The 57,671-nt window shown below is 61.1% G+C and carries 52 protein-coding genes (2 of these 52 only partly in view); 46 read left to right on the forward strand and 6 right to left on the reverse strand.

All coding sequences use genetic code 11. From position 1 onward, the window contains the following. From C1717_RS04435 to ftsY, 12 genes are all read left to right on the forward strand, one after another. Window positions 1–609 carry the end of a DAK2 domain-containing protein gene (locus C1717_RS04435; RefSeq protein ID WP_102372018.1) on the forward strand. Its footprint begins 1,056 nt before the window's first position, so only the last 609 of its 1,665 coding nucleotides appear in the window; its start codon lies beyond the left edge, outside the window; the stop codon is at window positions 607–609. An 11-nt stretch (window positions 610–620) separates the two neighbouring features. Further along, complete coding sequence (locus C1717_RS04440) at window positions 621–2,804, forward strand: ATP-dependent DNA helicase RecG (protein ID WP_102372019.1); 2,184 nt, start codon at window positions 621–623, stop codon at window positions 2,802–2,804. Continuing rightward, window positions 2,801–3,400, forward strand: coding sequence for a 16S rRNA (guanine(966)-N(2))-methyltransferase RsmD (gene rsmD, locus C1717_RS04445; RefSeq protein ID WP_102372020.1), 600 nt, complete (start codon window positions 2,801–2,803; stop codon window positions 3,398–3,400). Before C1717_RS04440 ends, rsmD begins: the two co-directional genes overlap by 4 nt. Then, window positions 3,400–3,912 (forward strand): pantetheine-phosphate adenylyltransferase, encoded by a 513-nt coding sequence (gene coaD, locus C1717_RS04450; protein WP_102372021.1) that lies wholly within the window; start codon window positions 3,400–3,402, stop codon window positions 3,910–3,912. The genes rsmD and coaD overlap by 1 nt, the downstream gene beginning before the upstream one ends. Before the next feature lie 60 nt (window positions 3,913–3,972). Then, window positions 3,973–4,473 carry an ATP synthase subunit B family protein gene (locus C1717_RS04455; RefSeq protein ID WP_102372022.1) on the forward strand — a complete coding sequence of 167 codons (501 nt, stop codon included), beginning with the start codon at window positions 3,973–3,975 and terminating at the stop codon, window positions 4,471–4,473. A gap of 1 nt (window position 4,474) precedes the next feature. Beyond that, window positions 4,475–5,029 carry a YceD family protein gene (locus tag C1717_RS04460; protein ID WP_102372023.1) on the forward strand — a complete coding sequence of 185 codons (555 nt, stop codon included), beginning with the start codon at window positions 4,475–4,477 and terminating at the stop codon, window positions 5,027–5,029. Window positions 5,030–5,179: 150 nt separating this feature from the next. After that, the gene (gene rpmF / locus C1717_RS04465; protein WP_019128440.1) at window positions 5,180–5,359 is read left to right on the forward strand and encodes a 50S ribosomal protein L32; all 180 of its coding nucleotides are present in this window, start codon (window positions 5,180–5,182) and stop codon (window positions 5,357–5,359) included. A gap of 118 nt (window positions 5,360–5,477) precedes the next feature. Continuing rightward, window positions 5,478–6,500, forward strand: a complete 1,023-nt coding sequence (gene plsX / locus C1717_RS04470; protein WP_102372024.1) for a phosphate acyltransferase PlsX — start codon at window positions 5,478–5,480, stop codon at window positions 6,498–6,500. A 129-nt stretch (window positions 6,501–6,629) separates the two neighbouring features. Beyond that, window positions 6,630–6,872, forward strand: a complete 243-nt coding sequence (locus tag C1717_RS04475) for an acyl carrier protein (RefSeq protein WP_102372025.1) — start codon at window positions 6,630–6,632, stop codon at window positions 6,870–6,872. Between the two features lie 5 nt (window positions 6,873–6,877). After that, window positions 6,878–7,597, forward strand: a complete 720-nt coding sequence (rnc, locus tag C1717_RS04480) for a ribonuclease III (protein WP_102372026.1) — start codon at window positions 6,878–6,880, stop codon at window positions 7,595–7,597. Between the two features lie 6 nt (window positions 7,598–7,603). Then, complete coding sequence (gene smc / locus C1717_RS04485; RefSeq protein ID WP_102372027.1) at window positions 7,604–11,137, forward strand: chromosome segregation protein SMC; 3,534 nt, start codon at window positions 7,604–7,606, stop codon at window positions 11,135–11,137. 1 nt (window position 11,138) lies between these two features. After that, window positions 11,139–12,053, forward strand: coding sequence for a signal recognition particle-docking protein FtsY (gene ftsY / locus C1717_RS04490; protein ID WP_102372028.1), 915 nt, complete (start codon window positions 11,139–11,141; stop codon window positions 12,051–12,053). Here the strand turns inward: ftsY and C1717_RS04495 are convergent, their stop codons facing one another. Continuing rightward, window positions 12,054–13,319: a hypothetical protein gene (locus tag C1717_RS04495; RefSeq protein WP_180965858.1), complete on the reverse strand. Its 1,266-nt coding sequence runs from the start codon at window positions 13,317–13,319 to the stop codon at window positions 12,054–12,056. A gap of 216 nt (window positions 13,320–13,535) precedes the next feature. Here C1717_RS04495 and C1717_RS04500 point away from each other — a divergent pair, with 216 nt between their 5' ends. Beyond that, entirely contained in the window at window positions 13,536–14,528 is a 993-nt protein-coding gene (locus C1717_RS04500) for an IS30 family transposase (RefSeq protein WP_102372029.1), read from the forward strand. A gap of 952 nt (window positions 14,529–15,480) precedes the next feature. Next, on the forward strand, window positions 15,481–16,503 hold the full coding sequence (locus tag C1717_RS04510; protein ID WP_219722246.1) for an IS1595 family transposase: 1,023 nt from the start codon (window positions 15,481–15,483) through the stop codon (window positions 16,501–16,503). Between the two features lie 19 nt (window positions 16,504–16,522). On the opposite strand, the gene C1717_RS10975 is transcribed toward C1717_RS04510, so the two are convergent. Then, window positions 16,523–16,681 carry a zinc-ribbon domain-containing protein gene (locus tag C1717_RS10975; protein ID WP_144277185.1) on the reverse strand — a complete coding sequence of 53 codons (159 nt, stop codon included), beginning with the start codon at window positions 16,679–16,681 and terminating at the stop codon, window positions 16,523–16,525. A gap of 32 nt (window positions 16,682–16,713) precedes the next feature. Beyond that, window positions 16,714–17,637, reverse strand: coding sequence for a zinc-ribbon domain-containing protein (locus C1717_RS10475; RefSeq protein WP_077071243.1), 924 nt, complete (start codon window positions 17,635–17,637; stop codon window positions 16,714–16,716). 747 nt (window positions 17,638–18,384) lie between these two features. Between C1717_RS10475 and C1717_RS04520 the strand changes: the two genes are divergently transcribed. The 4 genes from C1717_RS04520 (at window position 18,385) to C1717_RS04535 (ending at window position 22,654) form a co-directional block, all read left to right on the forward strand. Continuing rightward, entirely contained in the window at window positions 18,385–19,605 is a 1,221-nt protein-coding gene (locus tag C1717_RS04520; RefSeq protein ID WP_245859445.1) for an IS110 family RNA-guided transposase, read from the forward strand. Window positions 19,606–19,823: 218 nt separating this feature from the next. Beyond that, on the forward strand, window positions 19,824–20,051 hold the full coding sequence (locus C1717_RS04525) for a helix-turn-helix transcriptional regulator (RefSeq protein WP_102372031.1): 228 nt from the start codon (window positions 19,824–19,826) through the stop codon (window positions 20,049–20,051). 179 nt (window positions 20,052–20,230) lie between these two features. After that, window positions 20,231–21,709, forward strand: a complete 1,479-nt coding sequence (gene ffh / locus C1717_RS04530; RefSeq protein ID WP_102372032.1) for a signal recognition particle protein — start codon at window positions 20,231–20,233, stop codon at window positions 21,707–21,709. A 21-nt stretch (window positions 21,710–21,730) separates the two neighbouring features. After that, a complete protein-coding gene (locus C1717_RS04535) occupies window positions 21,731–22,654 on the forward strand; it encodes an AEC family transporter (protein ID WP_102372033.1) in 924 nt (307 codons plus the stop codon). Between the two features lie 42 nt (window positions 22,655–22,696). Here the strand turns inward: C1717_RS04535 and C1717_RS04540 are convergent, their stop codons facing one another. Further along, complete coding sequence (locus C1717_RS04540; RefSeq protein WP_102372034.1) at window positions 22,697–23,536, reverse strand: MerR family transcriptional regulator; 840 nt, start codon at window positions 23,534–23,536, stop codon at window positions 22,697–22,699. A gap of 102 nt (window positions 23,537–23,638) precedes the next feature. Here C1717_RS04540 and C1717_RS04545 point away from each other — a divergent pair, with 102 nt between their 5' ends. From C1717_RS04545 to C1717_RS04560, 4 genes are all read left to right on the forward strand, one after another. Next, entirely contained in the window at window positions 23,639–24,346 is a 708-nt protein-coding gene (locus C1717_RS04545; protein WP_245859459.1) for a YitT family protein, read from the forward strand. Window positions 24,347–24,509: 163 nt separating this feature from the next. Next, on the forward strand, window positions 24,510–25,358 hold the full coding sequence (thyA, locus tag C1717_RS04550) for a thymidylate synthase (RefSeq protein WP_102372035.1): 849 nt from the start codon (window positions 24,510–24,512) through the stop codon (window positions 25,356–25,358). A gap of 20 nt (window positions 25,359–25,378) precedes the next feature. Continuing rightward, a complete protein-coding gene (locus C1717_RS04555) occupies window positions 25,379–25,987 on the forward strand; it encodes a dihydrofolate reductase (protein ID WP_102372036.1) in 609 nt (202 codons plus the stop codon). Between the two features lies 1 nt (window position 25,988). Beyond that, entirely contained in the window at window positions 25,989–26,885 is an 897-nt protein-coding gene (locus tag C1717_RS04560) for a TrmH family RNA methyltransferase (RefSeq protein WP_245859460.1), read from the forward strand. Window positions 26,886–26,946: 61 nt separating this feature from the next. Here C1717_RS04560 and C1717_RS04565 read toward each other — a convergent pair whose 3' ends face one another. Continuing rightward, the gene (locus C1717_RS04565) at window positions 26,947–28,380 is read right to left on the reverse strand and encodes an MATE family efflux transporter (protein WP_102372038.1); all 1,434 of its coding nucleotides are present in this window, start codon (window positions 28,378–28,380) and stop codon (window positions 26,947–26,949) included. A 99-nt stretch (window positions 28,381–28,479) separates the two neighbouring features. Here C1717_RS04565 and ftsH point away from each other — a divergent pair, with 99 nt between their 5' ends. From ftsH to C1717_RS04585, 4 genes are all read left to right on the forward strand, one after another. Beyond that, window positions 28,480–30,384 (forward strand): ATP-dependent zinc metalloprotease FtsH, encoded by a 1,905-nt coding sequence (gene ftsH / locus C1717_RS04570; RefSeq protein ID WP_180965859.1) that lies wholly within the window; start codon window positions 28,480–28,482, stop codon window positions 30,382–30,384. Between the two features lie 274 nt (window positions 30,385–30,658). Next, window positions 30,659–31,777, forward strand: coding sequence for an IS1249 family transposase (locus tag C1717_RS04575; RefSeq protein ID WP_102372040.1), 1,119 nt, complete (start codon window positions 30,659–30,661; stop codon window positions 31,775–31,777). Between the two features lie 792 nt (window positions 31,778–32,569). Continuing rightward, window positions 32,570–33,571, forward strand: coding sequence for an NYN domain-containing protein (locus tag C1717_RS04580; protein ID WP_102372041.1), 1,002 nt, complete (start codon window positions 32,570–32,572; stop codon window positions 33,569–33,571). A 167-nt stretch (window positions 33,572–33,738) separates the two neighbouring features. Then, complete coding sequence (locus C1717_RS04585; protein WP_102372042.1) at window positions 33,739–34,263, forward strand: zinc ribbon domain-containing protein; 525 nt, start codon at window positions 33,739–33,741, stop codon at window positions 34,261–34,263. Window positions 34,264–34,401: 138 nt separating this feature from the next. Here the strand turns inward: C1717_RS04585 and C1717_RS04590 are convergent, their stop codons facing one another. After that, entirely contained in the window at window positions 34,402–35,484 is a 1,083-nt protein-coding gene (locus C1717_RS04590) for an iron-containing alcohol dehydrogenase family protein (protein ID WP_102372043.1), read from the reverse strand. 90 nt (window positions 35,485–35,574) lie between these two features. On the opposite strand from C1717_RS04590, the gene C1717_RS04595 reads away from it, so the two are divergent. The 20 genes from C1717_RS04595 to C1717_RS04690 form a co-directional block, all read left to right on the forward strand. Continuing rightward, window positions 35,575–36,048, forward strand: coding sequence for a 2-thiouracil desulfurase family protein (locus tag C1717_RS04595; protein WP_102372044.1), 474 nt, complete (start codon window positions 35,575–35,577; stop codon window positions 36,046–36,048). A 31-nt stretch (window positions 36,049–36,079) separates the two neighbouring features. Further along, a complete protein-coding gene (locus C1717_RS04600; protein ID WP_102372045.1) occupies window positions 36,080–36,451 on the forward strand; it encodes a VOC family protein in 372 nt (123 codons plus the stop codon). Between the two features lie 635 nt (window positions 36,452–37,086). After that, on the forward strand, window positions 37,087–39,879 hold the full coding sequence (ileS, locus tag C1717_RS04605; RefSeq protein WP_219722279.1) for an isoleucine--tRNA ligase: 2,793 nt from the start codon (window positions 37,087–37,089) through the stop codon (window positions 39,877–39,879). Between the two features lie 71 nt (window positions 39,880–39,950). Next, window positions 39,951–40,496, forward strand: a complete 546-nt coding sequence (gene lspA, locus C1717_RS04610) for a signal peptidase II (protein ID WP_245859468.1) — start codon at window positions 39,951–39,953, stop codon at window positions 40,494–40,496. Continuing rightward, window positions 40,486–41,496, forward strand: coding sequence for an RluA family pseudouridine synthase (locus C1717_RS04615; RefSeq protein WP_102372313.1), 1,011 nt, complete (start codon window positions 40,486–40,488; stop codon window positions 41,494–41,496). The genes lspA and C1717_RS04615 overlap by 11 nt, the downstream gene beginning before the upstream one ends. 186 nt (window positions 41,497–41,682) lie before the next feature. Continuing rightward, window positions 41,683–42,936 carry a glycosyltransferase family 2 protein gene (locus C1717_RS04620; protein ID WP_102372314.1) on the forward strand — a complete coding sequence of 418 codons (1,254 nt, stop codon included), beginning with the start codon at window positions 41,683–41,685 and terminating at the stop codon, window positions 42,934–42,936. 89 nt (window positions 42,937–43,025) lie between these two features. Next, window positions 43,026–44,420, forward strand: coding sequence for a hypothetical protein (locus C1717_RS04625; protein ID WP_102372047.1), 1,395 nt, complete (start codon window positions 43,026–43,028; stop codon window positions 44,418–44,420). Window positions 44,421–44,426: 6 nt separating this feature from the next. After that, window positions 44,427–44,888, forward strand: a complete 462-nt coding sequence (locus C1717_RS04630) for a prepilin peptidase (RefSeq protein ID WP_102372048.1) — start codon at window positions 44,427–44,429, stop codon at window positions 44,886–44,888. A gap of 431 nt (window positions 44,889–45,319) precedes the next feature. Further along, window positions 45,320–46,585, forward strand: a complete 1,266-nt coding sequence (locus C1717_RS04635) for a deoxyguanosinetriphosphate triphosphohydrolase family protein (RefSeq protein ID WP_102372049.1) — start codon at window positions 45,320–45,322, stop codon at window positions 46,583–46,585. A gap of 10 nt (window positions 46,586–46,595) precedes the next feature. Next, window positions 46,596–47,933, forward strand: a complete 1,338-nt coding sequence (locus C1717_RS04640) for a replication-associated recombination protein A (RefSeq protein ID WP_102372050.1) — start codon at window positions 46,596–46,598, stop codon at window positions 47,931–47,933. Between the two features lie 74 nt (window positions 47,934–48,007). Further along, window positions 48,008–48,589 (forward strand): hypothetical protein, encoded by a 582-nt coding sequence (locus C1717_RS04645; RefSeq protein WP_102372051.1) that lies wholly within the window; start codon window positions 48,008–48,010, stop codon window positions 48,587–48,589. Continuing rightward, window positions 48,582–48,965, forward strand: a complete 384-nt coding sequence (locus C1717_RS04650; RefSeq protein WP_102372052.1) for an ATP-binding protein — start codon at window positions 48,582–48,584, stop codon at window positions 48,963–48,965. Before C1717_RS04645 ends, C1717_RS04650 begins: the two co-directional genes overlap by 8 nt. Before the next feature lies 1 nt (window position 48,966). Continuing rightward, window positions 48,967–49,758 (forward strand): SigB/SigF/SigG family RNA polymerase sigma factor, encoded by a 792-nt coding sequence (locus C1717_RS04655; protein WP_102372053.1) that lies wholly within the window; start codon window positions 48,967–48,969, stop codon window positions 49,756–49,758. Beyond that, on the forward strand, window positions 49,755–51,125 hold the full coding sequence (locus tag C1717_RS04660) for an AI-2E family transporter (protein ID WP_245859470.1): 1,371 nt from the start codon (window positions 49,755–49,757) through the stop codon (window positions 51,123–51,125). The genes C1717_RS04655 and C1717_RS04660 overlap by 4 nt, the downstream gene beginning before the upstream one ends. Window positions 51,126–51,307: 182 nt before the next feature. Beyond that, window positions 51,308–53,956 carry an alanine--tRNA ligase gene (gene alaS / locus C1717_RS04665; protein ID WP_102372054.1) on the forward strand — a complete coding sequence of 883 codons (2,649 nt, stop codon included), beginning with the start codon at window positions 51,308–51,310 and terminating at the stop codon, window positions 53,954–53,956. Window positions 53,957–53,966: 10 nt separating this feature from the next. Next, window positions 53,967–54,392: a Holliday junction resolvase RuvX gene (ruvX, locus tag C1717_RS04670; protein WP_102372055.1), complete on the forward strand. Its 426-nt coding sequence runs from the start codon at window positions 53,967–53,969 to the stop codon at window positions 54,390–54,392. A 336-nt stretch (window positions 54,393–54,728) separates the two neighbouring features. After that, window positions 54,729–55,829, forward strand: a complete 1,101-nt coding sequence (gene mltG / locus C1717_RS04675) for an endolytic transglycosylase MltG (protein ID WP_245859471.1) — start codon at window positions 54,729–54,731, stop codon at window positions 55,827–55,829. After that, window positions 55,826–56,323, forward strand: a complete 498-nt coding sequence (locus C1717_RS04680; protein WP_102372056.1) for a YqeG family HAD IIIA-type phosphatase — start codon at window positions 55,826–55,828, stop codon at window positions 56,321–56,323. Before mltG ends, C1717_RS04680 begins: the two co-directional genes overlap by 4 nt. Window positions 56,324–56,326: 3 nt before the next feature. Then, window positions 56,327–56,872 (forward strand): shikimate kinase, encoded by a 546-nt coding sequence (locus C1717_RS04685; protein WP_102372057.1) that lies wholly within the window; start codon window positions 56,327–56,329, stop codon window positions 56,870–56,872. Continuing rightward, window positions 56,869–57,671, forward strand: partial view of a dehydroquinate synthase/iron-containing alcohol dehydrogenase family protein gene (locus tag C1717_RS04690; protein WP_102372058.1) — the 5' portion only. Its footprint extends 301 nt past the window's final position; the window shows 803 of its 1,104 coding nt (coding positions 1–803); it begins with the start codon at window positions 56,869–56,871; its stop codon lies beyond the right edge, outside the window. The genes C1717_RS04685 and C1717_RS04690 overlap by 4 nt, the downstream gene beginning before the upstream one ends.

Here is a 57,671-nt window from a genome sequence, read left to right on the forward strand (position 1 = left end):
TCGCTCGGCGTCGATGTGGTCGTGTCGGGCGGTCAGACCATGAACCCGTCCACGGCGGATCTCCTCGATGCTGTGAACCAGGTCAATGCCGAGGCGGTCATCATCCTGCCCGACAATGGCAACATTCGTATGGCCGCCGAGGCCGCTGCGAGCGCATGCGAGGACAAGCGGGTTGCCGTGGTGCCCACGAAGACCGTGCCGCAGGCGTTTAGCGCGCTGTTCGCCGTCCTGCCCGACTCTTCGCTCGAGGATGCTGTCGCCGCGATGACCGAGGCGATCGACGAGGTGCGTGACGGCGAGGTCACCACCGCGGTCCGCGATTCCTCGGCCGCTGATGGCTCACCCATTCATGCGGGCGACGTCATGGGAATCGTCTCCGGGTCCATCGAGGTCGTTGGCTCCGATGTGAAGCAGGTCACGCTTGAGTGCATCGATCGCATGCAGCAGGAAGAGGAAGGCGATTCGCTCACCATTCTCGCCGGCGCCGACCTTTCTGACGAGGACTTCGAGGACCTCATCGCTGCCATCGAGGATGCCCAGCCTGACCTGGAGATCGATTCGCACCGCGGCGAGCAGCCGCTCTATCCCGTCATCTTCTCGATCGAGTAGGCTCGCTGTCCATGGGAATCGAGACCGCCCGCTACGCGGTGCCCCGCGTTGCGGGCAGTCTTTTGCACGCTTCGCGCCTTAACGATGATGTGGCACGGCTCAAGTACGTGTCCGGTGCGCGCGAGGAGGCTTTGCGCCGGCTGGGGATAAACACCGTCGCCGATCTGCTCACGCACATTCCTCGTCGCTACCTTGACTTCAGCCATGCCTGCACCATCGAGGAGGCGCCGTTGGGCGAGGTGTGCACTATTGTGGCGACGGTCGATCGCGTGCGGGAGAAGCACCCGCGTCCGCGGCTCTCGGTCGTGGAGGTATTCCTCGTCGATGAAACCGGTGCGTTGCAGCTTGCCTTCTTCAAGCAGCCTTGGATCGCCCGCGAGCTTGCTCCAGGCGACCGGCTCGCCGTGATCGGTAAGGTCGAGTTCGCGTACGGATTCAAGCAGATGTCCTCGCCCCACTACGAAAAGCTCGACGAGCGCGCGCAAGCGGGGACGATCGTGCCGGTACATCCGGTGGGCGAAGGCGTTACAGTCGCCTGGATGAGGCGCATCGTCTCGGTTGCTCTTCACAATATCGCAGGGCTCGTCGATGCATTGCCGGCACGGCTGCGTGCCCGCCGTGGGCTCATGAGCGCCCAGGCCGCGCTGCGTTCCATCCATTTTCCGTTCGACTTCGTGGAGCGCGATCGCGCGCGCGAACGCCTCGCCTATGACGAGCTGCTTTACCTTCAGCTCGCCCTGCGTCTTCGCAACGACGCCAATCTGCTTGGCATCACGGGCTATGCGCATGAATCAGGAAAGCGCGTCGAGCTCCTGCGTTCAGCGCTGCCCTTCACCTTGACCGATGAGCAGGAAGCGGCCGTATCCGAGATCCTCTCAGATATGGCCGACGGGAGCCTCATCATGAATCGCCTGCTCCTGGGTGATGTTGGTACGGGCAAGACCGCGGTTGCATGCGTGGCGCTTGCATCGGTTGCCGACACGGGGACCCAGGCTTGCGTGATGGCGCCCACGGGCGTGCTCGCCGGTCAATATGCGGTGAAGTGCGGACCCTTTCTCGACGCAGCCGGTATCAGCTGGGCGCTCCTTACGGGGGCGACGCCCGCAGCCGAGCGGTCGCGCATCGTAGAGGCTGCGGGTACGGGCGGTCTCACGGTGCTCTTCGGCACGCATGCGGTGCTCTCGGAGGACGTCATCTTCGAGCGCCTCTCGCTTGTGGTGATCGACGAGCAGCATCGTTTCGGCGTCGGCCAGCGCAATACCCTGCGCTCCAAGGGGCCCGGGGCGGACTTGCTCGTCATGACGGCAACTCCCATTCCACGTACGCTTGCGCTCTCCGTTTACGGCGACCTCGAGACGAGCATCATCCGGACCCGTCCAAGTGCCGGCGCGGGCGTGACCACACACGTGCTCACGGAGGCCAACAGGGATATCGCCTACGGGTCGATACGTGAGGCTCTTGCGGCAGGCATGCGCGCCTACGTCATATGCCCGCTTGTAGAGGACTCCGACGACGGCGAAGAGCTCGATGACATCTTTGACCAAGCCGATGATGGGGCGCAGGGGCAATCCCATGGGCGCTTGCACAGCGTCGCTTCCGAGCTCCCCAAGCTCAAGCGCGCGTTTCCCGATGCGAGCGTGGCAGCGTTGCACGGTAGGATGTCCAACGCGGATAAGGACCGTGTGATCGAGGGCTTTAGGAGCGGCGAGATCCAGATCCTGGTATCGACAACCGTCGTGGAGGTGGGCGTGGACGTGCCGGAGGCCACGGTCATGGTCATCGAGAACGGGGAACGGTTCGGGTTGGCGACGCTGCACCAGCTGCGCGGCCGCGTGGGCCGCGGACGCTGGGCGGGAACGTGCTATATCATGACTCATGCGAAGGCGAGCGGTAAGCGATCGACTGCTCAGGAGCGTTTGGAGGCGCTTGAGCAGACCGGTGATGGCTTCGCGCTGGCGGAGCTCGATCTGCGTCTCAGGCATGAAGGCGAGATCCTGGGTCTCAGGCAGCATGGCGGGGTCGCGCTGCGCTTCGTCGACCTTGATGCGGATGGCGACCTCATCGAGGCGGCGCACGATGATGCCGTGGAGCTCTTGCGCTATGCGCCCTCCTTACAGTCGGTCGCGACCATGCCTGTTCGCTACGAGGTGATACGGCGCTATGGCGATGTGTTCAGAGAGGTGAGCGGAGGATGAGGATCGTTGGCGGTGTTTGGCGCGGTAGGAAAATCGCGGAGCCGTCTGGCCGCGATGTGACCCGCCCTACGACCGATCGCGTGCGGGAGGCCTGTGCCTCGATCGTGAACTCAGCGCTCGAGGAGGGCATCGAAGGCGCTCTCGTCCTCGATGCATTCGGTGGATCGGGCGCTCTTGGTATCGAGATGCTCTCGCGCGGGGCCGCCCATGCAACGTTGTTCGACCTCGATCGGCGTGCTGCGACGCTCATCAGGCGAAATCTTGAGAGTCTTGATGCCGATCGGGGGAGTTGGACCGTGGTGTGCGGGGACGTGCTTGCCGCAGCGGCGCGCGGCAAGGTCCCGGGCGGCCCCTTCGACGTCGTGCTCATCGATCCGCCTTATGCGCTTGGCCCAGGTCCCGCCGAGCAGCTCCTCGAGGCGCTTGCCGCCCATGGTCTTATCGCTCCGGGAGCCGTCGTTCTGAGCGAGCGATCTTCCGAGCTTCCGGCTCCTGTCCCCGCTGGCTTTACATGTGCTAAATCGAAGCGCTACGGCGGTACCACCGTCGATGTGCTTTTGCCTCAACCATCACCTGACCAGGAAGGAACCGCCTGATGGCAAAGACATCTAGGATCGATCATGTGCTCGTTCCCGGAACCTTCGATCCAATCACCTTTGGCCACGTCGACGTCGTGCGCCGTGCAAGCCGCATCTGCCCGCGGGTGACGGTCGCAGTCGCTGAGTCCCTCGGAAAGAACGGGGTCGGCACGACCTTTTCCCTTGAGGAGCGCGTCGAGCTCGCCCGCGAGGCGCTTGGCGCCTATGAGGACCTCGCGCAGGTCGAGGTGCTCCCGTTCACGGGGCTGCTCGTCGATTTCGCCCGAGAGGTGGGCGCTGGAGCGGTGGTCAAGGGACTCAGGGCGATGACCGACTTCGAGTACGAGCTCCAGCAAGCCGACCTAAACTATCGGTTGGATGCCGAGCTCGAGTCGATTTTCGTCATGAGCTCGCCGCAGTACGGCTATCTCTCGTCTTCGGTGGTACGGCAGATAGCATCGTTTGGTGGAGATGTTTCGGAATTCGTGCCGCAAAACGTCGCGCGCGCCCTCAAGGTTCGATTCGCCTAGTTGCGCGGGTACCATGTGGTACCATGACAGATTGATATGTACCCGACGAGAGGAGAACGGATGCCGGGCGAGAACTATCCGGGCGATCGCATCGTGAGCCTGGTCGAGGAGCTCGAAGCCCTCATCGAGGAGGCTAAGCCGCCGTTCGGCAAGAACGCGCAGTTCAAAGTCATCGAGGCTGACGTGTTCTACAACATCCTCGACGAGATTCGCATGAGCTATCCCGATGAGTGGCAGAAGTCCCGTCGCATCTTGAAGGAGCGCGACGAGCTGCTCGCCTCGGCAAACGCTCAGGCCGACTCCATCATCGCCGATGCCCAGCAGCAGGCTCTCACCATCGCTGGCGAGCAGGAGATCGTGCGCCTCGCGCAGCAGCAGGCAGACGATATCCGCGATCGCGCCCAGCAGTATGAGCGCGAGACCCGATACGCGGCAGAGGACTATGCAGAGCAGGTGTTCTCGCATCTTGAGGAGAACCTGAAGAGCCTCACCAATACCGTTGCCCGCTGCCGCCAGCAGCTCAACGAGGGCGCTAACAACACGCAGAACGGTGCTTGGTAAGATGGCGATCTTCGACCCGGTGCTCATCCCGCTCGCCGACCACCTCGAGAATCCCGGCGATAGCTATCCGCTTGCGGGCACCGTCGATGCTGCGTCATATACGGTCGGCGACAAGGAATTCGCGCTGCCCCATGGCGTCTCCTACGACGTCGTGCTCACCAATACCGGCGATGGCGTGCTCGTAACGGGGATCGTCCGCGCAGAGGCGCTAGGAGTTTGCGATCTGTGCCTGGATCCGGCTCATCTCGATATCGCGAGCGAGATCGAGGAGTACTACCTCTTCGATGAGCCGGAGGATCCCGAGGCGTTCGAAGATGGATTCGAGGTCATCGGTCCCGAGCGGACCCTCGACCTTGCCGAGGCCATCTCGGACGCCGTCGTGCTCGATACGCCCTTCGTGGTGCTCTGCAAGCCTGACTGCGCCGGTCTCTGCCCGGTTTGCGGTTGCAACCTCAACCGCGAGAGCTGCGATTGCGCAGACCGTGCAGCGGAGGAGCGTGCGAAGTCAGATGCCAACCCCTTCGCGGCGCTCAAGGACTTGAAGTTCGACGAGTAGGGATCGCGCTGGCCAGATATGTGCACAAAACCTGCACGTTCTATGGTCGAACGCATTCCTGCAAATAACTGCTGTACATACGAGCCGGCGGTATGCTAACATCACTGCTTGCGCGTAATCACGCTGTATGCAGATATAAGGAAGGTCATCATGCCAGTACCCAAGCAAAAGCAGGGCCGCATCCGCACGCATAACCGTCGCTCGGCCAATATGAAGATCGATGCCCCCTCTCGTTCCACCTGCCCGCGTTGCGGCGCTGTGAAGCTTCCGCATCACGTGTGCCCCAATTGCGGCTACTACAAGGATCGTGAGGTCATCGTCACCGAGTAGCCCAGTGTGTGCACCTGTTCAGCAGGTTGCGCAGGAGCCCGGGAGCGGCATGGCCGTTTCAAGGATCGATGAGGCCGGCTTCCAAGTCGGCCTTTTCTCTATCGCAAGGAGTTGCACGATGAGTGAGGTCCGAGTAGCTGTAGACGTAATGGGCGGCGATGAAGAGCCGCAGGTGGTGCTCGATGGAATCGCGGCGGCTCTGGCGGCCGATCCCGAGTTGATCGTGCTCGCCGTTGGTCCCGAGGGGCTGGTCGTCCCGTTCGCTGAGAAGCACGAGCGCGTGGAGCCGCTTGCTGCTCCCGATGTGATCGAGATGGGAGACGATCCCATCAAGGCCGTCATGAGCAAGCGGAAGTCATCGATCGTCGTGGCGTGCCGCGCCATCAAGAAGGGTACGGCTGAGGGGTTCTTCTCCGCGGGTGCTACCGGTGCCGTTACGGCTGCCGCCACCGCCTATGTGACGCCATTCAAATATGAGGAGGATGGCGAGCAGCATCCCATCAGGCCGTGTATCACCACCGCGCTGCCCAACCGCAAGGGCGCGCTCACGGTGTTCTGCGACATGGGGGCCAATCCCGATGTCGAGCCTGGCGATATGCTGCGTTTCGCCCAGATGGGCGCTGCCTACGCGCGGGTGGTCTGCGGTATCGCGTCCCCGCGCATCGGCCTGCTTTCCAACGGCACCGAGGATTCCAAGGGGTCTCATTTCACCAAGGAGTGCTTCCAGCTCATGAAGGGGCGCCTCGATGGCTTCGCGGGCAACTGCGAGGGAAGCGACCTCGTTTCCGGCGATTACGATGTCGTTGTTTCCGATGGTTTCGCGGGCAACGTTGCGCTCAAGGCCACCGAAGGTTGCGCCAAGTTCATCCTCTCTGAGCTCAAAGGCGCGTTCTTGGGTTCGCTCAAAGGCAAGATCGCCGCGTTGCTCATCAAGGATAGCCTAGCCGAGATCAAAGCGAAGCTCTCGGGTGATGCCAAGGGAGGCGCGATTCTTCTGGGCCTCAAGGGCGTCGTGCTGATCGGCCATGGGGCGACTTCGGTCGAGGCGGTGAAGAACGGCACCCTTGCGACTGCCGAAGCGATCCGCGCCGGCCTGGTGGAGAGCGTGACCTCTGCCGTCGACTCCATCGTCATCAAGTAGGGTGGCAGCACGGCCATAGCTCGTGCCGGCAATTCATCGCGCTTATCGCGCCGAGCGCGCGCACGCGCCATGTTGCGGGTACAATCGAAATCGTCTTTGGAATACTGTACGCACCAGAAGGGAGCCACCATGGACCGCAGCGAGATCTTCGAGAAGGTTGCAGACATTGCGAGCGACGTGCTCGGCATCAACGCGGACGAGATCACCGAGGAGACGACCTTTGATGACCTCGATGCCGATTCGCTTGACCGTCTTCAGCTCGTGACCGCCTTCGAGGATGAGTTCGACATCGAGATGGACGAGGAGCGCTTGCTCTCAATCAACTCCGTTGCCGATGCGATCGATGCCATCGAGGCAACTCAGGAGGCATAGGCAGCGTGCCGGTATCAGATAGGCTCGCCCGTGCAGAGGCGATCTGCGGGCACGAGTTCAACGACAAGAAGCTGCTGCGTGCAGCCCTCACGCATCCTTCGGCCGTCGAGGGCGAGCCGGTCGGCTCATCATATGAGCGCCTCGAGTTCCTCGGTGACTCGATTCTCGGGTCCATCGTGGCGCTCGCGCTCTTTACCAGCTATCCCGATATGGATGAGGGAAAGCTCACGCGTCTCAAGGTGTCGCTTGTGGCGGGTGCCACGCTCTCCGAGGTCGCGTCCGAGCTCGGTATCGAGGAATGCATCATATTCGGTGCTTCCGAGACCGGCACCGGTGCACGAGGCCTGCACTCGGCGCTTGAGAACGTCTACGAGTCTCTGGTGGGCGCCCTGTTCCTCGATGGCGGGCGCGATGCCGCCGAGCGCTTCATCATGAGCACGCTCAAACCGCACCTTGCTACCGAGCGAGCGGAGCGGCCCTCGAACCCCAAGTCCTATCTCCAAGAATGCGTTCAGGGGGATCACATGGAACCCCCCGCGTACAAGCTCGTGGACACGAGCGGGCCCGCTCATGCCCCCACCTTCACGGCGGTCGTGATGGTCGATGGCGTACGGCAGGGTAGAGGTAGCGGTCCCTCAAAGAAGGAGGCCGAGGCCGCTGCGGCGCAGGATGCGCTCGTGCGCTTGGGCTATATCGACGGCGACCGCACGGGAAGGCTCGGGTAAGGGCGCATGTACCTCAAATCACTCACGCTCAAGGGCTTCAAATCGTTTGCCGACCGCGCGCACATGACCTTCGAGCCCGGTCTCACGGTCATCGTGGGTCCTAACGGTTCGGGCAAGTCCAACATCTCCGATGCCATCCTGTGGGTTCTCGGCGAGCAAAGCGCCAAGCAGCTGCGCGGGCAGGCAATGGAAGACGTCATCTTCTCGGGCTCGTCGGCGCGGCAGCCTGTGGGCGTGGCAGAGGTTACGCTTGTGCTCGACAACGCCGACCACGTGCTTCCCGTCGACTTCGACGAGGTTGCCATCACGCGCCGCATGTACCGCTCGGGTGAGAGCGAGTACCTCATCAACCAAAGCCCGTGCCGGCTCATGGACATCCAGGACATCCTGCATGATTCCGGCCTTGGCAAGGACACCCATTCGATCATCAGCCAGGGAAAGCTCGATTCCATCCTGCAGAGCCGTCCCGAGGAGCGCCGCGTCCTCATCGAGGAAGCCGCCGGCATTTCCAAGCACAAGCGGCGCAAGGAGCGGGCGGTTCGCAAGATTCGCTCGATGGACGAGCACCTCACCCGAGCACGCGACATCAGCCGCGAGATTACGCGGCAGCTGCGTCCGCTTGAGCGACAAGTCAACCGCGCCCGTAAGCACCGCGACCTTACCGAGCGCGCTAACGAGCTCACGCGCATCCTCGCGGTCGACGAGCTTAGGAGGCTCCAACGCGAATGGAACGCGCTCGAGCATGAGTCCAAGGAACGCGACGCTGCGCTCGAGCTTGCCCGCTACCGTTTGGGCGAGAAGGAGCGCGAGCTCGAGAAGCTGCAGGTGATGCTCGAGGAGAAGGGTCTGTTCGTAGGGGACCTTGGCGAGCAGCGTCGCCGCATGCAGGACATCATGGGACGTTTGGGCTCTGACATGCGCTTGCTCGAGGAAAAGGGCCATAACATGGTGACCCGCCTCTCGGAGATGCGCGGCACGCTCTCCTCTTCCGAGCATCAACGACGTCGCGTCGCCGAGGAGCTGGAGGATGCCCGCCGTCAGCTCGACGAGGTGAAAGCGGCTCTTGAGGTCGCTGAAGGCGATGTGGCGCGCTTGGAGCCCGCAGCAGACGAGCTGCATGCCCGTCGCGTCGAGCTCGATGAGGCCATCGGCAGGCTCACGCGCGAGCAGCGCGACGCTCAGCGACGCGCAGACGATGCGACGCTCGAGCTCGCACGGGTGCGCGAGGCGCTCTCCAATGCAGAGGTCGAGGATTCCATGTACGCCTCGCGCTTGGAGCAGATCGATGACGCGTTGGAGAACGTCCAGGCATCGCTTGAGCAGCGTCGGTTGCGTGCAGAGGAGCTCGACGTTTTTATCGAGCAGGCGACCGCTGAGCGCTCGGAAGCCGCTGAGGCCATCGAGGTCGCGGAACGCGCACTCGATGATGCGAGGAAGCGTGAAGCCGAAGCGCGCGAGCGTCTGGGAGAGGTTCGCTCTGAGCTGGGAAGCTTGCGCAAGCTTGACGAGCGTCTGGCCGATGCCTCGCCTATGGCGGCGCGGATAGCCCACGACCATGCCGGTACGGTGGATGCGCGGCTCGGCGATCTCATCGAGGCGCCGAAGGATCTCGAGGGCCTTGTTGAGCAGCTGCTCGGCGGCGATATCGACGCCCTTGTGATGGGATCTGCCGCCGCGACGCTCGAAGCAGGGTCTTCGGCTCTCGCTGCTGATGGCGTGGCGGGCGAGGCGACGCTGATCTCCCGCGACGCGCGTGCTGCGACGGTGACGGGGGCGGCTGGCAAGCGCTTGATCGAACTGTTCCAGGTGCGCGATGGGTACTCCGATGTGGTGGCGAGCATGCTCGGCCATGTTCACCTCGTGGATTCACTCGAAGAGGCGTTGTCGGCGCCCGCGGTTCCCGGTGTGCTCTACGTTGCGCGTGACGGCGCGCGCGTGCGTGACGGAGGCGTTGTCAGGATCGGTCGTGCGCAGGACGAGCAGGCAGGTGCTCTTGAGCGCAAGCGCCGCATCCGCGAGCTCGAGGGCATGGAGCCTGATCTCTCATCGCTGTTCGACCGCTTGGTCGCCCAGGTGGCAGAGGCCCAGCGGGCGGTCGAGGTTGCGCGGGCTCAGGAGCGCGACATCGCTGGCGACCTCGCTCGCCTTGAAGGCGAGCGTGCCTCCGCGCGCGAGGAGATCGGCCGCCTTGAGCAGTCGATCGCAACGTCCCAGGCAGAGCGCTCGCGCATCGCGAAGCGCCGTGAGATGGCCGCTGAGAACGCCCGTTCCGCTGCGCCGCGTGCTGAGGAGCTCGAGCGCGCACGCGATGAGGCTCGCGCTCAGGCGGGCGAGAGGGCTCAAGAGGTCGCTGATGCATCCGACGAGCTCGATCGCTTGCGGCGAGAGGATGCCGAGGCGGCCTCGGAGCTCGGTGACGCTCGCGTGAAACGCGCCCAGGCTGCCGAGCGGCTTAAGTCGCTTCAGGCACGAGCTCCCGAGCTTGAGCGCCGGCTCGAGGGCATCGACCGGCGAATCCGCGCAACAACTCAGGCATCGCGCTCCCTTGAGGTGCTGAGACTCCGCGTCGATCCGCTTCATGACCGCTATACCGCCCTTTCCGAGTGCGCTGCGGCCTGGGCCGCTCGCCTGCGTGACCAGGCATCGATAGAGGAGGCGGATTCCGCTTCGCTCAAGAAGACCATCGAGGATGCCAAGGCCCAGGTCGCGCGTGCGAAGGAGGAGGTCGACCTCTCCGTGGCGGCGGGCAACGAGCTCAAGGTCGCACGCGGCAAGCTCGAGGTTCAGGTCGAGAGCGCGGTGTCTGCGATCACGGCCGATGGCACCACGGTCCTCGAGGAAGCGCTCGCGCTGCCGGCACCCGATGATCGCGAGGCCGCTGAGCGCGAGCTGGCAGACCTCGTCCGCCAGATCAACAACCTCGGCCCGGTAAACCAGGTTGCCATGGAGGAGTACGACCGTCTACGCGAGCGCGCCGACTATATCGAGGAGCAGCTCGCGGATCTCGAGCGCGCCCGCAAGGCGCTCACGAAGATCATCTCGGCAATCGACCGTAAGATGCGCACGGCGTTCCTCATGACGTTCGAGAAAGTCGACGAGAACTTCCGAGAGATCTTCGGCATGCTCTTCCCGGGCGGCCAGGCTCATCTCGAGATGACCGACCCCGAGCACCCTGCCGAGACCGGCATAGAGGTCGTTGCGCAGCCGCGCGGCAAGCGCATCACCAAGATGATGCTCATGAGCGGCGGCGAGAAGAGCCTAACGGCCCTCGCGTTGCTCTTTGCCGTCTACCGTACCCGCACGGTGCCCTTCTACGTGCTCGACGAGGTCGAAGCGGCCCTCGATGACTCCAACCTCTCAAAACTCCTCGACGCTATCGACGTGCTGCGCCACCATACGCAGCTGCTCGTGGTGTCGCACCAGCGCCGAACCATGGAGGACGCCGATGTCCTCTACGGCGTATCCATGCAGGCCGACGGCGTGAGCCGGGTGGTCAGCCAGAAACTCGATCGTGCAACCGGAAAGGTCGTGAACGCATAAGATGGGACTCTTCGATGCGCTTTCCCACGGGCTCGAGCGGAGCCGCGAGGCCCTGAACGAGATCTTCTACTTCGGTGGTGAGGTGGACGAGGACTTCTGGGAGGATCTTGAGGATACCCTCGTCATGGGCGATATGGGCGCCGAGATCTCCATGCAGGTTACCGATGACTTGCGCGATCTTGCAGCGCGCAAGAACCTTAGGACCGCCAACCAGCTTCGTCGCGCCTTGGCGGAGCGGCTCGAGGAGTACTTCGTTCATCCTGAAACCGACTTCTTCTCCGATACCCCCTCCTGCGTCCTGTTCGTGGGCATCAACGGCGCAGGAAAGACCACGACGGTGGGCAAGATAGCAAGCGCTGCCCACGAGGGCGGTAAGCGCGTGGTGATTGGGTCCGCCGATACCTTCCGCGCTGCCGCCATCGAGCAGCTTGACGTATGGGGCGAGCGCGCCGGGGTACCCGTTGTCAAGCGCGATCGCGGGTCCGATCCGGCAAGCGTCTGCTATGACGTTCTCGACGAGGCGGACGCGCAGGGCGCGGACCTGGTGCTCATCGACACGGCAGGACGCCTCCATACCTCGGCGGACCTTATGCGCGAGCTCGCCAAGGTCGTGAACGTGACCCGCAGGCGCGCCGAGAAGTGCGAGGCGGGCCCCATGCCCGTGCACGTGGTTCTCGTCATCGATGCGGGGACGGGCCAAAACGGCCTTGCGCAAGCCGAGGAATTCAACAATTCGCTCGGTCTCGACGGCATTATCATGACTAAGCTCGATGGCACCGCGAAGGGCGGCATCGCGCTTGCGGTAGCCGCCAAGCTCAAGCTGCCCATCCTGCGCATCGGGGTGGGCGAGCGCATTGAGGACCTTCAGGCGTTCGACGCGCATGATTTCTGCCGCGCGCTCGTGGGCGCCGCGTAGCTAGCGGCGCCGCGCCTGGGCGAGCCAGTCCCACATCCTGGTGCCGTGCGCGTCGGCGCACTGGTCGTTGAAGAAGTAGACCCATGCCTCGTGGCCGTCGGGGAACACGTGGCCGGCTGAGGGCCCGTGGACGATCCGCGCGTCGTCGAAGATCGAGGCGTGGAGGTCTGTCGCCCCCGCCTTCTCGAGGCGGTGGAGCGTCGGGTCCTCGTTCAGGCGCGGGTCGACCACGACGTCCGCGCGCGTGTAGACGAACCAGAGCGGCAGCTCGCGTATCGAGGCGAGCATCCCGTCCGTGATGTCGGCGTCACGGTACGCCTCGCAGATGGGGAAGGCGGCGGCGAAGAAGCCGGACCGCTCGAATGCGAGGTCCAAGGTGAGGAAGCCGCCGTTCGAGCAGCCGCCCACAAGGACGCGGTCCGGGTCGATGTCGGCGTGCGCGGCGATATGGGCGTCGATGAGCTCGAGCACCGCGCGCTTCCAGACGGAGGGCAGGCCGGGGTTGCCGAGCGGGTCGTCCGCGCCCATGCCCTCGTACTCGAGCCAGAAGCCGTCGCACTGGGGGATGAGCACATGGGCGCCGCCGAGCGCCGTCTGGAAGGGCTCCTCGACAAGCGCGGTGCACTTCGTGTCGAAGACGGCCATGGACACGTCGGTCCCGCCGCCGCCCGCCCCATGGAGCCAGACGACGAGCGGGTGGCGCGCCCCGTCGGCAGCGGGGGAGTGGGCGGCGAAAGCGAGCGCGCGGCCGTCCGATGCCGTGAACGTCCCGGTCGCGAAGGCGTCCATCACGGGGGCGTATCGTTTGGCGATGAGGTCGTCGGTCGCGACCTCGAGCACGTCGATGGGGGAGCCGTCCGCGAAGGCGAGCCGCGCCTCGGCGCCGAGCTCGACCTCGAGCTCGTAGGGCTCGCTCCAGAAGTTCATGCTCGCGGAGTCGCGCCAGACCTTGCAGCCGCCGTCGTCCACGCCGACGAACAGCGCGAGCGTGACGTAGCGCGAGTCGCCGGCGAGGCGCCTGCCGTGCGCGTCGCTCGGGAAGGCGTCAACGACGGTGCGCTCGTGCTCCACGATGCCGATGCCGTCCGCGGCGGCAGGGTCGTCGACGCAATTCTGGCGGCGGTCGCGCACGCGAAACGCACGCGCGTCGAGCGTGCGGGCCTCAACCGCCGCCCCGAAGTCGATGACGGTCGCGGTGACGGCCGGCCCCCAGTCGAAGCCCTCGACGACGATGGTTTGGGTCGCGTTGACGGCGTGCGCTGCTATGTTTTGCCTCCATGTGTCTGGACGTACGTGGGGCGCCTTTGGGCATCTTCAAGAATTATTGCATCAATTGTTATATTGAGCGCAAAGGTATTATGAGAGCAATTCAATAATTTGGTTCTTAGTTTTTCATTCCAAGTGCAACAACGCCCGATGAGGACGGCCCATGGCGCCCTGATACGATGGTGCTTGCGACGACAACATCATCAGGAGGCAGCCATGGGCCGGTACAGCCATCTTACCATCGAGGAGCGCGAGGACGTCATGTGCCTGCGCAGGCAGGGGAAGGGCGTCTCCGAGATCGCCCGCGAGATCCACAGGGACAAGTCCACCGTGTCCAGGGAGCTCGCGCGCAACTCCTGCGCCGCGTCGACCGCGCACCCCTGGTACCGGGCCTCGACCGCCCAGCGGCGCTACGAGGCGCGCAGGGAGGCGTGCCGCAGGCCGCGGCTGCTCGACGACCCCGAGAGGCTCGAGCTCGTCAGGGAGCACGTGCTCGAGGGGCGCTGGTCGCCCGAGCAGCTGGAGGGGCGCATCCGCCTCGAGCGCCCCGACCTCGCCGTCAGCGACACGACGATCTACCGCGCGATCGGCTCCGGCGCGCTCGACCGCTGCGTGGGCGGCCGAAGGGCGTCGGCGAGGCTGAGGCGCGGCGGCAGGCGGCGGAAGCGCCGGGACGGCTCCGAGCTGCGCGGGAAGATCAAGGTGTCGCACGAGCTCTCCGAGCGGCCCGCCGAGGCGGGCGCCCGCTCGCGGGTCGGCGACTGGGAGGGCGACACGGTCGCCGGGCGCGCCGGCGGCGCGTGCCTCGTCACCATGGTCGACCGCATGAGCGGCTACCTGGCCGGCCGCAAGTCGCCCTCGAAGAGGAAGGGCGACGTGAGGGGGGCGATGGTCGAGTCGATGCGCGGCCACGCCGTGGAGACCGTCACCCTGGACCGGGGCAAGGAGTTCGCCGAGCACGCCCTGTTCACCGAGGCCGTCGGGGCCGAGTGCTACTTCTGCCCGCCGCACCACCCGTGGGACCGCGGGACCAACGAGAACACCAACGGGCTGCTGAGGCAGTACTTCCCAAAGGGCTGCGACCTGGACGCCGTGAGCGACGAGGAGGTCGAGAGGGTGTACGATGAGCTGAACCGCAGGCCTCGCAAGCGCCTGGGGTATCTGACGCCGTACGAGGTCTACCGATCGGCCTCGTTGCACTTGCTGTGAAAAACTAAGGTTCATTATTTTTGTTCCCATCTCTGGATCTGCTGCCCATGTTCCTGATAGGTCATAAACGCTTGGCGCAGATCCCCTTGTAACAAGAGAGAATCTCGGGTCAATGCATTCATTATTTAGACTTTCATGTGAAGCGTAGGCTTTCAGGTGTTGTACCTGTGCTCTTAGCCCCATTCTGACTGAATCGCTGCCGTAATTATTGAAGGTTGCTCCTGAAGAGCCGTCGAACGCGCCAAGTCCTGCAAAGTTGCATTGTTCAGGATAAACGCTTCCCCCAAATTGAAGCCACCCAGTTTCAATCATAGTTTGCGCAAAAACAACCTCTGCACGAACGTTTTCGGAGTTCGCCTCTTCGTACAAGATGGTGCATAATACTTCAATTGTAGGAGCGCCATATTGATCATAAATTGCAGTTGGATAGGAATGGCCGGTAGAGTTGAATCTCTGCACCATCTGATCAATGGTTGTTCGACTTGGACCCATTATGGAGTCATCCGAAAGATGATCGTCCCTATTATTATCTGCTAAAATTGTAGAAGCAGACGAGTGCAACAAGCTCGTTTGATCGGCTGCCTCTTCGCTTGCATATTCTATTGCTTCAACAGCGGAATCTATTGCTTCAACAGCGGAAGCGTTATTCTCGTTCTGTTCGGAATCTGTTGCAGGGACCTCGAGAGCTGTTGAACTGTGGCTAGTGACAGCATTATGCGACTCTTCTGCTTTATTCAGAATAAAAGTTCCTATACCAAGCATGGCTATGATGGCTATAGCAATTCCAGCGAACGTAAACTTAGAATGATTCGTTTTTCCTGATGCACCTCGCGATTTATTGTTTTTCTAACAGTCTAGAACTTAGGTGATAGGCGATCCGGCTCTCGGCGGCCGGGCTATACTCTTCCCAGCCAAACAGAGAGTCAGCCCGAGCGCCCACCCGGATCTTTGTTTGGCGACAATCCCTCCGGGTGGGCGTTCGGGCGGATGGGAAGACCCCGCCATGAAGCGCACGAACCCCTACTCGGGGCTCGTCGACGGCCTCGCCGCCGGCGAGCTCGACCTGCTGTCCGCCGCCGTCGCCGAGAGGAGGCTGCGCGAGGAGGCCGGCTTCGGGACCCTCGCCGAGGCCGCCGAGGCGTACCGTCCCGAACCGGCCTGCCCGTCGTGCGGCGGGACCGCCCCCTGGAGGGACGGGTTCGAGCCCTCGGGCGTGCGCAGGTGGCGCTGCCCGCGATGCGGCGCGAGGTTCACCTCGCTCACCGGCACCGTCCTGGAGGGCTGCAAGAAGCCCCTCGCCACCTGGGTCGACTTCATCAGGCTGGCGCTCTTCGCGGTGCCGCTCGACGCCTGCGCGGCGGCCTGCCGCATAAGCCACCAGACCGCCTGGGAGTGGCGCCACCGCCTGTTCGCGGCCGTGGACGGCTACCAGGACCGCGTCGTGCTCCGGGGACGCGTCTGGATCGACGAGACCTACGTCAACGACACGGACCTCTCGAGGGGCTACGGGCAGGCCCGCAAGCGGGGGCTCTCAAGGCAGCAGATCTGCATCGCGGTGGGCATCGACTCCCGAAAGGAGCCCGTCGCCGTGGTCTGCGGGCACGGCAAGCCGTCGTCCGCCCGGATCAGGGGGGCGCTGAAGGCGCACATCGCCGAGGGCTCCGTCCTAGTGCACGACCGCGAGCGGGCGCACGGCGCGCTGGTGCGGGAGAACGGGCTCGTCGACGAGAGCTACAAGGCCGACGTGCGGGACCCGGTCTACCTCGAGGCGATGGCCCTCGTGAACAACCTGTGCTCCTGGATCAAGCGCTACCTGTGGAGGTTCACCGGCATGGATCCGAAGAACCTGCAGTCCTACCTCAACCTCTACGTCTACCTGTTCAGGGTGAAGCGCGACGGCGAGAGATGGCCCGAGATCGCGAGGGTGGTCCGCCATCTTCTCATGACCGACGCGCGCTTCCGCAGCTCAACGTAGGCTCCCTATCACCTAAGTTCTAGACTGTTAGATTGTTTTTAATTCTATTGTGGTTGATACATTTCGATTTCCTTTTTTCCACGCGTTCAGACGAACCTTTTACGTCCAACTTCTTTCCGCAGTTATTGCAATATCTCTTACCATCAGGTACTTCTACACCGCAGTTATTGCAAAACATCAAAAGAGTCCCTTGATAGACATACCGATAATCTATGCAAAGTGATGACCGCAGGCACCACAGAATTTTGCATCAGGATCTTCGAGATAGCCGCATTTCGGGCATACTTTTCCAACACCCTCGACTGTCTTATCAAGTTGATCGATATCCCTAGTCGAGAAGCTCTTACCATCTCGATGATTGGAAAGATTGGCAATTTTGCTAAGGGCGCTCTGAATGTCTGCTGTGTCATTACCAGAAAGCATAGGTAATGGAGTAGGTCCTTTAAACAGGAGATAAATGCTGCTTAGGAACATTATTAATCCGCTGGCAGTAAGGAGTATGCAGCCGGCGCCAATAGATGTGCCATTAGAAATATATCCGATGAGGTAATAGCCTGAGAAGACTAGGGTTATTCCGCTAGTTATGATAGAGACGATTGTAAAGCGTTTCGCTGCTAAGGCGCCGATTGCCCAGAGGGGAATGAACCACCAAAAGCCACGCGATATCAAATTAACGGATGCTGATCCCGAGGCTTCGGTCGTTCCGAGCTGGAAGGAGAAGAAGGGAAGTATCAATGCAATTATGGCAAGAATTGACGCTGAACAAATCAGTAGTTCTTCTACGCTGAGGTTGATTTCATTAAGGTTGATTTTATGGTCAGTTGATAGTCCCAATTGACTAACGAGCTGATCTACAGTTGCATAACTCGCTTCTGTTGATTTGCTAAAAGTCTGTTCTCGCGCTTCTTGTTTGTGCTCATTAGTCAAGGTCTCAGGGCTTCTCATTATTGATTCGATACTATGAGCAACGTCATGCGGTTCACTTGAAGTCTGAGTATCTACATCCTTGGCGGTTTCGTTATATCTATCGATCGCGGCTTTCCCATCCTTTGAAGGAATAAGTATTCTAGAACCGCAAGCAACGCAATAGTTGGCCGAGTCAACATTTTCCTGACCACAGTTTTGGCAAAACATTGCTTCTCCTACTTCAGAGAATTATTAGTACGAGCAAAGGAAGTGAGATGAATGCAGTTCATTACTATTTCAAGATGTCGGAACTTAAACTAACAATCTGTGAAGTCTTCGTTGTGGATCAGTTCGTTCCAGTCTGATCTCGATTGAACACGCGCTTGCTCATACTTAATGACCAGATCTTCAAATGTGATCTCAGGACTAATCTGATTGCTTTCCATTAGCTGTCTCGGAGTCATGTCTCTCAAATAATGATTTGCATATGAGACAAAAAATGTTGTCCCGGGCTTATGCAGGTTCGAGTTAATTACCATTGCGGGAAGACTCGGAAAATCTCTGCTTCTGCAGTATGCCTGTATCTTATCGAGACGCTCATATAGCATGTGGTCGCGGTAATGAGTATTTGTCAGCTTCGCGATCTCCGAATATGTTGTCGTGGTTCTCCCTTGAGAAGTGGCAGATAGAATTGCTTCAATCAATAATTTGACGGGCAAATCGTATTTGGTGTTCCGCATCACATGCCCATTACAGTTTGAGAAGTAGTTAGCCCAATCGCTTAAGCCATCCGCTTAGACGGTCGGACTACGATTGACATATGTCCCGAGGGACTGCCGATCGGGCGCCCGCGGACGGCCTTATGCCCCTGCCCCTTGAGGGCCCGGGGGGTGTTGCCGACGCGGGCGCCGCTGCTTCTGACGACTAATAGGAAACTGCCGGGCTCCTCCGACCAAAGAGCGCCACGGCCAGGTAATGTGGGTGTCGCGCGAGGCAGCATTCCGATCGACCGACGATTGGAAGGATACCATCATGCTGACCGAAGCCACCGCCTGCCCTGCCGTAATAGGCCTCGACGTCGGGAAGTTCTCCCATTGGGCGTGCCACGTGACCAGGCAGGGCGAGATCCTCGCCAGCGGCCCCGTGGCCAACACCGAGCATGACCTGGACAGCCTGTTCGCCCGAGTGGATGCAGGGACGCTGGTCGTCGTCGACCAAGTGCGCAACATCGGGTCGCTGGCGATATCGAGGGCAAGGCTGGCCGGGCTGCCCGTCGCCTACCTGCCGGGAATCGCCGCCCACGGAGCTGCCAAGCTGTTCGCGGGCGACGCCAAGACCGACGAGCGCGACGCCGCGGTCATAGCCAAGACGGCGCTCGGCATCCCGGATTCGCTGCTGCCCGTGCCAAGGCGCGACGAGAGGCTCGAGGCCGCAAGGTCGATGGCGGCGCAGAGGAACCACATGGTCACCTGCTCCACCCGTGACAAGAACAGGCTCAGGAGCATACTCCTGGAAAGCTGCCCCGCGTTCGAGGCGCTGGCCGACCTGGCCGATCCCCATTGGCTGAAGATGATGGAGTCCCTGGGCGGCCCCTGGGGCCTCCTGGATGCCGGCAAGCATGCCGTCGGCGCCGTGACCCGCGGCGCGAACAGGGCGCGCATCGACGCCGCGCTGGCGGCGATATCGTCGTCGACGCGCCCGTCCGAATACCAGGTCATGGCAGAGAACCCGCAGGTCAGGATGCTTGCCAGGCGTATCAGGGAGTCCGCCGAGGAAGCCGCAAGGCTCGACACGGAGATAACGGCGCTGCTCGTCGAGGACGGCACTTACGAATGCCTGCTGACCATCCCAGGAATCGGCCCAAGGACCGCATCGGAGCTGGTGATAAGCATCGACATCGACGACTTCCCCGACCACGACCACCTCGCATCGTATTGCGGAATCGCTCCCAGGAACCGCCAGTCAGGCAAGTCGATATCGTCGGTGAGCGCCTCGCGCCAGGGAAACAAGAGGCTGAAAAACCTGCTCATCTTCTCCTGCAACTCGCTTAGCAGGAGCAGGGGCCGGTTCGGCGACTACTACCGCAAATGCAGGGATCGCGGCATGTGCCACGGAGAGGCATTGAAGGCGGTCGCCAGGAAGAGGATGAAGGTGATCTACGCGATCATGAGGGACAAGGTCCCGTACTCGGCCTAGCTAGCCAGAGCCATAGAAAAACGCCAGCCCGACAAGGGCTGGCGTCAGCATGCTCGAAAGCAGTGATCTTTGCCAACAAAATCAGTTGACAAAACTATAGGAACACCCCCACTTTCAGACTCAGTGCAAACAGAATGTCTACATTCTAGAGCGCCGGTTTGCCGTATGCAAACTCTCTGTTTGTTGTTTGAAAAGATGTGCTGCCATACCTTCAGGACATGCAAACTGAGGGTTTTCAAGAATTCAATCGAAAACTTGGGAAGCGATTGCAGCTTCTCAGAAAATCGCTGGGCTTTTCTCAAGAAGAAGTGGCAGAGGCGCTCAATATGGATCGCGTTTCTATTGGTTATATTGAGCAAGGTAAGAGAGCTCCACGGTTGCAGACTCTTTTTGCACTTGCTAGCTTCTACAGAATTCCAGTAAAGAGAATATTTGATTTCGAATAATCGGTAATTAACTATGCAAAGAAGTAAACTTGATTGGTGTGAATCAAGTGACGTTTGCTTCGCCTATCTCTGTAGAACCTTCATAATGGATTCTCAGAGACTTAACGGTAATATTTGAAGGTCAAGTTTCCTGTTCTTTGCCGATTTTTAGAATTGTATGTAGCTCGATAGGAGCCCCCATGTTCAACAACCTCTCCGACCGCCTGAACGACACCTTCGACCGCCTTCGTGGCAAGGGCAAGCTCACCGAGGCGGATATCACCAGCGCCATGCGTGATATCCGCATGGCGCTGCTCGAGGCAGACGTCAACTTCAAGGTCGTTAAGGACTTCGTCGCCAAGACGCGCGAGCGCTGCCTTACCGCTGAGGTCATGGACTCGCTCACGCCGGCGCAGAACGTCGTCAAGATCGTCCTCGACGAGCTGGTCGAGCTCCTCGGTTCCACCGAAAGCAAGCTCGTTCTCTCTAGCCGCATCCCCAACGTCATCATGCTCGTTGGTTTGCAGGGCTCAGGTAAGACGACCGCCGCAGTGAAGCTCGCCTACCTGCTGAAGAAGCAGGGCAAGAGCCCCTTGCTCGCCGCCTGCGACGTCTACCGTCCGGCTGCTGCGGACCAGCTCGCTACCCTTGGTGGCGAGATCGGTGTGCCGGTCTTCCGCGGCGATGGGGCTCATCCCATCGAGATCGCCCAGGGCGCCGTTCGCGAGGCAGTCGACAAGATGCGCGATGTGGTCATCGTCGACACCGCTGGCCGCTTGCAGATCGATGAGCAGATGATGCAGGAGGCTGTCGACATCAAGAAGGCTGTGAAGCCCGACCAGGTGCTCATGGTCGTCGATGCCATGACCGGCCAGGACATCGTCAACGTCGTCTCGACGTTTGCCGAGCGCACCGACTTCGACGGCGTGATCATCTCCAAGCTCGATGGCGATGCCCGCGGCGGCGGCGCGCTCTCGGTTCGCGCTGTGACGGGCAAGCCCATCAAGTTCGTATCCATGGGCGAGAAGCCCGATTCGCTCGAGGTGTTCAGCCCCGATCGCATGGCCAAGCGCATCCTCGGGATGGGCGATGTGGTGGGCATCATCGAGAAAGCCCAGGAGGCTGCAAACGCCGAGCAACTCGAGGCAGCCGAGCGGATGCTTCGCGACGGCCTAACCATGAACGACCTGCTCGAGCAGATGCGCATGCTGAGGAAGATGGGTGGTATGAAGTCGCTTATCGGCATGCTGCCCGGCGGCCAGCGCATGCTCAACCAGATGGGCGGCAACCTCGATGAGTCCATGCTCGACAAGATCGAAGCCATGATCCAGTCCATGACCGCGAAGGAACGCTTGAAGCCTTCGATGATCAACGGCCAGCGCCGCGCTCGCATCGCCCGCGGTTCCGGTACCACGCCCACCGACGTCAACAACCTCATGAAGCAATGGGGCGAGATGAACAAGATGATGGGCAAGATGCGCAGCATGGCCCAGCAGCAGGGCGGCAAGAAAGGCAAGAAAGGCAAGAAGGGCAAGCGCATGCGCATGCCTGGAATGCCCGGCATGCCCGGGATGGGCGGTATGCCCGGCTTTGGCGGCGGCAATCCTTTCGGTGGCATGGGGTCTGGCTCCGACATGGACATGCTCCGCGCTATGGAACAGCAGATGAAGCGCAAATAGCGGCTGCTGCGGGGGAGTGCTATGACCGAGATCGCCGGCGTGCTCAACAGCATGGCAGCGCTTGTCATCGTGTCGCTGCTCGGGTATGCGGCAGCGCGTCTGGGTTTTCTCGCAGGGCCGGCGCGTGAGGGCATCTCAGGCCTCGTGTTCAACATCACCTTGCCCTGCACCATCCTGAATGCTGCAGGGCAAGCAGATCGCTCGCTCGGCGGCGGGCATGTGGCGAACGGCTTGCTGCTGGGTCTTTCGTTCTTCCTCATCATGCTCGCGGCGACCTACGCCATCATCGCGTTGGTTAAGCCATCTCAAGAAGAGCGCCCGCTCTACCTCTTCATGGGCATCTTCACGAACATCGTCTTCGCCGGGTTTCCCGTTATCGAAGCGCTTTATGGCAGCAATGCGGTATTCCTGGGAAGCATCGTCTTCGCCGTGTTCAACCTGCTGTTCTACAGCTTCGGGGTGATGCTTATCACCATGGGGGATTCAGGCATCTCCGTCGACATGCACCGCATACTGAGCGCACCGCTCGTTGCGAGCGCAGCTATGGCTTTGTTCCTGCTTGACATCCACCTTCCAGCATTTGCTGCCGAGGCGTGCGAGCTAGCCGGTAGCGCGACTTCCCCCTTGGGGATGATGCTCGTGGGGGTTGCCATAGCAGAGTCTGATTTCGCTGAGGTGCTGCGCGAGCGACGCCTGTACCTCTTCGAATTCCTACGCTTCATCGCGTTGCCGGTGGTGCTCTTCATGCCTCTTCGCGCGCTAGGCATGGATGAGATGCTGCTTGGCATCCTCGTAGTGCTCCTCGCCATGCCGGTTGGTTCCATCGCTCCGGCTGTAGCTACCGCCTACCGGCTCGGCCCAGATCTGCCAGCTCGCGGTATCGTGGTGACCACGGTGTTCTCGTTTGCAACCTTTCCGCTGCTGGCATTGCTGCTCACCCTGTAGGCCTCTTGGCGCGACCGGATTCGCTTCACGGATCGTTGCAAGCTAACCTAGAGCAGCGGGCTCTGCTTGCAGATAGATCTCGACACGTGTGATGAACTCTTCCTCGCATGCGGTGTCGCGGTTGTCGATCTCGTATATCTCAAAGGGCGCTGCGTCCTCGCACATGCCTCGCTGGTTGCGTGCTCGCGCGAGTTCTGCCAAAAACCGTGCATCCTGAGCATAGGGGCCTCGATACCTCACCGTGAGGTAGTCTCCAGCGGGTAGTTCGAAATCGCTTGGAACGGATTCATCCTCTACGATGAAGAACACCGACTCGAAGACATTTGCTCTACCCTGCGCGAGCGCTTCGCAGTCAAAGAACGCGCCGACCGTGAGGCTCCCCAGCAGCGGAAGCTGGTTCTCATAGCGACGGTGCAGGCGCGAGATAAGAAGATCCATTTCCTCGTCGCGCTCGACATGGCCCGATATTCGCACGCAGCGCCTGATGGGGAAGGAAAGGACCTCTACGCTTCCAAAGGATCCGCCTTCTGCGGCAGCGATGCGATCGCGTCGGCGCTCGATTGCTTCCTGCCGGAGCTCAAGAGCTACGATCTGCTCTTCTATCAGGCGCTCCTCGTCGGCAAGGAGCGCCTTGGTCCCAGCGATGTCCTGGTGCTCGAGATAGCGCTTGATGGCTTCCATGCCGAGTCCAAGGCTTCGAAGCTCTTTGATGGCGGCGAGTCGGTAGAGGTCGTTCAGCCCATATATGCGATATCCGTTCGCGGCTCGCGTGGGGGCGATTACCCCCAACCGCTCGTAATAGCGCAGCGAATCGATGCCGATACCAAAGAGCCGGGAAATCTCGCTGATGGTGTAGCTGTCTTTGATGCGCGCTCGCTCCATAAGGTCTTCATCCTTTGCATTTGACCCTGGTACCGTACCAGAGTTTACCCTAGACAGGGACAATACGAACAAGAAGGCAAGGTGCACGAGGTGTATTCCGGAATGATCGATACCGTCAAGGGCAAATGCTCGGATCTGTTCGCCAAGACGAGTCTCAGGTCGCTTGCGCGGCGCTTCGGGACGATCGCACTCGGTTGCGCGATCCTTACGTTCGGCATGCACAACATCCATCAGGTTGTCGGTATCACCGAGGGCGGTGTTCTCGGGGGAATCCTCCTGTTGAACCATTGGTTCGGCATCGATGCTTCCATAGCCTCTCCCGTACTCGATGCGGTGTGCTATGTGGTTGGGTTCATCGTGCTTGGTGCGGGCTTTTTGGGCTGGTCTGCGGTATCGAGCGTTCTGCTGGCCTTGTTCTACGCGCTTTGGGAGAGCTTGCCCCATCTTCTTCCCGACCTTTCGGCGCATCCGCTTATCGCCGCGATCCTCGGCGGCATGTTCGTCGGCGTCGGAGCGGGACTCGTCGTGCGCTGCAATGCGTCTGCCGGAGGTGACGACGCGCTCGCCCTCTCCATACACAAGCTTACCGGTCTCAAGCTCGCTCGATGCTACCTCTTTACCGACCTCTCGGTTCTCTTGCTCTCGCTCAGCTACATTCCCGTTACTAAAATCGTCTTCTCTCTGGTAACGGTCTTCATCTCCTCGCCACTCATCGATTTCGTGGTGGGTATGGGCTCTCACGAGAAGGCCGACGGTACCTGCGTTTCTGTGGACGGCTTGGAAGAGCGGGCTGAACTTAGGGAAGGGTAGCGATCATCGGTCCTGTTGCTCATGTCCGCGGCAGGACGCATTGGTCGCTGGGAGCGGTTGCGCATGAAGCCGCTTGTTGCGTGACGGCTCCGGTTGACGGCTTGCGATGGCTCCTGGTTCCCTACAATGGAGAACCGACCGCTATTTGCGTAAAGGAGCGCCCATGAGCAAAGCAGATCAGCTCTTCGTTAGGATGTGCACGGATATCCTCGACCATGGCACGACCAACGAGGGCGAGAAGGTGCGTCCGCGCTGGGAAGACGGAACGCCCGCTTACACCATCAAGAACTTCGGTGTGACCGCCCGCTATGACCTGCGCGAGGAGTTTCCCGCGCTCACGTTAAGGCGCACGGCGCTCAAATCCGCCATGGACGAGATTCTGTGGATCTACCAGAGGAAATCCAACAACATCCACGACCTTAACAGCCATATTTGGGATGAATGGGCTGATGAGACCGGTTCGATCGGCAAAGCTTACGGGTATCAGATCGCTCAGAAGTCCCATTATCCCGAGGGCGATTTCGACCAGATGGACCGTGTGCTCTACGACTTGGCGCACACGCCGTTCTCGCGCCGCATCATGACGAATATGTACACTTTCTCCGACCTCTCCGAGATGCACCTCTATCCGTGCGCCTATAGCGTCACCTATAACGTGACGCATGCCGTCGGCGACGAGCGCCCCACGCTCAACATGTGCCTTATGCAGCGCAGCCAGGACATCCTTGCGGCGAACAACTGGAACGTTTGCCAGTATGCGATCTTGCTTATGATGGTCGCGCAGGTGAGCGATATGGTGCCGGGCGAGCTCCTCCATGTGATCGTGGACGCGCATATCTACGATCGGCATGTGGATATCGTGCGCGAGCTCATCCAGCGCCCGCAGTACCCGGCGCCGAAGGTCTCGCTCAACCCTGCGGTCAAGAATTTCTACGATTTCACGACAGATGATCTTATCGTTGAGGACTACCAACATGGCCCGCAGGTGAAGGGGATTCCCATCGCGGTGTAAGGCTCAAGAAGGGAGCTCGAATGGGCGAATCGGTTGCGCTCAAAGCTATCGTTGCGGTGTGCGATGACTGGGGCATCGGGCGCGATGGCGGGATGCTTCTAGAGAATCGTGCCGACATGAGGCACTTCGTGGCGTGCACCAAGGGGCATGCGGTCATCATGGGCCGAAAGACCCTGGAGAGCTTTCCGGGTGGGCGACCCCTCAAGGACCGGCGCAACATCGTGCTCACGCGCGACGTTTCGTTTTCTCGAGACGGCGTCGAGACCGTGCACTCCGTTGATGAGGCTCTTTCCGCCGTGTCGGGGGAGGACGTGGCTTGGGTTATCGGTGGGGCGGAGGTCTATCGGCAGCTCATCCCTTCGTGCGTTGAGGCGGTGGTGACGAAGAACCACTGTGTGCGCCCTGCCGACTCCTTTTTCCCCAACCTCGATGACGACCCCTCATGGCGGATCGCCGCTCGGGACGACGGGCACGTGATTCAAGCTGGCGCTGGCGATGAGGGCGTCTCCTTCGAGTTCGTGACCTACGAGCGCGTTGATGCCAAGCAGTCCGGATCGAGCTCTTGGATAGACGGTGCGGTCGACCTTATCTCCGCCGTGGTCGATGCTGCATACGATGCGGTGTCCTAGCATGTACGAGATCATCCGTATCCACACCTTGGAGGATGCCCGTCTCGATGCCTACACAAGGCTCACCGAGCGCGAGCTGAGATGCGTGCTCGAACCCGAGAAGGGCATCTTCATCGCCGAAAGCCTCAAGGTCATCGAGCGTGCCGTTGAAGCCGGGGTGGAGCCTCTGAGCTTCCTTCTGGGCGAGCGCTGGCTGGAGCAGATCCTCCCGTTACTAGACTCGCTCGAGACGATCGAGCCGGTGCCGGTTTTCGTGGCTCCGATGGAGCTCATGGAGAAGCTCACGGGTTTTTCCGTCACGCGCGGCGCGCTTGCAGCCTGTCGCCGCCCTCCGCTTTCAGATGCTGGGAGTTTTCTGAATTCCCTGGTCGATCGTGCTGGAGGTCGTCCCGTTCGCGTCTGCGTGCTCGAGGGGATCGTCGACCATACCAATGTGGGTGCGATTTTCAGGAGTGCTGCCGCTCTTAACGTAGACGGCGTTCTGGTGAGTCCCACGTGCTGCGACCCGCTCTACCGCCGTGCGGTCCGCGTGTCGATGGGAACCGTATTCCAGGTGCCATGGACCAGGATCGGAAGCGATGCCCGCCACTGGCCCGGTGACGGCTTCGAAGCGCTCCGTCGAGCCGGATTTGCGTCAGCCGCGCTGGCACTCACCGACGATTCCGTGTCCCTCGACGATCCGGCTCTCGCCGAGCACGAGCGTCTCGCTCTTTTCATGGGTACGGAGGGCGAAGGGCTGTGCTCCCGCACCATTGAGGAATCAGATGTCACGGTGCGGATCCCCATGGCTCATGGCGTCGATTCCCTGAACGTGGCTGCAGCTTCCGCTGTCGCATTCTGGCAGCTCTGCCCGCATACCTCAAATGCCTATCACTACCGTCCCGGTCGCTACGCATGATGCACCCCTCGGGTTCCTCGGTCGCCATTTGCATCGCGGGGCCATCCCGCGCTCGCGTGTCCTACAGCTCTACTTCCCGACGGCTCGATTGCGAGGCGGTGGCAGTTTCGAGGCGCTCCGCTCGCCGTTCCGCATGGTTGAGCCAATGGCCCCAGTGGTGGTAGCTCACAAACAGGATGGCGGAGAGGATCCAGGTCACTGGGTAGACCATCAGCATGGTCTCAACCGCATGATGCATCGGTACGATGACGAGCAGCCAGATGACGCGAAAGACCACGGTCCCCAATATGGTGAGGAGCATGGGCCTAAGGCTCTCGCCGGAACCGCGTATAGCGCCGGACGTGTTGTCGACTATCGAGTAGAACACGTAGAACGGGGCTATGAAGTGGATCATCGTCGTGGTGTAGGCGGTGACCGCCGGATCATCGATAAACAGACGCGAGAGCTGGCCCACGAAGGTGACGAGCACCGCAGAGAGGCTTCCTATGAGGACGACGGTTATGAGCAGCGAGGTGTGGTAGCCACGGCGCATGCGGTCGTAGTTGCGTGCTCCAAAATTCTGTGCAGCAAACGTCGTCACAGATACGCCGAGCGCCTCGGTCACCATCCAGATGATCGCATCGAGCCTGCCTGAGAGGCCCCATCCGGTGACCGCATCGGAACCGAATGTGTTCACGGTCGACTGGAGAATGATGTTCGAGATCGAATAGACCGAAGATTGGATGGCGAGCGGGAGCCCCGTTGCGACCATGCTGCGCAAGATCCTGCTGTCGAAACCAAGCCGTCGCACGTCGAGCCTCCATGCGCCCTGCGCCCGCGTCAGGCGTCTCACGATGAGGGACGCGTTGATGAATAGGGTCGTCGCGGTTGCAATGCCGCAACCCATGGCCTCAAGATGCAGCACTGCTACGAAGATGATATCGAGGATTGCGTTGATGACGCAGCCGCTCGCGATGATGAGGGCCGGGGTTCGGGTGTCGCCCACTGAGCGCAGGAGCGCCGACCCCATGTTAAGGGTGAGCGAGAAGACCATTCCCAAGGCGTAGCAGCGCGAGTAGGGAACCGCTTCGGGCATGAGGTCGTCAGGGGTGCCCATGATGGTGAGGATCTGGGGGATGAAGAGGGCGCCCGCGATGGACACCGTGAGGCCGAGCACAAGCGCGAGGGCCATCGCCGTATGAATCGAGCGGGATAGGCGCTCGTCATCATGGCTGCCAAAGAACTGTCCCGAGATCACCGCGCATCCGGCGCCTAGACCAACGGAGAAGCCGACCGCAAGCTCGAATAGCGATGCCGTCGCCTGCACGCCGCCAAGTGCAAGCTTGCCGCCGAATTGTCCGAGGATGAAGGTGTTGATGAGGGCATGTGCCTGCTGGAAGAACGAGCTGAAGAAGATGGGAACGCACAGGAGGAGCAACTGCTGCCAGATAACGCCCGTCGTCACATCGAGCGATGCCGCGCCGGCGTGCCGTGCCAGCCGTCTCCCAAACGCCATTGCCGCCCCTTTCCTCCTGCGCATGAAGTCGTGTGTTTACTCACTTGCCCACTGGGTATCCTCATACCATTATGAACGTACGGAATGGAGTTGTTCCTGATGGAGATGGATGACCATAAACGTAGACGGAATATGATCCTCTACGTCATCATCGCCCTCTTGGTGTACTTGATCTTGAACACCTTGCTCTTCCCAAACATGGGCCAGCAGGCTCAGATCACCGATGTGAGCTACAGCACGCTGCTCGATGATCTTGAGAACAAGGAAGTCGACAGGATCGATTACACCACCGGTGAATATGACGCCGTCTACACGCGCAAGGGCGAAGCAGACAACGTGGCTTATCAGACGACGATCCTGCCTGGGTCCGAGGACACGCTAATTCAGCTCATCCGAGATTCCGGCGCAGAAATCGACGTCGTGGTTCCAAACAACGATTCGAGTCTGTGGACCTATTACCTGATGACGCTGGTCTTGCCGTTCCTGATCTTCTTCTTGATCGGGTGGTGGTTCAACAGGCGCATGAAGAAGGCGTCTGGTGACGACGGCCCCTCGATGAACTTCGGCGGCGGCTTCGGCGGCATGGGAGGCGGCGGCCTCGGCAAGAGCGGCGCTCGCAAGGTGAAATCTGAAGACGTGGGCGTTACGTTCAAAGACGTCGCCGGCCAGGAGGAAGCGAAGGAGTCCCTCAAGGAAGTCGTCGACTTCTTGGAGAATCCTAAGCGCTACGAAGCCATCGGTGCGCGCCTGCCCCGCGGCGCTCTGCTCGTGGGGCCTCCGGGTACCGGTAAGACGTTGCTTGCAAAGGCCGTAGCCGGCGAAGCGGGCGTGTCGTTCTTCAGCATTTCGGGTTCTGAGTTCGTTGAGATGTTCGTGGGCCGTGGTGCCGCCAAGGTTCGCGACCTCTTCAAGCAGGCGAACGAGAACGCCCCCTGCATCGTCTTCATCGACGAGATCGATGCGGTCGGCAAGCGCCGCGACCAGGGCCTTTCGACCAACGACGAACGCGAGCAGACGCTGAACCAGCTTCTTACCGAGATGGACGGTTTCGACAATCACAAGGGTATCGTGGTGCTTGCCGCTACGAACCGACCGGATTCGCTCGATCCGGCGCTGCTGCGCCCCGGCCGTTTCGACCGTCGCATCCCCGTCGAGCTGCCCGACCTGGCTGGTCGCAAGGCGATTCTCGAGCTCCATGCCAAGGACGTTAAGACGCAGCCGCCGATCGACCTGTCCGCCATCGCGCGCGCGACCCCCGGTGCTTCCGGTGCCGACCTGGCGAATATCATCAACGAAGGAGCCCTGCGCGCCGTGCGCATGGGTCGCAGCCGTGCCATGCAGGAGGACTTCGAGGAATCGGTCGAAGTCGTCATCGCCGGCCAGCAGCGTAAATCCACCGTGCTTTCCGACCATGAGAAGCAGGTCGTCTCCTATCACGAGATCGGCCACGCTATTGTGGCGGCGAGCATGAAGGAGGGCGCGCCGGTCACCAAGATCACGATCGTGCCGCGCACCTCGGGGGCGCTAGGTTACACCATGCAGGTGGAGGAAGACGAGAAGTTCCTCACCACGCGTCAGGAGGCGCTCGACAAGCTTGCTGTGTACTGCGGTGGGCGCGCGGCGGAGGAGCTCATCTTCAACGAGATGACCACCGGCGCGGCAAACGATATCGAGCAGGCTACGAAGCTCGCCCGCAACATGATCACGCGCTTCGGCATGTCGGATGAGTTCGGCATGATGGCTCTCGGTACGGTGCAGAACGCCTACCTCAATCAGGACACCTCGCTAACCTGTGCTCCGGGCACTGCGGAACATGTGGACGAGGCCGTGCGCAAGCTTATCGAGGATGCGCATTCTCGAGCTTTGCAGATCCTTAAGGAGAACAAGTTCAAGCTGCATGAGCTCGCGCGCTACCTGTATAAGAAGGAGACGATCACCGGGCAGGAGTTCATGACGCTACTCAAGCGCGAGAACCCGCTAATGCCGCCGAAGCCGCAGGCATAAGAGGGCCTTCATCCCGCTCGCCCTTCTCCAAATCACACGGTGAGCATGCAACCATAAAAGCCCCGCTTCGGCGGGGCTTAATGTGTGGCTTATAGGACAAAAAGTGTGTCCGAATCATGGGCATCGACGCAGGTCGATGCCCCTTTTTCACGCGCTTAAATCTCCAGGGGGAATTTAACCACTCGGACAGAAAGTGTGTCCGGATTCGCTCCTGTCCCGCAGGTAGATGACTGAAAATCAGGCCGTTAAAACCCCGATTACCGAGGAGCTGGGGATGAAGGCGGTCAGGTGCCCCTCTTGCGGGGCGAAGATGAAGAGGAACGGGAAGACGAGCGCGGGCGCGCAGAGGTGGAGGTGCGGGGCGTGCGGCGCCTCGACCACGGTCTCCTACGACGACGCGGCGGCGAGGCTCGACGAGTTCCTGGCATGGCTGCTCTCGAAGGCGACGCAGGCGGACATGCCCGGGCAGGGGCGCACGTTCAGGAGGCTCGCCGCGGGCTTCTGGCCGATCTGGCCCATGCCGGAGCCCACGGGCGAGGTGCGCCGCGTTCTCTTCGTCGACGGCATCTGGCTCGCCCGCGACCTCGTCGTGCTGATCGCCTACGACGGCGAGCACGTGGTCTCGTGGTACATGGCGCAGGCGGAGGCATCGAGGGCGTGGGAGGCGCTGATGGCGCCCATCCCGGCCCCGGACGTGGTGGTGTGCGACGGCGGGACGGGCTTCGAGAAGGCGAGGCGCCGCGCATGGCCGCGCACGAGGGTCCAGAGGTGCCTCTTCCACGCGTTCTCGCAGGTGAGGCGCTATACGACGACGAGGCCGAGGCTCCAGGCGGGCAGGGAGCTCTACGCGCTGTCAATCGAGCTCATGCACCTCGACACCCTCCGCCAGGCCGACTGGTGGGTCGAGCGCTACCTGCAGTGGTGCGGGTTCTGGGCCGACTTCCTCGAGGACGTCTCCTACGTCGACGGCCGGCGCCAGTTCACCCACGAGAGGCGCAGGAAGGCGAGGTCGTCGCTCTCGAGGCTCGTGAGCGCCGGCACGCTGTTCACCTACCTGGACCCCGCGCTCACGGCGGAGGGGCCGCTGCCGCGCACCAACAACCCGATCGAGGGCGGCGTCAACGCGCAGCTCAGGGAAGTCCTGCGCAACCACCGCGGGCTGTCGCTCATGCGGCGCGTGAAGGCGGTCTTCTGGTGGTGCTACATGCACACCGAGGGCCCGAGGCCGGCGAGGGAGATCCTTCGCTCCATGCCCACCGACGACGACATCGACCTCCTGTACAGGACCTACTCGGCGTCGCCCAAGCGCGAGGACGGCGGGCCGGAGTGGGGCGACCGGGCCGTCTGGGAGGAGCTGCACCACAAGAACCCGTACCCCTTCTGGCTGGATTAGGACACGTGTTCTATCGAGACACACTTTTTGTCCTATAAGCCTAATGTGTCTTGTCGCTGTTGATGCGCTCATTCAACCAAGGAAGTGATGTCGCGCCTGCTCATACGGGAGGGACATCGAGCTCGATTGGGTGCGGCTGGCCTTCGGAATCATTCATACACGAGTTCCGAGAGCGTAACCTCCGCCCAGCTATAGTTGGACATATAGGTTCCGCGGAAAAGATGCTCGGAACCGGGTTCGTGCTCCAGAGCGTTGCGATGGCATCTGCTGAAGTGACGAAGCCGCCTCGGCGGTCTACGAGCAAGGCGAGAAGCTCCTTCGCCTTCTCGCTTCGGAATGGGATGGGCTTGCCGTCTACGAATACGTCGAAGTACCCGAAGGTTCGGATGCTCACAAGGGGAGGCCTAGATGGGTCTCCGCTTCAAGCTAAGGCGCGCAGCGCGTGTATGTCGGTCGAGTTCGGCATGGATTCAAGGCCGAATCGGTAGATGGCGCCGGTGTTCAACCGAGCCGCTTTCGCGCATCAGGCAAGCACGTAGATTCCAATGGCAGCTCGATGCCATCCACAGGCGATGCGTTGCTGGCGGGTGCTTGGGCGTTGGTTCTTGCCGGAGCCATGCTTGTGCTGCTCGGCTCCTTGGCGCGCCGCGAGAATCGGGGTTAGCCCCTTCATCTGGATAGATGCGTGCCCCAGGGCACGCGGGCGGATCGCCGATGGCGCGAGGCGCATCGGGTTTTCCGGTGCGCTTCGTCTTTGGTATATCATGGCTCTGTCCCATGAGAGAGGTGCCTATGGCAGTTGACGCTACACGCGAGCTTCGCTTCGCGATTCTTATCGACGCTGACAACGTTTCCGATAAGTACATAAAGATCATCCTCGACGAGGTTTCGAACTCCGGCGTGGCTACGTACAAGCGCATCTACGGTGATTGGACGAGCCAGCGTCTCGCTTCTTGGAAGGGATGCCTGCTCGAGAACTCGATCATTCCCATCCAGCAGTACAGCTATACCTACGGCAAGAGCTCTACCGATTCGGCGATGATCATCGATGCGATGGACATACTTTACTCGGGTAACGTGGACGGGTTCGCCATCGTGAGCTCGGATTCTGACTTTACGCGCCTGGCCGCTCGCCTGCGCGAAAGCGGTATGCAGGTGATCGGCATGGGGGAGCAGAAGACCCCCGAGCCGTTCATCTCCGCCTGCAACCAGTTCAAGTACCTTGACCTGCTCTATGCCGCCCGTCGTTTGGAGGATGCTGCCGACGACGACGCCGAGGATGCCGATGAGGGGCCGGACGATAAACGCACTAAAAGGGGTGGGCGCACCACCAAGCATGCTCCTAAAGCCGCCGCGTCCACTTCCGGCAAAGGCAGGGCAGCCGTCGCCTCGCCTGATGCTGAGCAGCCCTCCTTGCAGGCTTCCAAGGCGACCTCCCGTTCCAAGCGGGCCCCTGGAGATCTTGGTGGGGACACACCCGGCAGCGCTCAGGGTTCCGAGCTTCAAGAGCCATCGGACTTCAACGAGCTCTCTCGCGCTGCGCGCCGCCGCCATATGAAGCGCATCCGCTCGGCTGTCGACGCGATCGTCGACCAGTTCTCCGATGAGGAGGGCTGGGTCTTCTTGGGCACCGTCGGCAGCGAGCTGCCCAAGCGCCTCTCCGACTTCGACGTGCGCAACTACGGCTACAAGAAGCTGAGCCCGTTCCTCAAGTCGATGGGGGTTTACGAGTTCGATGAGCGCGCGATGTCCTCCGGCTCACGCGCTGTCTACTTGAGGACCAAGGAGCAGTAGCGAGGCACCTCCGCTTCTCTGGCGGCTCGGTTTCGCTGCTGAATGCGAACGAGCCGGATTCGTAACGGTATGGTGCAGACGAGCCCATCCGGACTAACGGATGGTATAGTTTGCGTATGCGCAGACGTTCGTCTGCTATCCGATGACGCAACATAGAAGGTGATACCATGGGTATTCTTGATGATATGCAGGCCACGCTCAACCGTGGCGTTGCAGGCGCCAATCGCACGGCATCCTCTTTGAAGCTCAAGAACCAGCTCAATGACGCCATGCATCGTCGTCAGCAGCTCGCTGGCCAGCTTGGTGCGAGCCTTTATGAGGTTACCAAGGACGATCCGGCATTCCGCGCCGGACGCGAGGCCCTCTACGATGGCATTGCTCAAATCGACCAAGAGCGCGCGAACATCCAGTATCAGCTTGATGAGATCGAGCGACAGGCGACTGCTGCCACCCAGGCCGCCACGTTCATCCAGTGCCCGTTCTGCCATTCCCGTATGGCAGCGACCGATATGTTCTGCTCGGGGTGCGGCAAACCCATGGCAGAGATCCAGGCTGCTATGGCACCCGTGCAGCCCGCTGCCCCCATGCCTCCCGCAACACCGGCTGAGGGCCCGAGGTGCCCGCATTGCGGTGCGGCCGTCAATGAGGGCGATGCGTTCTGCATGTCATGCGGCCAGAGGATCAACGAGTAGCTCATTTCGAGAAGTCTGCGGGGAGGGCGAGCCCCTTCCAAAGCATGAGCGAAAACGATGCGCCTGCCTCTCATCTTCGAGTGGCAGGCGCATCTCTGTGCGTCGACGCGGCGTATCCAGCCGCTCTGCGAAGCTATGTTACAGCGAGCGTCCGTAGGAGTCGGCATCGCGGATGGCACGCATGAAGCGAGCAGGGTCGATCGGCTCCGGCTTCCCCTGCTTCCATTCGTTGGTGTGCTCGGCTGCCCGCTCGATCTGCGGAATATCCGCTTCGGTGAGGCCGATCTCGCTCAAGGTGACGGGAAGCCCGATGCTCTTGTTGAACGCGGCGTAGCGGGCAAGCTCCTCGTTCTCGTGGCGATAGGCGAACATGACGAGGACGCCGAAGGAGACGACCTGGCCGTGCAGGTAGGTGCCCTCGCGAGGCACCGAGGTCGTTCCGTTGTAGAAAGCGTGCGCGATCGATGAGTTGTAGTAGAAGTCAGGCTGGTTAGTCAGGTTGGAAACGTAGCCGGTGTTCACCACGATGTCGAGGACGACCCGGCGCACCGCCTCGCTCGCGCGGTTGGCGCGGACGTCGGCAAGTCCCTGCTCGCCCCAGGTCATGAGGGGCTCCGTGCAGGTGTGCGCGAGCGCGAGGCCAAGGGTCGCGGTATGTCCCAGCTCGTCACCAGAGGTGGCGTATTCGACTTCGGGTTGCTTGGAGAGGCCATCGCCGATACCCGCCCAGAAGTACTCCGACGGCGCTTCGGCGATGATCTTGGGATCGATGAAGATATGCGCGGGGCACGGCGGGTAGGCATAGCCCTCGAGCGAACCATCATCGTGGTAGATGACGGCGATTGCCGTTGCAGCGGAGCAATTGGAGCAGATGGTCGGCACCGAGAACACCGTCTTCTTGAGTTCGGCCGCCGCGGTTTTCACCGTATCGATGGCCTTGCCGCCTCCGATTGCGAACGCCACGTCCGCTTCGCAAAACGAAGGATTCTCAAGCAGCCGGTTGACGTTGGTGCGCGTTGCATCCTTGCCGTAGACGATGGTGTCAGTGATCGCTATAGGGGTCTCGTCGAGTGCCTTCTTGATGCCGGGCGCGGCGGCGCCGAGCGCGCGCTCGCCTCCTACGAGCACGACCTTGGTCGCTCCATAGCTTTCGAGTATCGTGGGGATGGCATCGAAGGCGTCTTCGCCGACGGTGTAATCGCTCATCTGGATGGTGCGCATGTGCCCTTCTTTCGTCGTTGGCTCAACCCGATTCATTGTAGAACGATGACGGTGCCGTAAGATGGAGAACATGGTTAGGGAGGTGTGCGCATGCGCATCGCGGTAAGTGCCTGCCTGTTGGGCGAGCGCTGCAAGTATAACGGCGGAAGCAACCTGGATGAGGGATTGGTCGCAGCCCTTGCAGAACACGAGGTCGTTCCGATCTGCCCCGAGGTCGCTGGCGGTCTTCCGACGCCGCGCCCCCGCTCTGAGATTCATGGGGATACGGTCGTGAACGAGCATGGCGTGAGCGTTGACGCTGAGTTTCGCGCGGGCGCCCAGGCGGAGCTCGGGCGCGCCCTCAAAGATGGCGCCCTCGACGGCGCGATCTTGCAGCCCCGGAGTCCTTCGTGCGGTATAGGCTCGATATACGACGGGACGTTCTCCAAAACGCTGGTTCCAGGCGACGGGGTGTTTGCAACGTTGCTCAAGGAACAAGGAATTCCGGTCTATGTACCAAGTGAGTTTCTTGAGCTCACCGACCGCATGGCAGAGCGCTTATACTTCCCAACAAAGAGATCGTGAGCGATGGCTCTGCTCAAAAGGAGGGGTCCAGATGGATCAGCAGGGAAACCCGGTAGATCTATTCGATATGCGCATCGCGCACATCGGTATTAACGCGCGGGATGCGGAAGATGCCCAGCGCATAGCCACTTTGTTTGAGGCGCTGTTCGGGCTTCCCGCCAACGACACGCCCATCTCGATCTTCAGCGACACGCTGATCGAGGTCATGAAGGGATGTGGTCGTGGCGAGAAGGGGCATATCGGGTTCGCGGTCAACGACCTCCCTGCAGCCGAGGAGTACTTCTGCGCCCGCGGGCTCACGCTCAACGAGGACTCCCGTTCTCTCAATGCAGATGGATCTACGAAGCTCGTCTACTTCAATGAGCAGATAGCCGGTTTTGCGATTCATCTTTGCCGCGCCTAACGTGGCCAGAAGCCGCGCTCATGCCCGCTCGCATGAAGCCCAGCAGGCAAGAAGCTCTGCCTTGATCGGCGGGCCAGAAGCGCTTCGAAAGGGTTTCGAGCTCGCATCGGCTCGGCCGTGAGGCGTTTCATGAACTTCGCAAGCTGGGCACCGGCGCCTGAGCGGCGTGCTACAATACGGCCCAATGGCTGTGATGGGGACGAGTAGACGTCTACCGCGCTCTTAAGAGAGCGAACCGGATGGCGGCTTCGGCTGCCGGCGCTGGGAGGTTCGCGGGCGCGCGCGTTCGAATATCACCCCGGAGCTGCGGCCCGAACGGGTTTTTGAACGAGGAGCGCTTGCATGCGGTCTGCTCGTCATCAACCCCAGTAGACGTCGCCGGGACGACCGCCGTCATGTGGTCGGCCGAGTACGGGCACGCAGGTGCCTAGGCTGGGTGGTTGCAAGCGGAGAGCTTTCCGCGCGTTGTGTGGGTGCAGGCCCCGTCGCGCGGTATCACGAGCGCTTCGTCCCAGCTTGAGGGACGGGCGCTTTTTTCATGCGCCCAAATGACCGCGGGGACGCGCCGAATCCCCGTGCGTGAGGAAAGGGGAGGGCTTCCCGTGGCGAAAGAAAAGAGCAAGTACCAAGAGACCATGAACCTGCCAAAGACCGGGTTCCCCATGAGAGCCGGGCTTTCCAAATCGGAGCCCAAGCGCCTTGAGATGTGGAACGAGAACCACGTCTATGAGCAGCTTCAGAAGAAGAACGAGGGGCACGGCAAGTTCGTCCTGCACGACGGCCCTCCGTATGCGAACGGCCCGATCCATATCGGCCACGCCATGAACAAGATCTCTAAAGACATCATCATGCGCTACCACGCCATGCAAGGCGAGCAGACGCCGTATGTACCCGGTTGGGACTGCCATGGCCAGCCCATCGAGCACAAGGTGGAGGAGAAGCTCGGTACCGCGAAGTTCAACGCAACCCCCACCGCGAAGATTCGCGAGATGTGCCATGAGTTCGCCGTCGAGAACATCGAGCTTCAGAAGGCCGGCTTCCGCCGTTTAGGCGTGCTCGGTGATTGGGACCATCCCTACCTCACCCTCTACCACGAGCACGATGCGGCGGACATCGAGGTCTTCAAGGCCATGTTCGACAAGGGCATGATCTATCGCGGGCGCAAGCCGGTGCATTGGTGCAAGCATTGCCATACCGCCCTCGCTGAGGCGGAGATCGAGTACGCAGACGAGACGAGTCCCTCCATCTTCGTGCGCTTCGAACTCATCGATGTCCCCGAGTCCCTTTCTGAGAGCAAGCTCCCCGTCGACGTGGTGATCTGGACCACGACGCCGTGGACCCTTCCGGCGAACTCGGGCGTTGCGCTCTCGCCTGAGGCCGATTATGTCGCCGTCAAATCGCAGGGACGCCTCGGCATCATGGCGAAGGCGCTCTGGGAGAAGGTCTTCCACGAGGTCGCCGGCATAGAAGACGCCGAGCTGTACACGCCTGCGGGCGCAGCCGATGTGTGGTGCGCCAAGGGCGAGGAGCTGGTTGGCATCACCTACAAGCAGCCCATCTTCGAAGGCGTGACCGGCAAGGTGGTCACGGCGGACTATGTCACGCTCGAGGACGGCACCGGATGCGTTCACACTGCTCCTGGCCACGGTGTCGACGACTACTACACGGGCGTCCGCTGCGGTTTGCCCATCATCATGCCCGTTGACGATGATGGTCGGTTCTATGTTGGCGATGAGTACGGTACCGGTGGTCCGTTCAGCGGGCTCGATACCGATGAAGCGAATCCCAAGATCATCTCCTTCCTCGAGGAGCGCGGAACACTTCTAGCCGAGGTCAAGATCAACCATAGCTATCCGCATTGCTGGCGCTGCAAGCAGCCGACGATCTTCCGCGCCACGGATCAGTGGTTCGTCTCCATGGATGAGACGGGCTTGCGCGAGCAGGCTCTCGATCAGGTGCTCAACCACGTCGCCTGGTATCCCGACCATGCCAAGAACCGCATCGGCGCCATGGTGGAGCAGCGCCCCGACTGGTGCATCTCGCGTCAGCGCAACTGGGGCGTTCCCATTCCGAGCTATACATGTGCTGACTGCGGCGAGAAGGTCATGAACGACGCGACGCTCGATGCCGTGATCGCCCTCTTCAAGGAGAAGGGCTCCGACGCCTGGTTCACCGACGCGCCCGAGAGCTACCTAGGCGATGCGTGCGTGTGCTCCAAGTGCGGCGGGCATCACCTCAAGGCTGATCGTGACATCCTTGACGTGTGGTGGGATTCTGGTGTCTCGTGGAAGGCGGTTTGCGAGAACCGGCCCGAGCTCGGCTATCCTGCCGACATGTATCTCGAGGGCTCCGACCAGCATCGCGGTTGGTTCCAGAGCTCTCTGTTGACGAGTGTGGGCGCCAATGGCGTAGCGCCCTACAAGGCAGTCGTCAGCCAGGGATTCACGCTCGACGGCCAGGGCCGCAAGATGTCGAAGTCGCTCGGAAACGTGATCGACCCCAACAAGGTCTGCGACGAGATGGGTGCCGACATCATCCGCCTGTGGGTGGCCTCGGTCGATACCTCGACGGACGTTGCGATCGATCATGAGATCCTCGCGCGCACCTCGGATGCGTATCGCCGCTTCCGCAACACGTTCCGCTTCCTGCTGGGCGAGCTGGAGGGCCAGTTCGATCCCGAGTGCGAGGAGGTTCCCTTTGCCGACCTGCTGCCTCTCGACAAGCTCATGGTGGCACGTCTCACGCAGGTGCAGGCCGAGGTCGATGATGCGTACCGTACCTACGAGTTCAACCGTGCCTACCGCACGCTTTACGACTTCGTGGTCACCGAGCTCTCCAACGTCTACCTCGACGCGCTGAAGGACCGGCTCTATTGCGAGAAGCCCGGTTCCCTCGCTCGCCGGAGCGCCCAGACCGTGCTCACCGAGCTCCTTTCGATGCTGCTGCGCGACCTGCAGCCCATCCTCGCGTACACGTGCGACGAGGTCATGGCGTTCGCGCCTGCTGGCGTTCGCGATGGCGAGACGTTCGCGGCGCTGCTGTCGTGGTACCAGGCGCCCATCGAGCTCGAAGAGGCGAACCGCTACGGCACCGTTCTCGATGCCGCCATGGAGCTTCGCGGCGCGGTGACGAAGGCCATCGAAGACGCTCGAGCTTCGGGGACGTTTACCAAGAGCCAGGAGGTACGCGTCAAGGCCACCGCTCCTGAGGATGCCTACGCGCTGCTTACCGGCGACATGGCTTGCGATCTTGCCGAGTTCTTCATCGTTTCCGAAGTCGAGCTCGAGCAGGGCGATGACTATGCTGCGGTTGTCGAAGCCGCCCGTGGCGAGCGCTGCGATCGTTGCTGGAACTACCGTGAGAGCACCGGCGCGCATGGCGAGCACGAGCATCTGTGCGACCGCTGCGCCGAGGCGATCGGAGCCTAATCGGACTGCAGGGTGCGCATCCGGGATCGGGTGCGCACCCGTTGCGCGGGGCTATTAGGAGGGGAGGCGTTGTGCCCGAGTCGAACCGAAGCGTGGCGCCGCAGCCGCGCATCGCTTGGCGCTTCGCGGTGATGGTGCCGCTTGCCGTTGCCTTCGTGGTCATAGACCAGATCTCCAAGATCGAAGTTCGTGCCGCCCAATCTGCGGGAGCGTTTCCGATAGAGGTCATTCGGGGCGTGATCGGTCTTGAGTACGTGGAGAACCGCGGGGCTGCCTTCGGGCTCGGCGATGGCTTCGGCTGGGTATTCGTCCTGCTTGCCTTCGTGATGGTCGTGGCTTCTATGGCGTATCTTTCTCGTGCGACGCTCGTATCGAGATTCGAGGTCGTGGGCCTTGGGATGGTGTGCGGAGGTGCGGTGGGAAATGCGATTGACCGTGTCACCCAGGGCTTTGTGACGGATTTCCTCACATTCAGGTTCTTCGACTTCCCAAGCTTCAACGTTGCCGATATCGGGATCACGGTCGGTGTCGTCGTCGCGCTCATCGGATTTGCCGTTCTCTCGCCGGCCAACGCTGCTCCTGGTGAAGAGGGGGGCGGTGGCGCAGATGGCCGGTGACATCCATCTGCTGGTAGATGCCTCTGGTGCCGGCGTGCGCCTGGATTCCTATCTTGGCGCCCAGGACTGCTGTCCCTCGCGATCGGCGTGCGCGCATCTCATCGACGCCGGCGCCGTCGCGGTGAACGGGGAAACCTGTCTTTCGAAGAAGTATGCGGTCGTTGCGGGCGACCGGATTTCCGTCGAATTGCCCGAGCCGCGCGACCCCGGTGTGGTTGAGCCCGACAACATCCCGCTCGATATCCGCTATGAGGACGATTACCTCATCGTCCTTTCCAAGCAGCGCGGGCTCGTGTGCCATCCTGCTCAAGGTCACGACCGAGGCACGCTTGCCAATGCCCTTGTATACCATTGCGGCATCGATCATCTGGGGACCCTCCAAGGTGAGGATAGGCCAGGGATCGTTCACAGGCTCGACCGGGATACATCCGGCCTCATGCTTGCCGCCAAAGACGATGCGACCCAGCGCGCGCTCCAGGACCTCATCCGCTTGCGCACGCTCGATAGGCGCTACATAGCGCTTGTGCACGGCTATATCGCGCACGACGAGGGTACCATCGATACGGGTATCGCCCGCTCCACGCGAGACCGCGTCAAGATGGCGGTGTCCGATGACCCGTTCGCCCGTCAGGCTATCACGACGTTCCGCGTGCTGGAGCGCTTTGACGCGGGTAGGGCCGACGACGGCTACACCCTTGTGGAATGCCATCTCTATACCGGGCGCACGCATCAGATTCGCGTGCATATGCGGCACATCAACCATCCGCTCGTGGGGGATCCCCTCTACGGCAAGGGCAAAGGTGCCGAGCGCTCCGATCGAGGCCTCACACGGCAGTTCCTGCATTCGTGGCGGGTCAGCTTCGCCCATCCCGTGACGGGGGAGACCATCGAGTGCCGCGATACCCTTCCATGGGACCTTGCCGCGGTTCTCGAGGATATCGAGCCCCTTTCACTCGGGCGCACGCCGGCTGGAGAAGAAATCGTCCCACAGCTCCTCTAGCTTGAAGGAGCGAAAGGCCGCTCCCGTGTGCATTCTTGGGAAACCGCTCGGGTCGCTCGGGTGCTCGGCGCACGGGAGCGTTTGGGTGGACTACACTTGGTCGGGTATCAATCCGTTGCTTGGAGTGTGTTCGTGCCGGAATTGTTCGCAGCATTTCTAGAAGCCACGCCTATCGTCAAGTTCAACATGCTTGTGGTGGGCTTTTTCACCGTCTTCTTCGCCTACCAAGCGGTGTTCTTCGTCATCGGTGCGCTTAAGGGCGAGTATCGCTACCCCAAGGCGCGGCAAAACCACCGCTATGCGTTTTTCATCGCCGCCCACAATGAGGAACAGGTCATCGCGAACCTCGTTCGCTCCATCAAGGCCCAAGATTACCCTCAGGAGCTTATCGACGTCTTCGTAGTCGCCGATTCCTGCACTGATTGCACGGCGGAGGTCGCGCGTTCTGCAGGAGCCATCGTGTACGAGCGCAACGACCTTGCACGTAAAGGCAAGAGCTGGGTCATGGACTACGGCTTTGCGCGCATCCTGCGCGAGTATCCGGGCGTTTACGAGGGATTTTTCGTCTTCGACGCGGACAACCTCGTGAGTCCCGACTTCACAACCATCATGAACGATGCGTTCGACCAGGGTTACATGGCTGTGACGGGATACCGCAACTCCAAGAACTTCGGCAGTTCGTGGATCTCTGCGGCCTATGCAACCGCCTATCTGCGCGAGGCGCGGTTCCTCAACAACGCGCGCATGATATGCGGTACCTCCTGCGCGGTTTCCGGCTCGGGCTACCTGGTTTCCGCCCGCATCATCGAGGCCATGCATGGGTGGCAGTTCCATACGCTCACCGAGGATATTCAGTTCTCGACCTTCTGCGCGATACACGGAGTCCGCATCGCATACGCGCCCGCGCAGTTCTATGATGAGCAACCGGTGACGTTCAAGGCGTCCTGGAAGCAGCGCATGCGCTGGACCAAGGGATTCTACCAGGTGTTTTTTACGTATGGGGCGCATCTCATCAAATCGATGGTGCGTTTCAGGCGCTTTTCCGCCTACGATATGTTCATGACCGTTGCCCCGGGCAACCTCATCACGCTCATCTCGATACTCGCGAACGGGACCTTTCTCATCGTTGGCTTGTTGAGCCATGGTTTTCTTGCCACCGATACCGAGATCGCGACATGCTTCGAGTCGATCGTCATGACGCTCGTCGCGCTGTACCAGACGTACTTCTGGATGGGCCTTTTCACGACCATCCTGGAGCGCCGCAGCATCCACTGCACCAAGCGCTGGCGTGTCGTGCTCAATGTCCTCACGTTCCCGCTTTTCATGTTCACCTATATCCCGCTCATCGTTGCCGCCCTCTTCCTCAAGGTAGACTGGGTGCCAACCCCCCATAGCATCTCGCTTACACTAGACGAGGTGGTGGGCGAGACCGCGTCCTGAGCACACCGCGATGGAAGCGCTGCGGTGTCAAGCCTGCACGTAGCTGCACGATCGCTGGTTCACGGGCGGTAGAACCGTTAGGAGCTCCAATGACTCATTCACATCTGAACTCGGCTCGCGTTTCGCTTCCTATCACGGCCGATCCTGTTCCAGCGCTTCCGCTCGATTCCGTGGCGCTCGAGGACGAGTACCTTTCCATCGCGCGCGAACTCGGCGGTGACGATGCCTCGCGCGAAGCTGGCGACGCGTCGCTACTTGCCGACGGAGCTCTCTACCATGGCGGGCCGGTGCAATGGGCGTTCGTTCCCAAGGTCTTCTCCTCCCGCGATATCGAATACCTCGCGTGGATTGCCGAGACCATGGGCCGCATCATGGACAAGGTGACCAGCGCCTTCATAGCCGATCCGCGCGTGCGCGCCGCCTTTGCACTCGATCCTGCAATCGAGCGTCTCGTCTGCATGCCGAACCCCTTCTCTGCTCAGATTCCCATCGCACGCGTCGACATCTTCCTCGACGAGCAGACCGGGTCGTTCAAGTTCTGCGAACTCAACACCGACGGCTCCTCGGGCATGCTCGTGACCGAGGGAGTTACCCGCGCGAATCTTGCTACGTTGTCCGGAAGGCGTTTCGCCGAGCGCCACCAGGTCGCCACGTTCGATATCTTTGATGCATGCGTAGAGGAGATTCTTAGCTGCTATCACGAAGCGGGAGGCACCGCCGCCCACCCGCGTGTCGTCGCTATCGATTTCGCGGAGAGCATCGTTGCCGAGGAGATCGAGGCGTTCCGTCCGGTATTCGCTGAGCATGGTGCAGACCTCCAGTTCAGCGATATCCGGGATCTCACCTATGAGCGGGGAGTTCTGCGCGATGCCCACGGCCCCGTAGATTGCGTGTGGCGTCGTGTCGTGATCTCGGAGATGCTCGAAAAGCGTTGCGCGGGCTCCGATGCCCTCATGGCGTGCGCAGCCGATGGCGTCGTTCCCATCGTGGGCGGTTTTCGTACCTGGCCGTGCGCCACCAAGACCGTGTTCGCCTTTTTGCATAGTCCGCTTGCGCAGGAAGTTCTCGATGAGGAGGAGCTCTGCTTCGTTCGTGCCCATGTGCCGCGAACCTATCTGCTCGACGAGTCGAGCGATCTCTCCGCATTCTGCGAGCGCGAGCACTGGATCGTCAAACCGCGGGATGGCTACAACAGCATCGGGGTACGGGCTGGGCGCGATTGCGATGAGGCGACTTGGAAGACGGTTCTTGCCGAGATGCGATCATCTGGCGGGACGGTGCAGGAATACGTCGTTCCGTACGCTACGGACAATTTCGAGGGCGGTGCGGCTTCGGCCGGTCGTGAGGTAGCTCCCTATATGAACATGGAGGGTCTTTTCCTTTTCGGCGGTCGGTTTGCCGGTGTGTTCACACGTTGCGGGCAATCAGCGGTTATCGGGGAGTTCGCGGGACGGCTGAACATGGGCTGCCTCGTTACCGAATAGGCTGCTATGGGTGGCTTTGATATCGAAGCGGGGCTGGCGGCGTATGCGTGCCTCGTTGTATACCACCTGCTGCTCGTCGGTACCGCGATCATCGATGCGCGGGAGCGAAGAGCGCCGAATCTGCTCGTTCTCATCATGCTCGCCTTCGCGTCGCTATCTCTTCTTTTGAGACAGCCCGCATCGTGGGCCCCGGTTATTGTCCTGACGCTTGCTGCATGCGGTCTGCTTGTTGCCCTCGAGGTGGCGTGGCGCCGTCTGCGTGGTTCAGCGGGGCTCGGCATGGGCGACATCAAGGTGCTTGGTACGGCGATGTTGTTGGATCCATGGTCTGCTCTGGGTGGATTCATCGGTTCGCTTGCCCTGCTCGGTGCGACCGCGCTCGCGCTTCGCAAGCAGAGCCTGCCATTGCTGCCATTCTTCTGCATCTCGTTCATCGCAGCAGAGCTATTGCTGCGCGTCGCAGCCTAGCAGCCTTCCATTGCGGCTCATCGCTCTTCGGCCTGCGCTCGTTTGCATCGATGCCTTTTCGCATTTATTGCTCAACGTGTTCCTGTGCCTTGTTCGCAGCGATAAGACTGCGCATAATTTGATTCTATGGGTTTCTGGGACCCATTCGCATGAAATATGCGCACATAAGTGCATGCAAAATATAAACGAATGAGCTTGACGGAAGCTCTAGAGAACAAAATACCAGGTACAAGTTTCGATAATTGATGGTTGCACCGATCTCTTCTGTTCAAAAATCCAACGAATGGGCTTCATGGGACACTCGAGCATCATTTGCTCCTCGAGTGGCATCGTGGGTGCGCTTATGTACCCAAATCATCATCGAGTGGTTCTTCGGGCATCGATGTCGACGCGATATGCGATGATGGGATGCAGAAGAAAGGTGGTGCGACATGACGGCGACCTTGAATGATGATACGCGCGCAAGTGTGCGGGCGCGCATGGAATCGATACCGGAGGCCCTTTCGCCCGAGCTCGTTGAACGCATGCGAGACGATCGGGCGCGGGGATGGTCGAATCCGTATCGTGCGAGCGACGGGGATGCGTTGCGCCGTGAGGAGCGCCCTGGTGATATCGCCAGCATCTGGCGACCTGCCTATGTGCGCGATGTCGAGAAGATCATCCATACGCCAGCTTATAACCGATATGCAGGTAAGACCCAGGTCTTCAGCTTCCGGGCTAATGATGATATCTCCCGCCGCGGCCTGCACGTGCAGCTCGTTGCTCGCATCGCGCGCGATATCGGCTTTGCACTCGGGCTCAACTGCGATCTCATCGAAGCCATCGGGCTCGGCCATGATTTGGGACACACACCGTTTGGACATGCGGGCGAGCGGTGCCTGAACGACGTCTTCCATGAGCATACAGGCCGCTGGTTCTTCCATAACGTGCATTCGGTTCGCGTTCTAGACGCTCTGTACGGGCGCAACCTCACCTTGCAGACGCTCGATGGGGCGCTCACGCATAACGGGGAGTACGAACAGCGCGTGTTCGAGCTTTCAGGCCTGAGCTCCTTCGAGGAGCTTGATCGAACCATCGAGGCCTGCTACACGTCTGGGGACATCGCAATCGGCCATCTCAGGCCCATGACGCTCGAGGGCTGCGTGGTGCGCATCTCCGATATCATCGCGTATGTGGGCCGCGATCGGCAGGACGCCATCGCGGCAGGTCTGCTTACAGATGACGCGTTCGAGGACGGGCTCGGCGGCGCATACAACTCATGGATTCTGACCCATGCTTCCGCCGACATCATCGAGCATAGCTACGGCAAGGATCGCATCGAGATGAGCGATGCCCTCTTCGAGGAGATCAGGCGCGCTAAGGCGGAGAACTACGCCAAGATCTACCGGTCGAGCGGTATCGAAGGCGAGCGCGCTGAGGAGCTCGCGCGCGCTTTCAACCTCATGTACGAACGATGCCTTGCCGACTTGAAGGCTCATGACGAGTCCAGCTTCATCTTCAGGCACCATATCGCCCGCATCCAGGAGCATCTGGCATACTACGACCGCGCGTATCGCTGGGAGGACGATCTCGATCAAACGGTCGTCGACTATATCGCCAGCATGACGGACGGATATTTCACCGAGCTCGCAACCAAGCTGTTCCCAGAGATCAGCTTCCCTGCGAGGACGTACATCAACCAGCAAGCCGAGCGTTAGGGTTATGGCGATGGAGACGCTGTTCACTCAGGTCGAGTCCGAGCGCAAGCTCGCCCATGCACCGCTCGCGGTGCGCATGAGGCCCACGTCGCTCGATGAGTACGTAGGTCAACAGAAGGCGGTGGGCCCAGGCTCTTGGCTCCGTTCTGCAATCGAACACGATGTCCTATCGAGCGTCATCCTCTACGGTCCTGCCGGTACGGGAAAGACGACGCTCGCGCACATCATCGCCGCTCATACGAAAAGCGAATTCGTCGAGGTTTCCGCTGTAACGGGAACGGTGAAGGATCTTCGTCGAGAGATCGAGGCTGCCGAGCGCCGTCTGATGTCCTTCGATAAGAGGACGATCCTTTTCATAGATGAGATCCATCGCTTCTCGCGCTCTCAGCAAGATGCGCTCCTGCATGCCGTCGAGATGCGGACCGTGGTGCTCGTGGGGGCGACTACCGAGAACCCATACTTCGAGGTCAATTCGGCGCTGCTCTCTCGTTCGCGGGTGGTGGAGCTTGGATACCTCACGGACGATGACGTAGCCGTCCTCGTGAGACGGGCTCTCAGCTCGCCCAAGGGGCTGGATGGTGCGTTTTCCGCTGATGATGAGGTGGTGCAGGCGATTTGCGCTCTTGCCGCGGGGGATGCGCGTGCCGCGCTCACGTCACTCGAGTTGGCGAGCGAGATCGCGCTAACCCGTCCGGACACGGATGGAGCAGTCCCGCCTCAAGAGGGCGAATCGATCCCCATCACCCTCGATGACGTCCAGATGGCGAATCCGCGTCGCGGGCTTTCCTATGACAAGTCCGGTGATATGCACTACGACATCATCTCAGCGTTCATCAAGTCCATGCGAGGTTCCGATCCTGATGCGGCGGTGTATTGGCTGGCGCGGATGATCGATGCGGGCGAGGACCCCAAGTTCATCGCGCGGCGCATCATGATAGCGGCGTCGGAAGACATCGGTAACGCCGACCCGCAGGCGCTCCTTGTGGCTGAGGCGGCATTCAAGGCAGCTGAGGTCATCGGGTACCCGGAGTGCCGCATCAACCTCGCCCAAGCTGCTATCTACAATGCTCTGGCACCTAAGTCGAACGCCTGTGAAGCCGCCATAGATGCCGCGCTTGCCGACGTTAGAACGTCGGGTCAGAGGGAGGTCCCCTCACATCTGCGCGACAGGCACCGGCCCGGCTCCGATGATTACGGAGACTACCTGTACCCACATGATTACCCCGAAGGATGGGTCGACCAACGTTATTTGCCCGAGGGCCTTGAGCGCGGGGCGTTCTGGCAAAGCGCGGGCAGGGGCTGGGAGCAGTTCCGATTTGAGCGGGGTCAGCATCATTCCCAGCCTTAATCTGCCGTCCGCCGTATGCCCGTCCTTCCTTGGGGTAGAATCAAACGGTCTGCATGTTCAACAGAGGAGGTCTCATGGAGCCCCTTCAGATTCTCATGATCGTTTTGATCCTTGCGGGTATCTGGGCTATCGTCGAGCTCGCGCTCACTATTCGCCGTGCGCGTTCGACGGTGGGCGAGGTCGATAAGGCGGTGGGCGAACTCAACGAGACCCTTGCCGAGACCCGTCCCGTTGTCGCCAAGCTCGACGGCGCGCTCGACGAGCTCACGCCCGCGCTCTCGCAGGTCGAGCCTTTGCTTAAATCGGCTAATATCGCGGTAGATGCCCTATCGGCCAACCTCGTCGAGGTCGAGGCTGTTGTGCGTGACGTTGCCCAGGTGACCGGTTCGGTCGCTACCGCTCAGGAGGCGGTTGCGGGCGTTGCCGATAGCGCTTCAGGAGCGGTTCAGCGCATCTTGGGCAAGATCAAGTCTCCAGCTGCCGATTCCGATCGCGTTCTTAAGTTCGTAGCGGAATCCGCACCTGATGCTGATGCTGCCGGTGCTCCTAGCGAGGCGCCGGCTGGCGACGATGCACCCAATCCTACCCGCTATTACACCTATGAAGATGCGGCTTCGGCTGCTTCCACCACTGAAGGCGAGGATGCCAATGCATAGCGAAGCCCCCTTCGATCCCATCTCGCTCACCCTTGCCCCGGACCCGCGGTTCGCCCGTTTGGTGCGCATGACCGCCGCGAACGTTGCTGCGCTTTCCTCGATGTCGGTCGAGCGCGTTGAGGATATACGCATGGCAGCCGAAGAAGCCTTTATCTTCGCTTGCAATGCGACCTCGGTCGACGAGGTTACGTTCACCTTTGAAGTGGATGGCGAGCACGTAGCGCTCGATGTTTCCCTCGGCGATGGGCCGCTCCCTGCAAGCGCTACCGAGGGACCCGCTGCCTATGTGGATCTCATCCTCGGTGCAGTCTGCGATTCGTATGAGAAGGTCACAACTCCTGCGCGATTGCACCTCGAGCTCAAGGCGGATGTCTGATATGGCACAGAAGACCACGTCGAGTAGGTCGGCATGGGATAAGCAAAAGACGCACGAGTTGTTTCGACGTTACAAGCAGCATGGCGACATGGATGCTCGTGAGCAGCTCGTCATGTCCCATCTCAACCTGGTTCGATTTCTAGCCAACAAGTTCAAGAACCGTGGGGAGCCTCTCGATGACCTGATCCAGGTCGGATACCTTGGCCTGCTCAAGGCCATCGATCGCTTCGACCCTGATCGCGGTCTCGAGTTCACCACCTATGCTACGCCTACCATCTTGGGTGAGATCAAGCGCCACTTCCGCGATAAGGGATGGAGCGTTCGCGTTCCCCGGCGACTGCAGGAGCTTTCTGCGAAGGTGAACCAGGCAACCGATACGCTCACCACGCAGCTGCAGCGTTCGCCGACCGTTGAGGAGATCGCCGATTTTCTTGATGCCAGCGTGGATGAGGTGCTCGAGGCCATGGAATCATCTTCGGCCTATAGCTCCGTTCCGCTGGAGGGAACGGGTTCCTCGGAGAGCGACGATGCTCCTTCGATCATCGACCGTTATGCTACCGAGGACAGCGAGCTTGCCTTCACCGACGACCGCCTCATCATCGAAGAGGCCCTCGAGGGGTTCTCACCGCGGGAGCGGGAGGTCATCGAGCTTCGCTTCTTGAAGGGCATGACGCAGATCGAGATTGCCGATAAGCTTGGTATTTCGCAGGTACAGGTCTCGCGCTTGCTGCGTCGCACACTCAAGAAGATTCAGGATAAGATCGATCCGGAAGGAGTCATGAGCAAATCATGACCGAAGGCGGCTTGAGCGAGCGCTCTTCCCAGGAATCCAAGCTGTCTGGCGCACGCCTGCTTGCGCTGCGCGTATGGACGGTGGTCGGGGCGATCATCATCGGAGTCGCCGTGCTCAACGTGCTCGGCATACTGGCTCCTGTTATCGAGTTCCTCGCCGTCGGCTCGCTCATCGCGTTCGTGGAGTCGCCTATCGTCAACACGCTCGAGCGGCGGGGTGTTCCCCGTGGCGCCGGAGCGCTCCTGGGGCTCATCGTCGTGGTCGCTGTCATATCGTGCCTCATCATGGTGATCGGCCCCATGATCGCGGAGCAGGTCCTCGAGGTGCTCGCCCGCCTGCCTAACCAGCTTCGCGGTCTTGGCGAGTGGGTTGTGCAGTTATCGCGCGACTTCGAGGCGCTTTCGCAATCATCGTGGGCAAGCCAGCTTGATGATGCGCTGACATCGCTTGCCGATATGGCATCGGGCTATATCACCCAGATTGCCGGCGACGTGGGCAGGGGAGTGTTCCCCTTCGTTTCGGCGTTTGCCTCGCAGCTCTTCATCGTGTTTTTGGGACTCGTGCTTGCGTACTGGCTCGCGCTGGACTATCCGTGCATTCATCGCGAGATCGGCGCCATCGTCGGCGGCGAGCATGAGACGAGCTATCGTTTCATGGTCGCTATCCTCTCGCGTTCTGTGGGCGGTTACATGCGCAGCATGGTCATCACGTCCCTTGTGAACGGCGCGCTTGCCGGTATTGCGCTCGCTATCGCCGGGCACCCCTACGCTTCGCTCATGGGCGTTCTTACCGGGCTCTTGCATCTTATCCCGGTGCTCGGTCCTTGGATTTCGGCGTTCGCGGCGACGCTCCTTGCGCTATTCTACGACCCGATACTCGCTGTTTGGACGCTCATCATCTGCATGGTTGCCCAAAACCTCACCGACAACGTGATCTCTCCTAAGGTCATGCAGTCGACGGTCCAGATCCATCCCGCTATGAGCCTTGCTGCCCTCGTGGTCGGTTCATCGCTTCTCGGGGCGCTCGGCATGGTGATCGCCATACCGCTGTGCGCGGCGCTAAAGGGCCTGTTCATCTTCTACTTCGAGAAGCAGACGGGGCGGGCAATCGTCTCCTATGAAGGGGCGATCTTCAAGGGTACGCCGTTTCGCGATGGGCAGAACCGCCCGGTGCCGGCATTCGATGCCCTGGGCGAGGACAGCTTCGTCACAGATTCCGAGCTTCTGGACGACGAAGTGGCTCCGAGTGGCTCGGCGGTGCCAAAGCCCGAGCTCGATAATCCGTGGGGCAAGATCGCGTTTCCGCACCTTCATGGTGATCTGAAGAGCGATCGCGACGCGGCGAGCAATGATGACGACGGTCGCTAGGAGAGCTTTCGCGAGCTAGGTAGCGCCATCGACCACCACGCATATGGCCTTGCGCACCCTCGATGTGTTCAAACATGATGCCTTGACGAGGCGCACGCTTTACCGGCGCATGGGCAGCGCGGTTTGGCTATACTTATGACGTTTTCGCTTGCATGATGCACCTAACCAAGGGAGATTGCTCAATGGCTGCAGAGTTTCCGTCCATGACCACCGCCGAGATTCGCTCGTCGTTCCTTTCCTTCTTCGAGGAGCGCGGCTGCAAGGTGTTCCCCTCGTCGTCGCTCATCCCCGACGACCCCTCCTTGCTGCTCGCAAACGCCGGCATGAATCAGTTCAAGCAGTACTATCTTGGCAAGAAGACCATGAAGGAGGTCGGCGCCGCTTCGTGCCAGAAGTGCGTGCGCACCAACGATATCGATGTTATCGGCTCCGACGGACGACACCTGTCGTTCTTCGAGATGCTCGGTGACTTCTCGTTCGGCGGCATCCCCAAGGCGGAGGCGTGCAAGCTCTCGCTCGAGTTCATCACCGATGTGCTGCACCTACCGATGGATCGCCTCTACTTCACGGTGTTCACCGATGATGACGAGTGCTTCAAGATCTGGGAGGACCTCGGCGCCCTGCCGGGACACATCTCCCGTCTTGGTGAAGATGACAACTTCTGGGCGGCCGGTCCTACCGGCCCCTGCGGCCCCTGCTCCGAGATTTATTACGACCAGGGAGAGGAGTTCGGCTGCGGTAGCCCCGACTGCGCTCCTGGATGCGATTGCGACCGATACCTCGAGTTCTGGAACCTTGTGTTCACCCAGTACGATCGCCAGGAAGACGGCTCGATGCCGGAGCTTCCCCACCGCAATCTCGACACGGGAATGGGCCTCGAGCGCATCGCCGCCATCATGCAGGGTGCGCGCTCGAATTACGAGACCGACATCCTGCGCGGCCTGATCGCGCTCGGCGAGAAGATCGCGGGGGTCGAGTACATCCCCGGTGTCTACGAGGGCGCCTCGCGCAGCCTGCGCATCCTTGCCGACCATGCGCGAGCGGTGACCTTCATGCTCGCTGACGGCATTCGCCCAGGTAACGAAGGGCGCGGCTACGTGTTGCGTCGCCTTATCCGCCGCGCGATCATGCACGGCCACCTGCTCGGCATTCGCGAGCCGTTCATGTGCCGCTATGCCGATGCGGTCATCGATATCATGGGCGAGCACTATACCGAGCTCGTCGAGCGCCGCGCGCTCGTTCTCAAGTTCCTCGAGAGCGAGGAGCAGCGCTTCACGGCTACGATCGAGAACGGCACCGCATACCTCGATGACGCCCTCGCAGAGCTCGAGGAGGGCGGAGTGCTCGATGGGCGCCGGGCGTTCACGCTTCACGATACCTTCGGTTTCCCCATAGACCTTACAGTCGAGATCGCTGAGGGTCGAGGCTATACCGTCGATATCGATGGCTTCGAGGCCGCTATGGCAGAGCAGCGCGAGCGAGCCCGTGCCCAGGTGAAGGACGTCGCGTGGTCCAAATTCGATACCGTGTGGCTCGCCCTTTCCGACACGCTGGCCCCTACGGAGTTCGCAGGGTACGACGAGACCGAGCTGGTCGCTCGCGTCGTCGCCATCGTGAAGGACGGCCAGGCCGTCGATTCCGCTCAGGCGGGGGAGCGCATCGAGGTCGTGCTCGATCGCACCCCGTTCTATGGTGAGCGCGGCGGTCAGTGCGGTGACACGGGCGCCATCTCCTCCGAGGCGGGCCTCAAGATGCGCGCCGCTGATACCACATGGCAGGAGAAGGTCATCGCTGCGCATGCGGGCGTCGTCGAGGCCGGTTCGGTGTCCGTTGGCGACGAGGTGCTCGCTTCGGTCGATGCCGTGCGTCGCGAGCGCATCCGCCGCAACCATACCGCTACGCACCTGCTGCATGCCGCATTGCGCCGCGTGCTCGGCACACACGTCGCACAGGAGGGTTCCTATGTCGACGATGAGCGCCTGCGTTTCGACTTCACGCATTTCTCGCCCATGGCCTCTGATGAGATCGCCAAGGTCGAGCAGACGGTGAACGAATGGATCTTCGCCGACCTCCCCGTGTCCACCAAGGTGATGGGCATCGAGGAGGCCAAGGCTTCCGGGGCCATGGCGCTGTTCACCGAGAAGTATGGCGATGAGGTCCGCGTCGTTTCGTGCGGTGACGTCTCGAGCGAGCTCTGCGGCGGCACGCACGCTCGCAATACCTCCGAGCTCGGATTGATGAAGATCGTCTCCGAATCCTCGACGGGTGCGAACATCCGCCGTATCGAAGCCGTTACCTCTACTGGTGCCCTAGCGTACCTGGATGAGCGCCTCGCCCTTCTTGAGCAGGCGGCGGCCGAGCTCAAGTGCCGTGTAGACGAGGTTCCCGCTCGCGTCTCCTCGTTGCAGGAGAGCCTGCATGCCACCGAGCAGAAGCTCAAGGCGGCGCTTACGGGCGGCTCCTCGGATGCGATCGGCCATGCCATAGAGGCTGCTGAGGACCTCGGGTCTTACAAGCTCGTGGTGGCGCAGCTCGAGGGGCTTGAGGCGGCGGATCTGCGCAACGTATGGGATACGGTGCGTCAGAAGGTTCAGGGTCCCGTCGCCTGCGTTCTCGCTACGGTCACGTCCAAGGGGCAGCCGGCGCTCCTTGCTGGCGCTACGGACGAGGCGGTAGCTGCTGGCTTCAAGGCCGGGGACATCATCAAGAAGATCGCTCCGCTCGTTGGCGGCGGTGGCGGTGGCCGTCCCCAGATGGCGCAGGCGGGTGGCAAGGATGCGACGGGTATCCCGGCCGCGCTTGAAGCTGCGCGTTCCGCACTTGACGCCTAGTCGTTTGCCTATGGTCGCGCTCGCGCTCGATATCGGTGAGACCCGTATTGGCATTGCCGCCTCGGATGGCTCGGGGCGGCTTGCCATGCCTGTTAAGGTTCTGCCTGCTGCGGAGGTCGTTGGCATGTCGCGGAGCTTCCGTTATGTGCTCGAGGACCATGAGCCCGATGTGCTCGTCTGCGGCTTGCCCAAAACCCTGGCCGGAGAGGACGGGCCCCAGGCAGAACGCGTTCGCGCCGTCGCACATGAGGTGGCGGGGAATTGCGGCCTGCCGGTAGAGTTCGTAGACGAGCGCCTGTCATCGCAAGAGGCCAAGCGCATTCTCCGCGAGCAAGGCCTTAGCGAGCGCCAGATGCGCGGGCGCGTGGACATGGTCGCTGCGAGCCTGTTTTTGCAGGCATGGCTCGATGCGCGGCGAGAAAGCAAAAAAGCCTAGCTTATGCAAGGTTGCATGGAAAGTTTAAGCCGACCTTAAGACTGCGGTACACTACTAGCCGATATATTCTCCACCACACATTCGCGCGTTTGACGCGCCCTAACCGAAAGGGGCCCTGTGGCGTACCAAGACGGCAAGAAACCTCGGCATACGGCAGGATCGCGTTCTAGCGGTTCGTCTCAGCGTCCCGCCGGTAAACGGTTCTCACAGAATGGATCATCGAGCCGTCCGCAAGCATATACGCCTTCGTCGTACGGTGCGGGCTCCTCGCGCGCGGCCTCCCATCGCGCTCGTACCTCCGGGGCCTCGCATGCGCGGCCCGGGGCGCATGGCGGTGTGCACCGCGCGGGAGTCCAAGCGGCATATACCCGTAAGGGTGCGCAGCAGCATGCCAAGCAGCCCGTCGTTCCCCTCATCATCGCCATCATCGTGGTTCTCGCGGTGTTCGCTGGCATCGTCTTCGTGGGGGTTCCCGCTATCCAAGGATTGTTCCAGGGGGAGCATGAGCCTGCGGTCGAGGCGGGTATCGAGGTGCAGATCAACATCCCCGAGGGCGCCTCGGGCGATCAGATCGCCTCCATTCTCTCGCAGAATCACATCATCGAGGACCCGCAGAATTATTATGCGGCGGTGCGTGAGCTTCAGGCGGATACCCAGCTCAAACCCGGTGACTACATCTTGACAACGGGGATGGACCCGCTCGATGTCGTGCGTCAGCTCATTGCCGGCCCCAATGTCGATACGATAAACCTGACCATCCAAGAAGGCCTCACCGTCGACCAGACCGCTGCCCGCGTGGAAGAGACGCTTGGCATTCCCGCCTCTGATTTCCTGGCTCAGGCAAAGGCATCGAACTACGTTGCCGACTACCCGTTCCTCGAGGGCGCGTACAACGACTCGCTCGAGGGCTTCCTGTACCCCAAGACCTATAGCTTCACGGACGAGCCCACTGCTGATGAGGTCATTCGGGCCATGCTCGACCAGTTCGAGATCGAAACGGAGGGTCTCAACCTCACCGATGGGGCCAACGGTCTCACCTTGCAGCAGCTCGTGTCGCTCGCCTCGCTCGTCGAGCGCGAGACCGCCGTGGCAGATGAGCGCCCGCAGGTTGCGAGCGTCATCTACAACCGTCTCGATGCTAACATGCCGCTCCAGATCGACGCCGCGATCGTATATGCGCGTGGTGGAGGTTCGGGTACGGTGACCTATGACGACCTCGAGATCGACTCCCCGTATAACATCTATCAAAACACTGGCCTCACCCCCGGGCCCATCTGCTCGCCGAGCGTCTCCTCAATCGAAGCAGCTGTGTCCCCTGCCGATACCAACTACCTCTACTACGTCCTCTCTCCTGATAATGATGGTACGCATCGTTTCAGCGAGACCTATGATGAGTTTTTGGCCAACCGCGAAGAGTATGTGGAATCGCGCTCATGAGCATCTTCTCCCCGAAACGCTATGTCGCCGCGGTGGACCGTATCGACCTCGATGAGCTCTACGCTCAAGGCAAGCGCGCCATTCTGCTCGATCGCGACAACACGCTCGTGCCCCGCGATCGCGCCACCGCGCCAGATGAGGTCGCAGCATGGCTCGACCATGCGCGCGACCTTGGCATGCAGCTGTGCATGGTTTCCAACAACTGGCACCATGACCAGGTCATGCGCTCAGCTCGAGAGCTCGGGATGGAAGCGATAGGCTTTGCCCTGAAGCCCTTGCCGTTCGCGCTTCTCAAGGCCATCCGGCAACTCGGCGTGGCAAAAGGGGAAACCGTTATGGTGGGCGATCAGCTGTATACCGATGTTTGGTCCGGTACCCTTGCAGGCATCGATACCATCCTCGTGAAGCCTCAGACGACGGTCGATCTATGGTACACGCAGATCTTTCGTATCTTCGAGCGGCGCGCCCTGCGTGATCTTGCCTGCGAGGATTAAGCTGTGGGGACGCTCGCGGATGGCACCGGTAAACGTGGATGCGACCATATCTTCTTCATCGGCTTCCTGGGTGCCGGTAAATCGACGCTCGCTCGAAACCTCGGCCGTATGTTCAACCGCCGCTATGTCGACACCGATCGCTTGGTAGAGCGTCGCGCCGGAGCGTCTATCAAAGGCATCTTCCGTCGTGAGGGCGAGGAGCGCTTCCGCGAGCTGGAGACAGCGGCCCTCTCCTCGTTGGCCTCCGAGCGCAGTTTGCTGGTCTCTTGCGGCGGCGGCATCGTAGAGACAGCAAGCAACATCGAGCTCATGCGGCAAATGGGCTACTGCGTCTTTCTCGATGGCGACTTCGAGGACTCCATGAGGCAGATTCGCTCGCTCGCCGCCCGTCCCGATTTCAAGTCGATCGAGCACGCCAAGCGCCTGTATGAGCATCGTCGCCCCCTGTACCTCGAAGCTGCGGATTTCCTGGTCGATATCAGGGGAAGGTCCTTCAAGGAAGTTTCCTATATCTGTGCGGACATGTTATTGGAGCGTGGTCTTCTATGACGATCAAACGTCAGCTGCTAACCATCAACCAGCGTTCGGTGGATGTTCGTATTGGCGAAGGCGCTCTAGAGGAGCTTTCGAGCTTTGCCGGCGGCATCGTGGGCAAGCCTAAGCGGGCGTTTCTCCTTGCAGGCGCCGACATCGACCAATCGGTTCTTTCGAACGTCGAGCGCGGCCTTGTCGACGCCGGGTTCGGAATCGAGCTCCAGGTGCTGCCCGCTGATGGGAATCCGCGTTCCTTTGCAGCTGCCACGAGCTTGTTCGAGCGGTTCGGTCGAGCGGGCATGACCGAAGACGACCTGGTGCTTGCGGTTGGTGATGTCCCGTTGTGCTCACTTGCCGCCTTCGTCGCTAAGCTCTGGTGCGGCGGCATGGCTTGCGCGCTCGTGCCCACGGGCCTCGACGGCATGACAATGCTGGCGACGGAGATGTCTCCTTTGGGTGAGGGGGAGGCCTTCGGTATGGTCTCGCTCCTTCCGCAACCTTCGATGGTCATCTGCGACCTGTCGTTTCTTCCGGCTATGGACCAAGACGCTCGGCTTGGCGGTTACGTCCGCATGGTTGGCGCCGCGCTCTCGGACGGGAAGCGTTTCTGGGACTCGCTTACGCAGCGCGCGGGCGATCTTGTCTCCCATGATGCCGATGCGCTCACTGATCTGCTTGTGTCGACGATGATCGCCCGACGCAACATCGTTAAGGCGGTCAACCCGGCTGCCCGGCGCGCCCTGTCGTATGGTACGGTGACCGCTCGTGCCCTTAAGGCTTGCCTAGGCGACGAGGTGCCCGGTTACGCCCTTCT

It is taken from the genome of Enorma phocaeensis (genome assembly GCF_900186505.1).
Taxonomy (GTDB): Bacteria; Actinomycetota; Coriobacteriia; order Coriobacteriales; family Coriobacteriaceae; genus Enorma; species Enorma phocaeensis.

Excerpts from the sequence above, each read along its gene's own strand:
- C1717_RS04525 (WP_102372031.1), top strand. The coding sequence starts at position 19,824 with ATGCAAACTGAGGGTTTTCAAGAATTCAATCGAAAACTTGGGAAGCGA.
- C1717_RS04500 (WP_102372029.1), top strand. The coding sequence starts at position 13,536 with ATGGGCCGGTACAGCCATCTTACCATCGAGGAGCGCGAGGACGTCATG.
- ftsH (WP_180965859.1), top strand. The coding sequence starts at position 28,480 with ATGGAGATGGATGACCATAAACGTAGACGGAATATGATCCTCTACGTC.
- ileS (WP_219722279.1), top strand. The coding sequence starts at position 37,087 with ATGAACCTGCCAAAGACCGGGTTCCCCATGAGAGCCGGGCTTTCCAAA.
- thyA (WP_102372035.1), top strand. The coding sequence starts at position 24,510 with ATGAGCAAAGCAGATCAGCTCTTCGTTAGGATGTGCACGGATATCCTC.
- C1717_RS04640 (WP_102372050.1), top strand. The coding sequence starts at position 46,596 with ATGGAGACGCTGTTCACTCAGGTCGAGTCCGAGCGCAAGCTCGCCCAT.
- C1717_RS04460 (WP_102372023.1), top strand. The coding sequence starts at position 4,475 with ATGGCGATCTTCGACCCGGTGCTCATCCCGCTCGCCGACCACCTCGAG.
- C1717_RS04580 (WP_102372041.1), top strand. The coding sequence starts at position 32,570 with ATGGCAGTTGACGCTACACGCGAGCTTCGCTTCGCGATTCTTATCGAC.
- plsX (WP_102372024.1), top strand. The coding sequence starts at position 5,478 with ATGAGTGAGGTCCGAGTAGCTGTAGACGTAATGGGCGGCGATGAAGAG.
- C1717_RS04575 (WP_102372040.1), top strand. The coding sequence starts at position 30,659 with ATGAAGGCGGTCAGGTGCCCCTCTTGCGGGGCGAAGATGAAGAGGAAC.
- C1717_RS04595 (WP_102372044.1), top strand. The coding sequence starts at position 35,575 with ATGCGCATCGCGGTAAGTGCCTGCCTGTTGGGCGAGCGCTGCAAGTAT.
- C1717_RS10475 (WP_077071243.1), bottom strand. The coding sequence starts at position 17,637 with ATGTTTTGCCAAAACTGTGGTCAGGAAAATGTTGACTCGGCCAACTAT.
- C1717_RS04655 (WP_102372053.1), top strand. The coding sequence starts at position 48,967 with ATGGCACAGAAGACCACGTCGAGTAGGTCGGCATGGGATAAGCAAAAG.
- C1717_RS04540 (WP_102372034.1), bottom strand. The coding sequence starts at position 23,536 with ATGGAGCGAGCGCGCATCAAAGACAGCTACACCATCAGCGAGATTTCC.
- C1717_RS04600 (WP_102372045.1), top strand. The coding sequence starts at position 36,080 with ATGGATCAGCAGGGAAACCCGGTAGATCTATTCGATATGCGCATCGCG.
- C1717_RS10975 (WP_144277185.1), bottom strand. The coding sequence starts at position 16,681 with ATGTTTTGCAATAACTGCGGTGTAGAAGTACCTGATGGTAAGAGATAT.
- C1717_RS04650 (WP_102372052.1), top strand. The coding sequence starts at position 48,582 with ATGCATAGCGAAGCCCCCTTCGATCCCATCTCGCTCACCCTTGCCCCG.
- C1717_RS04680 (WP_102372056.1), top strand. The coding sequence starts at position 55,826 with ATGAGCATCTTCTCCCCGAAACGCTATGTCGCCGCGGTGGACCGTATC.
- C1717_RS04560 (WP_245859460.1), top strand. The coding sequence starts at position 25,989 with ATGTACGAGATCATCCGTATCCACACCTTGGAGGATGCCCGTCTCGAT.
- ruvX (WP_102372055.1), top strand. The coding sequence starts at position 53,967 with ATGGTCGCGCTCGCGCTCGATATCGGTGAGACCCGTATTGGCATTGCC.
- coaD (WP_102372021.1), top strand. The coding sequence starts at position 3,400 with ATGGCAAAGACATCTAGGATCGATCATGTGCTCGTTCCCGGAACCTTC.
- C1717_RS04660 (WP_245859470.1), top strand. The coding sequence starts at position 49,755 with ATGACCGAAGGCGGCTTGAGCGAGCGCTCTTCCCAGGAATCCAAGCTG.
- C1717_RS04555 (WP_102372036.1), top strand. The coding sequence starts at position 25,379 with ATGGGCGAATCGGTTGCGCTCAAAGCTATCGTTGCGGTGTGCGATGAC.
- C1717_RS04620 (WP_102372314.1), top strand. The coding sequence starts at position 41,683 with ATGCTTGTGGTGGGCTTTTTCACCGTCTTCTTCGCCTACCAAGCGGTG.
- C1717_RS04475 (WP_102372025.1), top strand. The coding sequence starts at position 6,630 with ATGGACCGCAGCGAGATCTTCGAGAAGGTTGCAGACATTGCGAGCGAC.
- ffh (WP_102372032.1), top strand. The coding sequence starts at position 20,231 with ATGTTCAACAACCTCTCCGACCGCCTGAACGACACCTTCGACCGCCTT.
- C1717_RS04630 (WP_102372048.1), top strand. The coding sequence starts at position 44,427 with ATGGGTGGCTTTGATATCGAAGCGGGGCTGGCGGCGTATGCGTGCCTC.
- C1717_RS04565 (WP_102372038.1), bottom strand. The coding sequence starts at position 28,380 with ATGGCGTTTGGGAGACGGCTGGCACGGCACGCCGGCGCGGCATCGCTC.
- C1717_RS04585 (WP_102372042.1), top strand. The coding sequence starts at position 33,739 with ATGGGTATTCTTGATGATATGCAGGCCACGCTCAACCGTGGCGTTGCA.
- C1717_RS04615 (WP_102372313.1), top strand. The coding sequence starts at position 40,486 with ATGGCCGGTGACATCCATCTGCTGGTAGATGCCTCTGGTGCCGGCGTG.
- C1717_RS04590 (WP_102372043.1), bottom strand. The coding sequence starts at position 35,484 with ATGCGCACCATCCAGATGAGCGATTACACCGTCGGCGAAGACGCCTTC.
- ftsY (WP_102372028.1), top strand. The coding sequence starts at position 11,139 with ATGGGACTCTTCGATGCGCTTTCCCACGGGCTCGAGCGGAGCCGCGAG.
- C1717_RS04635 (WP_102372049.1), top strand. The coding sequence starts at position 45,320 with ATGACGGCGACCTTGAATGATGATACGCGCGCAAGTGTGCGGGCGCGC.
- C1717_RS04455 (WP_102372022.1), top strand. The coding sequence starts at position 3,973 with ATGCCGGGCGAGAACTATCCGGGCGATCGCATCGTGAGCCTGGTCGAG.
- smc (WP_102372027.1), top strand. The coding sequence starts at position 7,604 with ATGTACCTCAAATCACTCACGCTCAAGGGCTTCAAATCGTTTGCCGAC.
- rpmF (WP_019128440.1), top strand. The coding sequence starts at position 5,180 with ATGCCAGTACCCAAGCAAAAGCAGGGCCGCATCCGCACGCATAACCGT.
- alaS (WP_102372054.1), top strand. The coding sequence starts at position 51,308 with ATGGCTGCAGAGTTTCCGTCCATGACCACCGCCGAGATTCGCTCGTCG.
- C1717_RS04625 (WP_102372047.1), top strand. The coding sequence starts at position 43,026 with ATGACTCATTCACATCTGAACTCGGCTCGCGTTTCGCTTCCTATCACG.
- C1717_RS04440 (WP_102372019.1), top strand. The coding sequence starts at position 621 with ATGGGAATCGAGACCGCCCGCTACGCGGTGCCCCGCGTTGCGGGCAGT.
- C1717_RS04645 (WP_102372051.1), top strand. The coding sequence starts at position 48,008 with ATGGAGCCCCTTCAGATTCTCATGATCGTTTTGATCCTTGCGGGTATC.
- C1717_RS04520 (WP_245859445.1), top strand. The coding sequence starts at position 18,385 with ATGTGGGTGTCGCGCGAGGCAGCATTCCGATCGACCGACGATTGGAAG.
- rsmD (WP_102372020.1), top strand. The coding sequence starts at position 2,801 with ATGAGGATCGTTGGCGGTGTTTGGCGCGGTAGGAAAATCGCGGAGCCG.
- C1717_RS04535 (WP_102372033.1), top strand. The coding sequence starts at position 21,731 with ATGACCGAGATCGCCGGCGTGCTCAACAGCATGGCAGCGCTTGTCATC.
- C1717_RS04545 (WP_245859459.1), top strand. The coding sequence starts at position 23,639 with ATGATCGATACCGTCAAGGGCAAATGCTCGGATCTGTTCGCCAAGACG.